Origin of the sequence: Paenibacillus chitinolyticus, from assembly GCF_045038035.1 — a bacterium.
GTDB classification, from domain to species: Bacteria; Bacillota; Bacilli; order Paenibacillales; family NBRC-103111; genus Paenibacillus_F; species Paenibacillus_F chitinolyticus_A.
Genome location: NZ_CP173427.1, coordinates 519,045 through 576,715 on the forward strand (window position 1 = coordinate 519,045; position 57,671 = coordinate 576,715).

Genomic DNA, 57,671 nt, shown 5'->3' on the forward strand with positions numbered 1-57,671 from the left:
CCGCACCGTGAAGCCGGAGGACAACGGGCTCCGCAGCGAGGAAGCGCTGGCGAATACGGAAGTGTTTCCCGGTCTTAACCGGAAACCGCTTCGTGCCAAGCCGGGCGGCAATGTGACCCAGATGCACTATGCGCGCAAGGGGATCGTTACGCCGGAGATGGAGTACATCGCCATCCGGGAAAATGTGGCGCCCGAATTTGTCCGCGATGAAGTGGCCCGGGGCCGTGCCGTTATTCCTTCGAATATCAATCACCCCGAAAGCGAGCCGATGATCATCGGGCGCAATTTCCTGGTGAAGGTGAATGCGAACATCGGCAACTCGGCCGTAGCTTCTTCGATTGAGGAAGAGGTGGAGAAAATGACCTGGGCGACCCGCTGGGGAGCCGATACGGTCATGGACCTGTCCACGGGCAAAAACATCCACACGACGCGCGAATGGATCGTGCGGAATTCACCGGTGCCGATCGGAACGGTGCCGATTTATCAGGCGCTGGAAAAAGTGGGAGGCAAGGCCGAAGAACTCACGTGGGAGATCTACCGCGATACGCTTATTGAACAGGCCGAACAAGGGGTCGATTACTTCACGATTCATGCGGGCGTGCTCCTCCGCTACATTCCGTTGACGGCCAAAAGAACGACGGGCATCGTTTCCCGTGGAGGCTCGATTATGGCCGCCTGGTGCCTGGCGCATCATAAGGAAAACTTCCTCTACACCCATTTCGAGGATATCTGTGAAATTATGAAAGCTTACGATATTTCGTTCTCGCTCGGAGACGGCCTGCGTCCCGGCTCGATTGCGGATGCGAACGACGAAGCGCAGTTCGCCGAACTGGATACGCTCGGAGAGCTGACCGGGATTGCCTGGGAGCATGACGTCCAGGTCATCATCGAAGGCCCCGGCCACGTTCCGATGCATCTAATCAAGGAGAACGTCGACCGGCAGATGGAAGTTTGCCGGGAGGCGCCGTTCTACACCCTCGGTCCGCTGACAACGGACATCGCGCCGGGTTACGATCATATTACGTCCGCTATCGGTGCGGCGATGATCGGCTCGTTCGGTACGGCGATGCTCTGCTATGTCACGCCGAAGGAACACTTGGGTCTGCCGAATAAAAACGACGTGCGCGAAGGCGTAATCGCCTATAAAATCGCTGCACATGCGGCAGACCTGGCCAAAGGTCATCCGGGAGCGCAGGACCGGGATAACGCCCTTTCCAAAGCGCGGTTCGAGTTCCGCTGGCGCGATCAGTTCAACCTTTCGCTTGATCCGGAACGGGCGATGGAGTACCACGACGAAACGCTCCCTGCGGAAGGGGCCAAAACCGCCCATTTCTGCTCCATGTGCGGTCCGAAGTTCTGCTCCATGAGGATTACGCAGGACATCCGCGAGTATGCCCGCGAGAAAGGCCTCGGCGAACAGGAAGCGGCGGAAGCGGGCATGGCCGATAAAGCAGCCGAATTCCGGCGCGAAGGCAACGTGATTTATAAGTAGGCCAAGAATCGGCCTGCGTATAACAGCGAAGGCCTGCCCGGTTGTCGCCAAGCTTGGCATTGCAGTATGCAGCCGCAAAAGCAAAAACCGTATTTCTCCTGTCCCGTGGAGGAATACGGTTTTTCTTATGGGCGAAATCTCGAGAAAATGATAATGTTGCGGGCAGCCATGCAATCCGTCCGAAGCGGGCTGGCACGAACTAAAGCGAGCGCTAGCCGTTCGGCTGCTTTTCCTCCGAAGCGGCTCGCGAACCGGCACGCAATTGAACAGGTTGCCGGCTGTGTATTTCATCCGTTCGGGCGCTGTCTGCTTCCGCAGTCGTCCATTCCTTGACGGAGGCGCTGTCCGGTCCCGGTTCCGCCATCCACTCATGATGGGCTGCGGACGTGGGCTCTTCCTCTTCGTAATCAAAGGATGACACGCCGTATTGGTCCCGGGCACCTTGGATACTTTTTATGAAAACGGTTACAACTAAAAAGCCGAAAATGAGTAATGTTAATGTTCCCCATAAGGCTGTCATTTTGAGCTGCCTCCTTGAACGTACGAATCGACTGCGGAAGAAAGAGCCTTCCTACCATATGTACGCGTAAGTCCCGGAGAAGTTTCTGCTCACGCTTGGTTTTTTTTGATGGCATATATGCATGCAGGGAAAAGAATGAAAAACAATGTTAATTATATGTCATGTATATAGAATATCTAGCATGTTTTCATCTATATTTGTTAAGTTTATGTTAGATATTTTTACGATAAGATCGAATTTTCTCTTGAGTAAGTGGAAAAACATCTCGTATAATAAAGAAATCAACAAAAAAGAGACCGTTTCAGATATTATATGTAATAAAACATTACATTAAAGGAGGGCTTGAAATGAAAATCGCTTTGATTGCACATGAAGTCGCAGAAGCGGAATTGATTGATTTCGTCGTAGCTTACCGGGGGCTGCTGGAGAAGCATGAGCTTTATGCGGCAGGAACGACCGGAACGATGATGATGGAGGCCGCCCGGATTTCCGTTAACCGGATGCGTTTGGGTTCTTTCGGGGGCGAACAGCAGATTGGCGCCATGGTAGCTCAGAATGATATTGATCTTCTTATTTTCTTTCGTGATCCGCTGGCTTCACTCGGACATCAATCCGATATTACGGCGCTCCTGCGTTTGTGCGACGTCCAGTGTATTCCGGTTGCGACCAATATGGCAACGGCGGAAGTGCTTGTTAAAGCGATGGACTTGGGATTGTTCGACTGGCGAACCGTTGTGCATGAAAATCCCATTCAGCAGCGGAAGCTTCGGGCCTGAACCGCGGTCCGCTTGATCCGGACCTATCCGGAGCGTTCAAGGCATGGACAAAATGGTTGTCTCATAAATTAGAGGCCGGCATTCTGCTATCCAGCCTGGATGTATGAATGGTCTTCCCCTTTTTGAAAAAAAGCGGCGGACCGCATGACGGCCGCCAGCTTCCCGCAAAGCTCTCTGCGGCCTAACGGAAAAACGAAGAAGCCTCAATCCCGTCTGAAGTGCACCCCTTAGAATGGACATTGGAAAAACCCTTGGGTAATTCCGATGAAATTCTAGGGGGTGCATTTTTATGCCAGCGAGAAAAGGACAAAAGTTCAAGCGCTATACGGAGGAACTAAAGAAGGAAGCCATACGCCTTCATGTTGAAGAAGGGTGGACGTATCGAAGAATGACAACTCACTTGAACATCCATGACCAAGATCGGGTGAAAAAGTGGATGGCTCGCTATAAAAAACAAGGCGAGTATGGCCTCTTGGACCAAAGAAGAGCAGCGAAGGAATCGTACGTCGATGAAAATCGGCAATTGGCTCGCTTGAAACGAGAGAATGACTTGCTAAAAAAGTGCTTGGAAATTTGGATGCGGGAGGTGTGAAGCGAAAATACGAGGTGGTCGAGCAGGCGGCGGGAACCGGAACCGTCACGGAACTCTGCCGCCTGCTCGGTGTATCCAGAAGTGGATTTTATGCCTACAAGAAACGAAAAGAGCAGGATCGGGACAAGCCGCTCAAGGATCTCATTCAGGCGATATACTTCAAGTATGATGGCAAATATGGCTATCGGCAGGTGCAGCTGTTTCTCCTTGAAGACCATGGGATCTGGATCAACCACAAGAAAGTGCTGAGGCTGATGCAGGCGCTGGGTCTAAGATCCCGCGTGCGTCGGAAACATCGGGGCAGCTACGCGTCGTCCATCGGAGAGAGAGTCGCGGAGAATGTTCTGAAGCGAGATTTTACAACGCCGGCTCCCAACCGGAAATGGGTGACTGACGTCACGCAGTACCGCGTCGGAACGACGTGGCTGTACCTCTCAGCCATCAAAGATCTGTTCAACAATGAGATTGTAGCCAGTCATATGAGTACGCGTAATGACAATGAGCTCGTTCTTCAAACGTTTGCAAAGGCGTTTAAAAAGCGCAAAGACGTGACCGGATTGATCGTTCACAGCGATCAAGGGTTCCAGTACACGTCTCACGCGTATCACGACATGCTGCCAAAGGTTGGCGCCCGAATCAGCATGTCTAGGCGGGGCAATTGTTTAGACAACGCCTCCATGGAGAGCTTCTTCTCGCATCTCAAAACGGAAGGGCTCTACCTGTATAATATCCGAAGTCTCGACGAGGCACAAAGAAGAATTTCGAATTATATCTATTTTTACAACCACCATCGTCCGCAGCGAAAGCTAAACAAGCTGACGCCGATGGAGTATCGGCGCCAGCTTGCAGCCTAGGCTTTTTTCAATGTCCGTTAAATGGGGTCTTGACCAGTCCGGGGAAGAGGTTTCTTCGTTTTCCTTAGTTCGCGTGTGGCGATAGTCCGAAATTCTACATCGTGTAGTGCTGCTGTGCTTGTCCCGCCTGATTGTAAGGAGGTTGTGTGTAGGAGTATCCTTGGTGCTGGCCTCCGGAAGACAGGTAGGGATTCACGAGCTGCTGGGTTTGTTGTCCCGATTGCTGGGAGTGCTGAATTTGTTTGTCGATATCCTGACGCAGAGCTGGCGAGGGAGTGGTGTACATGTTATTTTGTTTCATAAACGTGTACAACTCCCCTTGCAGATGCAGGGTATCCAGCGTGAGCTGGTTAAACAGCTGGCGGATCGCCGGGCAGTTGGACTCCGTCACTGCCGTTGCATATTCTCTGACCACGCGCTTATGGTCGGCAAGGATTGCGGACAGGAGGTCCTTGTCGCTCAGGATGGAGCCGCTCTGACGGTTTGGCTGCTGGTTAGGCTGTTGATTTTGCTGGAAACCTTGCGAGTACGGATATGCGGACTGCTGCTGAAAAAGCTGTTCCAGCTGCTGTTGGCGCTGGTTATGCTGTTGCTGCTGCTGATAGGACAGCTGCCGGTTTTCGCTGTTCTGCTGCTGGTTCACAGGAAATCCCTCCTTTTGTCGGGCTTGCAAAGTTATTGCTGCTGCGGCTGATTCGGGGCATACTGAGCGTGCTGCTGAAGAGCGGACAATATTTGAGCGTAGTGCTGCTGGTGACTCTGGATCAGATGCTCCGCGATCTGCCGGATAGCCGGGTTTTGAGCATGGGTGATGGCGTTCGCCGCCTGTTTAATCAGCAGATCCTCATTGGTCATGGAATCGGCCAGGTAGTTCAATTCTTTGCCGGTTATCGGTTGCATGGAAAATCCTCCTTTCCCTTCCTTAGTAATGTAACCCGGTTTTATGGAATTATTCGGAAAAAGTGATTTGGCTGAAAATTGCGGAACGAGCAGCCGGCCCCGCGCATCAAAAAGAACCCCGCTTCTACGAAGGGGGCTTGGATTAAGTGAGGAAAAAATGTTTACTTGCGCGGAGGCCGCTTGGCGATTTCCTCCGTCACCACAAAGGCAAGCTCTTCATTGCCGAACATCGACAGCACGCCGAGAAGAGTGTCGTCGGGGATTTCTCCGGCTTCTTCCTTGGAAACCGTAAGCTCCAGCGCCTGCTGAAGCTCCGTGTTGTTCCCCTGGTGGGGATAGGCCTGTGCATATAGGGCGGCCGGGTCCAGACCGTGATTAATGCACCACTGGGCAAAAATCAGAATCATCATTCGTTCGTCGCGCTGATAGTTCTCGATGATGCGTTTTTCCATCTCCTGCTGATTCATGTTCATACGGTAATGCCTGCTCCTTTCGATCGTTTGAATTAGAGACATCGGATTTAAAAGCTGCCGGGGAGTCTCATCGCCCGGTTATGCGATTTGCCCAGAAGCAGCAGTGAAAGGACGGCGCCGATCAGGGCGCACATCATGTCCCACTGGGTGTCCCACACATCGCCTTGAGTGCCGAGGAAAGATTCCGCCGCCGTTCCGGTCAGCTTGGCAACAGCGAACTCCAGGAGTTCATAGAAGGCGCTGAATCCCAGGCAAACGCTGAGTGTCAGAAAAACAAGCCAGCCTCCGGGCTGTATGGGAACTTTGCGGATTAAAATCTCACGCGTGAGAATGGCGGGTACAAAGCCCTGCATAAAATGACCGAGCCGATCGTAATAATTCCGCTCCAGATCGAAGGTATCCCGGAGCCAGTTGAAAAGGGGAACCTCCGCATACGTGTAGTGCCCGCCTACAAACAAAATCATGACATGAGCCCACACCAGCGTATACGTGAGAAGGGTAAGCGGAGTCCGCCGGTAAATGCCGATTAATACGGCTGCCAGAATCAGCCCCGGCGTCACTTCCAGCAGCCAGGTGAAATAATCGTGAGGTCGTATGCCTGACCAGATGAAGACGGCCACCAGGCTGCCCAGCAGAGCGGAATAGCTCCGGGTGGGGACACGGGAAGATTTCATGGGGCGGAAGAACCTCCTGTAAGTTATTGTCCGTGCTTTTTTGCATTTCGTCCAATTTGTGGGCCTGATTCGTGCGCATCCTATATCCGGAACCGGAGCGGTAAGCTATACTGACTCTATCGTACCATGAAAGCGGGAAAGGGAGGTAGACCATGTCATCTTCGAACCGAAAAATAAGGTGGGGCATTCTTGGGTGCGCTTCCATCGCTCTAAGGGCAGCCGTGCCCGCCATTCAGGCGTCGTCTACGGGGGAGCTTGCCGCTATTGCCAGCCGCGACGTGTTCAAAGCCAGGGAAGCGGCCCGGCGTCACGGAATACCGGCCGCCTATGGAAGCTATGAGGAGCTGCTCGCCGATCCGACCCTGGATGCGGTGTATATTCCGCTCCCGAATCATTTGCACTTTGAATGGACGATTAAGGCCGCAAGAGCCGGGAAACATGTGCTCTGCGAAAAACCGCTTGCCCTTACGGCCGCCCAGGCGCAGGAAATGGCCGCGGCGTGCAGGGAAGAGGGCGTCCTCCTTGCGGAAGCCTTTATGTACCGGCATCATCCCCGGTACGACCGAATCCGCGAAATTCTCGCGGCCGGGGAACTGGGCGTTATACGCGCCATGCGCGCCGCCTTCACGTTCGATAACTCCGCGGATACGGGAAATGTCCGCTGCCGCAAAGAGTGGGGCGGCGGTTCGCTTTACGATATCGGCTGCTATACGCTTAATGCGGCCCGTTATTTGCTTGGCGGGGAGCCGGAAGCCGTTACGGTGCAAGCTTTCTTCTCGCCCGGGCATGGCGGCGTAGATATGATGGCGTCGGGGCTTGCGGAGTTTCCGGATGGCGTCGCCTTGACGTTCGACTGCGGTATGTGGGCCGCCTCCCGCAACACGATCGAAATCGTCGGAACGACGGGGACGATTGAAGTGCCGAGCGCTTTTGTCGCACCGGAGGGAAGAGGAGCCGACTTTACCGTCACGGTAAACGGTGCTCGCCGGACGGAGGCCGCGCCCTCCGTGAACCAGTACGCCGTGCAGATCGACGACTTCGGACGGGCCGTTTTGGGCCGGGAGCCCTATCGTTTTCCGGCCGAAGATGCCATTAACGGCATGAAGGTCCTGGAGGCCTGCCTTCTTTCAGCGGAAACGCGGGCAAGAATAAGCCTCTAAACTAGCAAAAAAAGGATGGCGCCCGGGAACGTTTTGTACTATGATGGTACTAACAGGGACTTGGAGACTAGTCGGCTAGTCTTACATCCCGAAAACCAAGCCAGGCGCCTATCTTCGGGATAGCGGCGCACAGTGGAGCGAGGAAGTCACATGGGGTCTGTGACCGCGACACTGCTATGAGCTTGGTTTTTTTGCGTTTTTTTTGCGCTCGGCGGCGGCTGTTCGTACAATAGGAAATAAGAGATAAAGGGAAAAGAAGCGGCCGGATCGTTCGGCCGCGGGCAAACGGAGGAGGAGCATGCGATGAACAGGAAAAGATATACGAACATGGACCCCGCAGCGGGACTGAGCACATTCTCGGATCTTCGCAAATGGCGTAAGGAAAGAAGCGGCAAAGTGAAGGATCTTTCCTTCGTTGTAAAAACAAGTCCGGATAAAGATCCCGGCTACTTGAAAGCCAACCGGAGCGAGACGACGATCACGTGGATCGGCCATTCCACCTTTCTGCTTCAGAAAAACGGCCTAAACCTGGTCACGGACCCGGTATGGGCGAGCCGTATGGGGTTCGACAAGCGCCTGGCGGAACCCGGGCTTGAACTCGGCGAACTGCCTCCGGTGGATGCGGTTCTGCTCTCGCACGGGCACTACGATCACCTTCATATCGGCTCCTTGCGTGCCCTTCCCGGAAAACCCAAGCTGCTGGTCCCCGAAGGACTGGGAAAGATGCTTCGGCGCAAGGGTTTCGACGATATACAGGAGCTTTCCTGGTGGGGAAGCCATGAGCTCGGCGGTCTGCGCTTTCATTTCGTTCCCGCGCAGCACTGGACCCGCCGTTCGCTGACGGATACGAACACCTCTCACTGGGGAGGCTGGATCATAGAGGATGCCGGCAAGCCGGGGGAAGACCCGGACAGTCTCTATTTCGCGGGCGACAGCGGGTATTTCCAAGGCTTCCGGATGATCGGGGAGCGATTTCGCATCGGCTGCGCCCTGATGCCTATAGGGGCTTACGAGCCCGAGTGGTTTATGTCCACTCAGCACGTTTCCCCGGAAGAAGCCGTGCAGGCTTTTCTGGACACCCAAGCGGACATATTCGTGCCTATGCATTACGGCTCGTTCCGCCTTGCCGACGATACGCCGCAAGAAGCGCTGGACAGACTGCGGCTGAATTGGGAACAGCGGAAGCTTGATCCCCGGCGTCTGAAGGTGCTGCTGCACGGACAAACACTGAAGACCGACTTAAGCGGCGCAGTAAATAAATTTCCCGCTGAATAAGGACAAACCCGTCTTTTTCGGCTTCCGGACGGCATATACATCATGAGGGACCCTGCGGGCACGATGCGGTCCGAACGATTACCGAGGAAGCGGGGGAGGAAGATGAAGAACTGGAGAGTCGTGCTGATCCTCGGTTTTGCCGTTTATGCGGCTGCGGTAGGATTTTATTTCGGCAGAGGGGACATCTACAGTTTGCCGTCAGGCTCGGCGGGCACCAGTATAGATCCGCACACGTTTATGAGCGAAGGAGAGATCGGCCGGGCCGAAGTGTTGTCGCGAATCCGCTCAATTGTGTACTTTTTGCAGACCCCCTTGCAGCTTGTTCTGCTGATTTTGCTTGTGGGCACGGCTATCCGGTTCAGGGACCGCATTGAAGGCTGGACCCGGCGCTATCTGCTGCGGACAGGCTTGTTTGTTTTTCTGTTCCTGCTGCTCGTGTATGTCCTTATGCTGCCGTTCGACTACTTTATGCTCAGTGTGGAGAGATACTACGGAGTTTCCAATGTCAGCATAGGCACCTGGCTGGTAGACCATGCGAAGAACCTTGGGATCGAATGGCTGACCACGACGTTCGTTCTCCTGCTTGTCCTTGCCTTGATGAAAAGAAGCCCCCGGAAATGGTGGCTGTGGCTGTGGGCTTTTTCCGTACCGCTCCTGCTGTTTCTCCAGTTTATCCAGCCGGTGATTATCGAACCCCTCTACAATGAATTTACGCCGCTGCGGGCGGGGGAGCTGAAAAAAGAGCTGCTGCATCTGGCCTCGCAGGCCGGAATCGCGGCGGATGACATATACGAGGTCAACATGTCCGAGAGGACGAATCAGCTTAATGCCTACGTGTCCGGAATCGGGTCTAATGCCAGAGTCGTTCTGTGGGATACCCTTCTGCAAAAAATGGACACCCGAGAAATTCTGGTCGTCATGGCGCACGAGATGGGGCATTATGCGGAGCGGCACGTCTTCTGGGGAAGCGGCCTGGGGCTTGTCATGAGCTTCGGCCTCCTCTGGGGCGGGAGCCGGATTTACGAGATAGCGGTGCGCAATTGGGGCAGAACGAGAGGACTTCGCGGTCCTCGGGATATGGCCGGACTGCCGCTGCTGCTCGCCATTGTCTCCCTGCTGACCCTTGCGGTAACTCCTATAGACAACGCCGCTTCGCGGCTGATGGAAGTCAGGGCCGATTCGTATGCGATGAAAATGACCGGAGACGGCCAGGCGGGCGTGAGCGCTTTTCAGAAGCTCGCCGCGGCGAATTTGAGTCCGGTCACGCAGCCGGCGCTCCTGCAGTGGTTTCTCGGTTCCCATCCGACCATAGAGGAACGGATCCGGTATTTCGGCGAGTTTGCGGCGCAAAAAGCCCGTTAAACTAAAAAGCGTGCCGTTTTCCGATTTGCAAACAAGTTTTGCGAATCGCGAAAAGGCACGCTTTTTTTCATAGGGAAGAGCTATAGGGCACGCGTCCGAGCAGGGTGCTCTTCACAATGCGTGAAGAGACCGATTTAGTCCTGCTTAGGCGCGTCGCTTCCTTGGCGGCTGCGCGTCATTTGCTGCCAGACCGAGCCTTCCGCGGCATGTCCGCCCTCGATACGGGCAATTGCCATCTGGACCTGCATGCTGATTTCGAATTCCGGATCGTCCGCCGCTTCGCGCAAGGCCTCGAGGCAGGAATCGTCACCGACTTCGTACAGAAAACGGGCGGCGCGCCAGCGGACCAGCTTGTTGGGATCTTTCAAGGCTGTGGCCATAGCCGGAACGGCTGCCGGATCCCCCAGATCGGACAAAGTGTCTCCCGCCGTACGGCGGACGGCCGGAGTGCGGTCCTCCAGAGCCTGGAACAGGTAAGGAAGCACTTCCGGTTCCTTGATATCGCCGAGATAAACCGTTGCAAGTCTGCGTACGGACGTTTTCTCATCTCCGAGAGCCTTGGCTAGCAGAGGCAGCGTCCGGGGAGCGGCTTTGATGCTCTGCAAAGCGGCATACCGCTTCTTCCAGTCGGGATCGTCCAGGAGCCGGCCGATTTCCTCTTCGGTCAATTCGGCCGGACGCTGTGCTTCCGCATAGTCCGCCTCCGACAGTCCCTGAGCGGCCTGCTCGGTAAGCAGGCTCAGCCTCTTGTCATCGTAAGATGCATCCACTTCCTGAACAACCTCATTCAGCACATCCTGGAGCTCTCCGTAACGGACATCGAGCTCTTGCAGCTTCCGCTCCTTGAGCAGGTGAGGAGAGTTTTCGGTCGCTTTCATCGCAGCTTGTGTAAACCGTTCCGGAAGAGCGGCACGCGCTTCTTCGCCGCCTGCGTTTACCCGGATCTGCATAGGGATGCCGCGGAAAGTCTGGAGCAGCACCTTAACCTCTCCGAAACCGGACCCCGCTTCGTCTTCGCCGGGAAGAGACGCTTGAGAGCCGCCGCTGCCGAGCAGTTCCCGGGCCTGTGTGAGAATCTGCTTCCAGTCTCCTTTGGGAGAACGGTCAAGCGCGATAAAATCGGCTACCTGAAAAACGCTTGTTACTCCGGGGATATCGAGGAGCTGCTGAATATAGCCGGGCGCGTTGTCGCGCTGTTTCCGGGTAAAAGTCAGGCTGCGGCCCTTAGGCAGCGCCTTATCTAAGTTAAGCTTCATGGTATTGGGACTCGGGGTTGGTTCAATCGATACTAAATTCACTGGATCACACCCTCCTTTGTTCCTCTTTATGATACCACATTTTTGCTAAAAGACCTTTCGCGCCAAAACTCTGTGAGAAAAGTCACTGCATGCAGGTTAAAATTACCTATAATTAACTAAAATGGAATTTTCGCATCTCCGCTTTGTTGAGTTTCTACTATATAATAAGCTGCTTCTGAACCCCGTTGAATCCAGGAAAAAAAGAAAACCGGAACATGAAGTCCCGGTTTGTTGCAATCCATTTCCGAATGGCCTCCTGCCGCAAGGCGGAGGGCCGATCCGAGGCAAAGCTTAAAAGGCAGTCAGTCAGCCGGCCGTTGATAAAAATGCCGGTTCAATACGCGTCGGCTGAATTACCTGCCGCGCTTGGAACCGCCCCGCGGAGCAGGTCCGCCGCTTCGCGAACCGCCACCGCGCGGGCCTGCTCCGCGGCCGTTAGAGCCGCCGCTGCGTGATCCGCGCCCGGCGCTTCCGCCGCTTCGCGAGCCGCCGAAGTCGCTGCGGCCGGAACCGCCTCCGCGTGATCCGCGGGAATCGGCGCCGCCGCGTCCGCGGCTGCTGCGGGCTTCCGCTTCTTCACGCTGCTTGGCGCTTACGCCCCAGCCGGCTTCGCCGAACGGGCCCGCCACGCTGTCGCGGTCGCGTGTGCCGCGTCCGCTGTCGCGCGCGCTCTCGCTGCGCGGTCCGCGCCCGGCGCTGCCGCCGGCGAAGCCGTCGCGGCCCGAGCCGCCACGCGGTCCGCCGAAGCCGTCGCGGCCCGAGCCGCCACGCGGTCCGCCGAAGCCGCCGCGTTCTCCGCCGCTGCGTCCGCGTCCGCCGCGGTCCGCGCCGTCGCGACGCTCCGCGCTATCGCCGCGGAAGCCGCCTTCGCTGCGTGCGCCGCTGCGCGGTCCGCCCGCGTCGCGCGCATCCGCACGGCCGCGGCCCCGGCCGCCCGAACCGCCGCGCGGTCCGTCGGCGCGGTGCTCCCAGCGGCCTTCGGAGCGTCCCGCTCCGTCGCCGCCGCGGGAGCGCCCGCCGCCTTTGCCCGCGGGCTTGGCTCTGCCGTCGCCGCCGAAGCTCCGCTCGCCGCGGGGGCTGCGTCCGCCGCGCTCGCGGCGCTCGTCGGTCTCCTCGCCGCGTTCACGGCGTGGAGCGTCCTGCCGCCGGAGCTGCTGGCGGATGCCCTGCTCGATCTGGTCGACGTAGACCTGATCGCGCGGGCTTGCGAACGTGACGGCGACACCGGTCTGGCCCGCCCGTCCCGTCCGTCCGATGCGGTGGATGTAGCTTTGCGCATCGTGCGGGATGTCATAGTTGAAGACGTGTGTTACGCCTTCCACATCGATCCCGCGCGCAGCCACATCCGTGGCAACCAGCAGCTGGATGCTGGCGTCGCGGAACCGCTTCATGACCTGCTCGCGCTTGGCTTGCGACAGATCGCCGTGAAGCTCGTCCGACTTGTAGCCGCGCTCCTGCAGGTCGGCGTTTAAGGAAGCCGCTCTCCGCTTCGTGCGGCAGAATATCATCGCGAGGTAAGGCTTATCCGTATCTATGGCTCTGCACAAGGCGTCAAGCTTGCCGCGATCCGATACGCGCACTACGGACTGGTCGATTTCCGTGAGCGTAACTTGCTTCGCTTTTACCCGGATTTCTTCCGGATTGACCATGTAACGCTTGGCCAGGTTCCGGATCGGGTCCGGCATCGTTGCGGAGAACAGCATCGTCTGCCGTCTCTGAGGAGTCTGGGCGATGATTTCCTCGACTTCATTCAAGAATCCCATATGAAGCATTTGATCGGCTTCGTCGAGGACCAGCATGGAAATCTTGTACAGAGCGACGGATCCTCTGCGCAGGTGATCGAGCAGGCGTCCGGGAGTCGCGACGATCAGATGGACACCGCCTGTCGAGGAAAGCTTGCGCAGCTGTTTCTCGACATCCTGTCCGCCGTATGCGGCCAGTACGTTAATGCCGAGGGCGGGCGCCAGCTTGGCGGCCTCCGCGGCGATCTGTATGGCAAGCTCCCGTGTGGGGGTCAGAATAAGCCCCTGCACTTCGGCGCGTGTGGGATTAGTCCGCTCCAGCATGGGAAGCAGGAAGGCGAGCGTCTTGCCGGTTCCGGTCTGTGCTTGGGCAATCACATCGCCGCCGCGGAAAACAACGGGCAGCGCCTGCTGCTGGATGGGAGTCGGATCGGATACGCCGCTTCGAGCCAGCAGTTTGGCCAGCTCCGGACGAACGCCGAGGTCTATAAATGGAAAAGACATATTGGTGTAAGCTCCTTCGAATGTAGGGATGCTTCCCATTCTACCCTAACGGCCGCACGATGGAAAGCTATGGCTTGGTTTCCTCTGTCTGCTTATCGATATGAAGGATGCCTCCGCATGACTTTCTTCCTATAAAAAGGAGTTTTTCCTGACATGAATCTCCTTTTACGGTTACGGCTGCGGTTTCGTCCCGAATATACGTGTCGCTGCTTGATTAAACTCGTTCACATAAGGTTTGAGCGAAGCGCCTGACAGGGCATCCAGTTTATAATGGTTGAGCTGGTTAATGAATTCACGGTTAGCCGAGATGTACACATCATGCACGGTCGGGTCGAGCTGTCTGATTTTAAGGGCTATTTCCTGTTTGAAGTTATGGGATAAATTTTTATGATCCTGGACCGTCACGTAGCCGAGGAAGTCCGAAGCGAGTTCGTTCGTATACAGGTTCTCGTAGTAGGGCTGTGGAATTTGGTTTTTCTTGTCCCCTGGGCCATGCGTTTTCGTTTCGCTGCGCCCCGCTTTGGTTCCGGATGCGGAGTTGTCCACCATGATGGCGGCATAGGCATTTCGGTCTGTTCTCATCACGATAGCTCCCATCACCCCGTGCATGGCCGCAATTTGTGTGGACAGTTCATGGTCGTACGCGAAGAAAGTATTGTTGTGGGAAACGGCGCTGACCTGCTGCTGGGTCTGATAAGCCCGGCTCTGTCCCTGGCCTTCAATCCGCTGCTTGGGAAGTCCGTAACTGGTTTCCTTCGGATACGTATTAGTGCATCCCGATACAGTTACAATAATGAAGCCGGCCGCGGAAAGGGCAGGGATTAAACGGCGCCTGATCTTGTTCATGATTGCTCCTCCTTGTTGAAAGACTGACGTAAATTTAGGATGAAGCGGGGAGGTGTGAATTATACGGGACGCAATGATGCATCCTAATGCTAAAAACCGAGCAGGAAGGAAATCAATGCAAGACAAATCAACAAAAAAATCGCAAAATGTAACAGCTTTTAGAACAATTTGTGAACTTTCCAAGAAGAATTGACAAAAAAGTTTTACCTAATTATAGTTAATTAAGTGATAAGGTTGATTGACATAGGCCTGTCGTTCGTGGTAAAAATATTGGTTTACAAAGTGGGGTTGATAAGCAATGAGTCGATGGAAAAAGAATTGGCGTCTAGTCCCCCTATTTGCGGTGATGACGTTCCTCCTTGCGGGTTGTGGAGACCCGACGCTTTCCGCTTTGCGACCTAGAGGGCCGGTGGCATCAGAACAGCTGTTTCTGATGAAGATCTCGATCGCCATCATGCTTCTGGTTGTAGTAGTGGTATTTGCATTGTATTTGTTCGTAATCATCCGTTTCCGTAAACGGAAGGGACAAGAAGGCATTCCGAAGCAAGTGGAAGGTAACCACGTGCTGGAGATTGTCTGGACGGTTATTCCGATTCTGCTGCTTATCGTGCTGGCCGTACCGACGGTTTACTATACGTTCAAGCACACTACGAACTACGTGCAGGATAAGGATGCTATCCATGTTAAAGTAACCGCTCACCAATTCTGGTGGCAGTTCGAGTATCCCGAGCTCGGCATTTCGACCGCTCAGGATCTTGTAATCCCTACTGGAAAGAACATCGCGCTTGAGCTTACCTCCGCGGATGTTACTCACTCCTTCTGGGTTCCGTCTCTCGGCGGTAAAATGGATACGAACACCAACATGACGAACGTGTACTATTTGAAAGCTGACGATGTCGATGTCTTCAAAGGTAAATGTGCGGAGCTTTGCGGCGCGTCCCACTCCTTGATGGACTTTAAAGTGAAATCGCTCGCACAAGGTGATTTTGACGCCTGGGTGACGAATATGCAAACTCCAGCCGCTGTTCCTGCAGATGCGAAGCAAGGCGAAGAGCTGTTCAAACAGAAATGCCTGCAGTGCCATGCGATCGATCCGAAAGGACTCGGTTTCGGTCCTAACCTGAACGGTTATGCGGACCGTGAAATGCTCGCCGGTGTTCTGGAACACAACGACGAGAATTTGAAGAAATGGATCAAAGATCCGCAAGCCGAGAAGCCGGGAACTTTAATGCCTAAAGTACCGCTTGAGGATAATCAGGTTAATGAGATTGTTAAATATCTGAACAGCTTGAAGTAAGACTTCTCAGGAAAAAGGAGGTTAATACGTTGGCACAAGCACACGCCCACGCGCATGCGCACGCACACCATCAAGTGAAGCGGTACACCGGCTTGATGGATTGGCTGACCACCGTGGATCATAAGAAGATCGGTATTTTGTACTACATGGCCGGCGGACTGTTCTTCCTGATCGGCGGACTGGAAGCCATTCTCATCCGGATTCAGCTCATGAATCCAGACTTGAAAATTTTTATCGGTGATACGTTCAACCAGCTGACAACCATGCACGGTACGACGATGATCTTCTTCGCGGCCATGCCTATGATTTTCGGATTTATGAACGCGATAATCCCCTTGCAGATAGGGGCCCGAGACGTTGCGTTTCCGTTTCTGAACTCCCTTGGATTCTGGCTTTTCTTATTCGGGGGCATCCTTCTGAACCTGTCCTGGTTCATGGGGGGCGGAGCCAATGCCGGTTGGACGGCATACGCTCCACTTTCATCTATAGTAGATAGTACGAAAGCCATTACGATTGGTGGCAATATTACCGGGGTCGATTTCTATGTTCTCGGTCTGCAGATTGCCGGCCTTGGAACCCTCCTCGGGGGGATTAACTTCCTCGTAACGATCATTAACATGCGTGCACCCGGCATGACCTATATGCGTATGCCGATGTTTACCTGGGCGTCCTTTATTACGTCCGCACTGATCTTGTTCGCTTTCCCTGCGATTACCGTAGGTTTGGTTGAGCTGATGTTTGACCGTATCTTCGACGGAGCCTTCTTTGATCCGGCCCGCGGCGGCAGCACCGTCCTTTGGGAACATCTCTTCTGGATCTTCGGGCACCCCGAAGTTTACATTCTGATTCTTCCTGCGTTCGGTATCATTTCCGAGATCGTAAGTACCTTCTCCAGCAAGCGCCTTTTCGGTTACAGCTCGATGGTATTCGCGACGGCTCTGATCGGTTTCCTGGGCTTCATGGTTTGGGTTCACCATATGTTTACCGTAGGCCTCGGTCCTGTTGCCAACTCGATTTTCTCCATCGCAACGATGGCGATCGCGGTTCCGACAGGGATCAAAATCTTCAACTGGCTGTTCACCCTTTGGGGCGGACAAATCCGCTTTACGACGTCCAGCCTTTTCGCAACGGCATTCATTCCGACGTTCGTAATGGGCGGGGTAACCGGGGTTATGCTTTCCGTACCGGCTGCCGACTTCCAGTATCATGATACTTATTTCGTTGTCGCTCACTTCCACTACGTTATCGTCGGTGGTCTGATTCTTGGCTTGTTCGCCGGTTCTTACTACTGGTGGCCAAAAATGTTCGGCCGCGTGCTGAACGAAACTTTGGGTAAAATACATTTCTGGACCTTCTTTATCGGGTTCCACCTGACCTTCTTCCCGCAGCATTTCCTCGGTCTAATGGGTATGCCTCGCCGCGTATTCACTTACGATCCGGGCCTTACTGCAGGTAACCTTGTCAGTACGGTAGGCGCATTCCTGATGGGTATCGGTACTCTCGTGTTCATCATCAACATGATCGCGACGAACAGAAAACCTCAAGATGCACCGAACGACCCGTGGGATGGCCGTACGCTGGAGTGGACGATTCCTTCTCCGGCACCGGAATACAACTTTAAACAAACTCCGCTTGTTCGCGGTCTTGACGCTCTGTGGAAAGAAAAAATGGCTGGCAACAAAGAGATGACTCCGGCTGAACCTGTTGGTTCGATTCATATGCCGTCTCCATCGATTTTGCCGCTGTTCATGGCTCTCGGGCTGTTTATCTCCGCATTCGGCTTCATGTACCACATCTATGTGATCTGTATCGTGGGTATCGGCATTACGTTCCTTTGCATGCTGCTTCGTTCCGTCTTTGACGACCACGGTTGGCATATCGAACCGGAGGAGCTTAACGACAAGGGGGTTAAACGATGAGCACGCATACGCACGACGCGGGTACGTTGCCGCTGGAGCCCGAGAAGGCAACGCTGGAAGGCAAGAATAAGGTTCTTGGCTTCTGGCTCTTCCTCGGCGGCGAGATGGTTTTGTTCGGTACGCTGTTTGCCACCTATATCGCTCTCCGGAACCAGATTCCGGAGGGGCCGACTCCGATGGAACTGTTTAAGCTTTCTACGGTCGCCTGGGCGACGTTCATCCTGTTGACGTCCAGTTTGACCAGTGTATTCGCCATCATGGCGATGCACAAAAACAACGTAAAAGGCTTGCTGTTTTGGTTAGCCATTACGGTATTGCTCGGTCTTGGCTTCCTTGGGCTTGAAGTGTATGAGTTCTACGAATATGTCCATGAAGGACACGGGTTTACGACCAGTGCGTTCTCAACCTCCTTCTATACGCTCGTAGGCTTCCACGGCGGCCACGTTGCTTTCGGGGTTCTGTGGATCACTCTGCTGATCATCCAGGGAACACGCAAAGGTCTTACCGTCGTTACCGCACCGAAGTTCTATGTCGCCAGCTTGTACTGGCACTTTATCGACGTAGTATGGGTATTTATCTTTACGGTCGTTTATCTGATGGGGAAGGTAGGTCCTTAAGATGAGCACAAACGAAACAACTTCACCAAGTAAACGTTACAAGAAGGAAAGCCCGGCTAACCATTACTTTTCGTATATTGCTTCCATTCTCCTGACCATGATTGCTTTCGCGCTTGTCATGTACGGCGGATTGGATAAGTCTTTTCTGTACGCATTCCTTATTTTCATGGCGTTGATCCAAATAGCCCTTCAACTTGCTTATTGGATGCACATGAAGGAAAAAGGCCACTTGTTCCCGATCGTGGGAATTATCTTTGGAGGCATAGTCGCCTTAACGGCCGTAGCCGCTGGGGTTTACTGGACCTGGTGGTAAGATAAAAAGAAGAAGAGCGGCTTCGTTGGCTATTGTTGCAACAGGCCGCTCCTTTTTTTCATCCGGGCAAGAAAATATAAGGTAAAGGAGCTGACACAGCGATGGGTTTTTTTGAGTTGTGGAACCCTGTAGTTCTGCTGTTCGTTGTCGTTGTCGGTCTCGTCTATCGCAGTTTGACCTCTCCTTCCAAGGCAGCGGCCGCGGGGGAAGAACCTGTAAGTTCCAAGGTCAAGCTCTCGTTCTACACCGGAATTGCCTTGTTCTACATCGGGCAGGGAAGCCCGATCAACTATCTGGGTCATCACTATCTGTTCAGTGTCCATATGCTGCAGCAGTCTCTCTTGTATCTGATCATGCCGATCTTTATCTTGAACGGGCTGCCGGCCTGGTTGATCCGTCCTATTTTCAAAGGGACTGTTATGAACCGTCTGCTGCGATTCTTCACCCATCCGCTGATTTCGGTTCTGGCGTTTAACCTGCTATTCTCGATTTACCATCTGCCGCTTATTATGGATACCCTGATGGAAAACGAATGGATGCTGCTCGGCTATCACGCGGTCCTGCTGTTTACGGCTTTCGCCATGTGGTTCCCGGTTTTCCCACCGCTGCCGGAGCACGATAAACTGTCCAGCCTGATGAAATTGGCTTATATCGCGGTGAACGGAATTTTGCTCACTCCGGCCTGTGCGCTCATTATTTTTGCGAGCGAACCGATCTATGCGATGTATGCAAATGTGGTAATCCCGTTCGATGCGCTGCCTTTGCTTGACGACCAACAGCTTGGCGGGGTCCTGATGAAAGTAATTCAAGAAATTGTTTACGGTTCTGCCCTTGCTATGATTTTCTTCAAGTGGTATCGTACGGAGAGGGCACAAGAGGACGAATTGTCGGACGACCCGCAGGAAAACAACGGTCTGACGACGGCTTGAGTTTTTTGCCACTGACTCTGTGTCTTAATATAGGGAATGGATGGGATTTAAATCATGCATGTACTGCCGACGATCAGCACGATGTTCATCGTGATCAGCGCCATCTTCGTCGCTTTCGGTTGGTATCAGATTCGTAAGGGCAACCGGGAGACTCATACGAAATTGATGATTGCGGGGGCAATCTCTGCGCTGATCTTTTTCACCATTTATATGTCACGTACCATCTTTCAAGGCAATACTTCATTTGACGGACCGGAAAGCCTTAAGCTTGCGTACCATATCTTTTTAATTTTCCATATTACGCTCGCTACGGTGGGAGCCGTGTTCGGTATCGTCACCCTGATTCTGGCTTTCAAAAAGAACTGGATACGACACCGGAAGGTAGGCCCTATTACGGCAACCATATGGATGTTCGTGGCGCCTACGGGCGTAGTGGTTTACATTCTGCTCTATATTCTGTTTCCTGGCGGGGAGACGAAACCTCTTATCGATGTGATTTTTGGCTTGTAAGAGTTCTGAAGCTTTACACATAGCCGCGTAGCGAGATTAAACAGCCTTTTGTTTTCTAACGAAAACAGCGGGCTGTTTTTTTGTTTTTTGAAAAGCGTAAAGAAGTGAATATGAGGGAGTGAGTAGGTGGTACAAGGGATAGGACGGAACTTATAAGTTAAGGCAGTGAGCAAGAAAAGTGAGCAGGAGCAAGTGTATAGGGGTGGAGAATAGGGGACAGAAAAAAGTGGTAAAAGGGGTTGCGGAAGTGTGTGCATACTGTTAATATAAATATACACAGTAATCACAGCAAGCACAGTGAGTACAGTAAACACAGTAAACACAGTGAGGTGTTCGCATGAGTATGTGGAACAATGTATGGTGGCTGGCCAAACAGGATCTTAAAATGGTCCGCTATGGATATATCTGGAGCCTGCTTTATTATTTGAATGCGATGTTTGTGCTGTTTGTTTTCATGAAGCCCGAAGTGTCGATGGAGGGTGGAGTGCATGGTTTTTTGACGGTGGTGTTTAACCTGTTTGTACTATCGGTCATTCAAGTGGTCGGTTACCCGATTGATACAAGAAATATGAATTATTGGAAAAACGACGCCTATACGAAGCGAATTCTGCAGTTGAAAATGCTGCCGGTCAGAAACAAGGAAATCGTGACGAGCCGGTTTTTGGTTTACATCCTGTATTCCAGTTTTTTTATTCTGCTTTTGCATGTGGGAATCCGCGTGATGATGTCCTTACAATGGATTGAACCGGTAGGATGGGGGACATGGCTGGGCATGATTTTCTTCTGGTGGGGAATGGTGTTGGCCGTCGGTTCATTTTACCTGTATGGAGAATTGTCGATGCGTGGAAAACTCTTCTTCCGCTTCAGTCTGCTGATGCTCTTGGCCACGCTGATCTTTTCCATTCTGCTCTGGTGGGCCGGGAATTACATGGTGTGGCCCCTTGTGATAAGCGGTATTGAACGATTCGGGGTGATTGTGCCAGCCTGTTCGGTTATAATCGGTGCGGCTGCGTTGGGGTTCTCGTGGAAGATCCTCGATAGAAAGTTGGGATACCGGGATCTGTTTGCATCATGAGTGACGTACCTTTTGCGAGAATGATGAAAGCTTGAAAGCAGGTGATGCAGTTGCATATTCCGATCCAAATTTCACCGGATAATCCGGAGCCGTTATATCATCAAATTCAGGTTCAGCTTAAAGAACTGATCCTCAGCGGGCATTTGCCCGAAGGTACGCTGCTGCCTTCAATACGCGAGTTTGCGAAAGATTTGTCATGCAGCGTTATCACGATCCGGCGTGTGTACCAGGATCTGGAGAATGAAGGTATTCTGCGGACCCGTCAGGGAACCGGCACTTTTGTCGCCAAGGTGGGCGCAGTGACTCGAGAGCAATACCGGAAGGAAGCGGTGGTGGAAGCGATGAAAGATGCTCTGCGCAGCGGACTGCGTGTCGGCTGTACCATTGAGGAACTCAAGCAGTTGTTTGAAGAGGCTTTGCTGGAAATTACGAATGAGGGGCAGGTAACACCGGGGAATCGTCAGCCGGGCACGGACAATCCGGGAAATAAAGGTTCGAATAAGGAAGTCCCCGGTTTGGCCAAAGCAGCCGTCGAACCGGAAGAAGGGGGGAGCGGAAATGAATAGGGAGGCTGTGCGTTACGGAGATTGTGCCATCCGGCTGTCCGGGGTGGACAAGATGCTGGGCGATATGCGCCTCGGGCCGCTCGAACTGGAGGTGGAAACCGGAACCGTGGTGGCTCTGGTTGGACAAAACGGCTCCGGCAAAAGTACGATTTTCCGCATGCTCATGAATTTGACCAAAGCGGACAGCGGTAAGGTGGAGCTGCTCGGCAGGCCGTACGGAGAGGACGATACCGAAACCGACATCAAGAGACGTATCGGTTACGTGCCCGAGGAGTCGACCTGGGAAGAGCTCGGCTGCACGACGATCGGAGAGCTTCACGATTTCGTCTGCCGCTGGTATCCGACGTGGAACGAAACACTCTATCGCGCCATGATGGAAGAGTTCGAGCTTAGCGGCAAGCTGAAGCTCAAGACGCTGTCCAAGGGAATGAAGCGCAAACTGAGCTACATTCTGGCAGCCGCTCACGAGCCTGAACTGCTGCTGCTCGACGAAGCGACGTCCGGTCTGGACCCTTTTGCCACCAAGCGGATGATAGAACATCTAGTGAAGTTTATGGAACGGGAGGGCCGGAGTATTTTCTTCTCTACCCATGTGATGGAGGAAGTCCGGCGGCTTGCGGACTACATCGTGTATATCAACCGGGGCCGCCTCATCGGTGTCTATGAGAAGGATCAGCTGCTGGATGACTGGAAGCGCATCTGGGTCCGCGAAACGCCGCAGCCGGCTTCAGGTCCTTTGCCCGGTGTAGTGTCGATGGGTACAGGAGAGAACGGAGGGCTGATCCCGATTGTATCCCGGTCCTCCAGCGAAACGGAAGCGGCGCTAGCCTCGCAGGGTAACGCGCCGGTGCGGACGACCGCTATGGAACTTGAAGATATTTTGGAGCTTTTGGCTCGGGAGAAGATAGCGAAAAAGGCAGAAAACAAAGAGAGATAGAGAAAATCAGCCATTCAATCGAGAAGGGAGCAATCACTATGTTGCCGCTGGAACTGGAACACGTTACGAAACAATATGGAGAGAAAACGGCCGTCAACGGAATTTCCCTGCAAGTGAAGCCGGGAGAGATTTACGGTTTGCTCGGAGGAAACGGCGCGGGAAAAACGACGACGATGCGCATGTCGCTCGGACTTATTTATCCCGACGGAGGAACCATTCGCTGGAACGGCAAGGGGTACGGCGACGAGCTGCGCAGATTGATGGGGTATCTTCCCGAGGAACGGGGACTGTACCCGAAATACAAAGTATCGGAGCAGCTCATTTACCTGGCGGAACTCCGGGGCATCAAGCGGAAGCAGGCGGACCGGACGCTGAAGGAGTGGCTGGCCAAGTTCGAAGTGCCCGAGTACTACGATAAGCGGGTAGAGGAACTGTCCAAAGGAAATCAGCAGAAAATTCAGTTTATCGCGTCCGTTCTGCACGACCCGTCGATCATTATCATGGACGAAACGTTCAGCGGTCTGGACCCGGTTAACGTCGAGCTCCTGAAAGGAACGGTCAAGGAGCTTCGGGACAACGGAAAAGCGATTCTGTTTTCCAGCCATCGGATGGATCATGTCGAAGAGCTTTGCGAAAATATTTGCATCCTGCATAAGTCCAACACGGTGCTGCAGGGCAACCTGCGCGAGATCAAGCAGTCGTTCCCGAAAGAGCGCGTTCTTCTGGAAACGAAGGAGGCGGTCCCCGGATTGGAAACGATCGAAGGAGTCACTTCCGTGGAAAAGCATCTGAACGGCTACGAGATCCGTATCCGGGAAGCCGGCGCCGCACAGCGTATTTTGGCCCACGCGGTTGCACAGACGGATATTTACCGCTATCAGCTCATGGAGCCTACGCTGAACGAAATCTTTATCGCAAAGGTGGGATCGTCTCATGAATAGCATGCTGACCGTGATCCGGTTTACCCTCTTGAACCGCTTAAAAACGAAGTCGTTCAAAATCACGACGCTTATTTTTGTGCTGCTGATCTCGGCCGTCGTGAATCTCCCGGCTATCATCCAGCAATTTTCCAAAGAAGACGGCAAGGAAGCCGTCAAAATAGGGGTGATGGCTAACGGCACCGATATTCAGCAGAAGCTGACGGATTATTTTGCCGCTGCCAAGACAGGCACGGGTACCGTTGAAATCGTACCGCTGGAAAGCAAGGGCGGTGCCGAAGCGGATGCCGCATTGATCCGTGAAAAACTGAAAAACGAGGATGTCAAAGGTGTACTGACGGCTAAACCGGCAGGCGCTGGGGAATTCCCGCAGCTTCTCTATCAAACGGGAGCAAGCGGATTCTCGATAAATCCGGGCACCGATGAGACGGCAGGCCTTCTGAAAACGGCTCTCCAGACGATCAAGACGAACAGCGCGATTGCTCAAGCAGGCATAGAGCCTGCCGTGCTGGCGAAGATCCAGGAGCCCGTCAATTTGACGACGGAAACGGTAGCCTTGAAAGAAGCGGAAACGCCGGCTAAATCCAAGGAAGAGCTGGGAATTGCTTTTATCCTGGTCTATGCTTTGCTGTTCCTGCTATACATGAGCGTAATCGGCTACGGAAGCATGGTGTCCACCGAAATTACCGCGGAGAAAAGCTCGCGCGTGATGGAGATTCTGATCTCCAGCGGTTCGCCGCTTAAGCAGATGTTCGGCAAAATCATCGGCATCTGCCTGATGGGACTGCTGCAAAATGCGGTGTTCGGCGTAGTGGTAGCCGTGAACCTGATGCTTCCTTGGAACGGGGCGGCGCTGCAGGCGATGGATCTGGATCTATCCTTAATCCCGTATGGTTTGCTCGGCTACTTCCTTCTGTTTTACCTGGGCGGGTTCTTTATCTACGCGACTATTTTCGCGGCGATCGGTTCGCTTGTCAGCCGCAGCGAGGAAGTGCAGCAGGCCGTTATGCCGGTCACGCTGCTTATCATCATCGCCTTTATGACGGCTATGTTCGGGCTGCAGAATCCCGAGGCTCCGTTCGTCATCGCGATGTCGTATGTGCCGTTCTTCTCGCCGCTCATTATGTTCCTGCGTATCGGTCTCGGAAACCCGGCCTGGTGGGAAATCGTGATCTCGATCGCGATCATGCTCGGTTCGATCTTCGTGCTGGGCTGGCTGTCGGCGAAAATTTACCGCACCGGCGTGCTGATGTACGGCAAACGCCCGTCGTGGAAGGAACTGCGGAAAGCGATGAAGGCTTTTCAGGGGTAAGGCGCATCCGCACATCCGTTTCCGTAGGTAGCGGTAGGGGTTAACACCCGATTTAAAGCTATTCTTCTCATCTAAGTTTAGGAGGCATGTTTGAACATGAAAAGTCATCTATGGAGCAAGTGGAGCCGCAAGACGGCAGCCGGTTTATTAGGGGTTACGATTCTGCTCGGGGGAACAAATTTAACCGTACGGGCAGAGCAAGCTCCCGCTCCAACCCCATCTATCAGCACGTGGTCCCTCTCTACTCTTAACGAGGGAGAGAAATACGGCATTTACCCGATGGGCTGGTACTATGACGGTAAGTTTCAACAAGCGATTGACGCCGCAAAGTTTACATCGTTAATCGAAAGCACGGCGGCCAAACTCGATCAGCTCGGTTTCGGCAAAAAAGATCTTCCCCTGCCGGTATCGGAAAATAAAGTGATCACCAGAGACACGGTTATGCGTGCCATGTACGGGCTGCTGGCCCGCTACGAGCTGCCGGCTTCTTTCGGGATCGGCTCTTCTTCTCCGATCGAATACCTTCAGCAGAAAGGCATCGTACAGGGATCAAGCGAAGGTCTTGAGCTAGACCAGCCTTGTACGGCCGAACAGGCCGCCGTGCTTGCCTCTAGACTGGTGGAATTTAGCTACGATACAGCCGGACAGGGGGCGAAAGGCGTATTCTGGAAGGTGAAGCATAATCATAACACCCTGTACCTGCTTGGGTCGGTCCACCTGGGAATTCCCGAGATGTATCCGCTCCAGAAAAACATAAGAGAAGCCTTCGAAGCTTCGGATGATCTATGGGTGGAAGCTGATACTTTATCCGGGGATATGAGCTATTTCGCTAATCTGATGGTGTATGACGACGGCACGAAGATCCAGGATCATGTGTCGAAAGAAACGTACGAGAAGCTGCAAAAAGTACTTAAAAAAATGGAGATTCCGGAGCAGGCGTTCGAAGAGTATAAGCCCTTTGCCGTCTCCAGCAACTTATCTATGCTTTCCCTGTTCGACCAGCCCGAGCAAATTACAGCGGCATCGGCGTCCGGCATTGATCACTATTTTCTTACTAAAGCGCTGCTGACGGGCAAACCGGTCCATGAACTGGAAGGAATCAAGCTGCAAGCGGACGTGTTCAACTCCTTGAGTCCCGAAGCGCAGGAGAAGGATTTGAACAGCCTGCTGGATACTTTGCTTGCGGACGGAGGCAAGGAAGGGGCCGACTCCTTCAAACAGCTTCAACTGGATTGGAGCAAGGGTGATGCGAAAGGCGTTGCGGACGGACTTGTCCGGGGCGGCTTGATGGAAGGCGAGCTTAATAAGAATCTAATCGGCGAGCGCGACAAAAACATGGCCAAGAAGATTGCGGATCTTCTGGAGAAAGACGGGGAAAGAACCTCTTTCGTAGTCGTCGGCTCCGCGCATTATGTGGTGAAAGATATGGTCATCGACCAGTTGAAAGCGAAAGGTTATGACGTTCAGCCGGTTAAATAACGTTCAAGAGCCTTAGAGATCCATCCCATGAAAAGAAACGAAGAAACCAGGCAGCGGTCCGCTGCCTGGTTTCTTTGCCATCTCGTTTTATTTAGTCTTCAAATCAATTTTGAATACAGCGCCTGCATTGCCGCCGAAAACGATCAGCCCGCCCTCCGGCAGTACGGCCGAATAATTTTTGCTAATCTTTGAGAAGTTCACTAGCTTTCCCTTCGCATCATAAACGGCGAATTCCCCGCTTGAGGGAGCCTTCACGGTTAACGTCCGTCCGGCTGATTGTTTATCAATCTTGTACCATACGGCCTGACCGTTGGATGGTATGCTTCGAATGGCGGAGTTTCCTTGGGAGAAGGGCTGGATCGCATCTTCACGGATATATGATTGTCCAGTGATCGTTAAATATTCTTGATGGTTCTTTTGGTGAAAATTCAAGTCAAAAGTGTCTCTGCCGCTCATGACCGGAACAGCAATTACGTTGACGGCTTTATTCGGGTTCACAATTTTAGTGCCGGATGCATATCCGTGATCGACCGTTATTTCCTTGGTCAAAAGCGCTTGGTTCACATAACCGACGGAAGTAATTTTCTCATCCAAAGCGTAGTAACGTTTCCCGTTTCTTTGTTCCCATGCTTTTCTGGTTGCAGGGTCCAGAGGATTGCGGTCCAGCTTTTGATATTCATATGTAGCCATAACCATTTGACCTAAACCGGGGAAGCTGAGGTACCCGTTAAATTTCAAATACGTTTTTCCGTTCTTTGCCCGGTCGAAGCTTACGGTAAGATTCCCCTCTTTGTTCTTGAATTGTCCCTTGCCGATATAGACAAATTTTTGAGCCGGTACCAATCCGCCGAACAGAGCGGGTAAAGCAATCTCTCCGTTCTTAATCTCCAGATTTACCGTTTTATCCGTAGCACCGTATAATCCGGAGTAAGCCTCTAGTTCCGAAGGCATATCCACTTTCACGGCTGGCGGGAAAGTCTTTTCAGGTAAAATCTCTTTAATGATGCCTTTCTTCTTTACGTATTCCAGTAAAATATTCGATGCCATAATACTGTTGTGGATGGAGGCTCCTCCCGACGAAAGCACCGCTATCGAAATATCATGTTCCGGCAGGGCTGTCAAAGTCGCGTGATACATTTGCGTGTCCCCGCCTTTGGATAACGCCGTGATTCCGTAATCATCGAACGGGGCTAACTTGACGGCGTCCCAGCCAAGGCCGTAATTGAAGATATTTGACTCTTCCGGTACCCATATTCCTTTTCTGTACTCATGACTTTGCATAGCTTTGGCGGACTTCTCGGACAAAATGTCCGTCCGGTTACCGATCAGGACATCGCCGAACTTGCTTACTTCTTCAGCCGTGGAGTAAATGCCACCCGTCCCGATCAGATTGACATTTTCTACAGGCAAAGCCTGATCGATCCCCGGTACATATGTTTTTGCAAGCTTGTTTCTATCAAATGTATCGCGCGCTGTTTTGGTAGAGCTTAAATCAAGAGGCTTGCTAAAATGGGTTTTAATAAATTCGCTGTAACTTAATCCGCTTATACGTTCAACCAAGATTTCAAGCAGCTGAAAACCATCGTTGCAATAAACCGAAAATTCTCCGGGGTCTGCCTTTAAGTGTTCGGATCGCAATTTGGCCAATAATTCATCATGAGTTTTCGTATCATTGTCATCGAACAAAAAGCTATTCTCATAGTGACTGCCGTAAAGTCCCGAAGAATGATTCATCAACATGCGCGGTGTAATTTTTTTGTATCGTTCATCGGCCATCTTAAAGTCTTTCAAATACGTGATCAGCGGTTTATCGAGTTCAATCTGATTGGTATCCGCGAGCTTCATCGCTGCAGCCGTTACGTACACTTTACTTACGGAGCCTATTCCGAACATCGTGTCCTTCGTTATCGGGCTGTTGGCAGCTTTATCTTTTACACCTGCGCTGCCGGATAGAACAACGGATCCGTGATCCCTGATCGCATACTGTACCCCGCTTGCCCCATAGTCGGATACAATCTTCGAAGCCAATACCTTTGCTTTTTCCGTAACAGGATCCACCTGAGTCGTTTGAGCAAATGCAGAGGTGACCGGTACCGTTAAAAGCAGGGTGGTCATCAATACGGATACGGAATTCATCTTCTTCATGAATACTTCCTCCTTGCGGTTCAGTTTGAAATTTTCTTGCTGAATTAATCATATATGGAAAATGATAGAAGTATAAGAAAACGCCCTGAAACGAAAAAAACAATCCCTAAACAGCATGTTGTCTAGGGATTGCTCGATAAGAAGGGGAGGAGAACCATATTATTGAACTGTTTATGTTTCGTTTCAAGGGTCATATGACCGCCGTACTTGTCGCAAATTCTGGCGATATTGGTTAATCCGATCCCATGAAATTCCGGGTTTGGTTTCTGGCTGTGCAAGCGGGCACCTTCCTTCTCCATATGATTCAAGATGTGAATGAGAAGGGCGGACTCGGTCGCATGTATTTTGATAAGAATGTACCTGTCTTCCGCGATCTTGATATGTTTGGAGGCTTCAATGGCGTTATCCAGCATATTTCCCATAACCACACATAAGTCGTAACGGTCAATCGGGATTTCTTGCGAGCGCAGGTTAAGCCTGGTGTCGATTCTTATTCCATTGGCTTGCCCGATATCGAGTGTATTGGTGACAAGGGCGTCTATAACCAGATTTCCCGTATTCACCCTTTGATAGGCTCCCTCGACTTTGTTTAAGGTCGTTTTAATATGCTCCACTGCCGCCGCCAGCTCATTTCGCTTAATACACTCTTCGATATATAAAAACTGTTGGTTCGTATCGTGAATGATTCTTTTGATGGATTTGAAGCTGTGAACGACTTTCTCGTAATTCGCGTCCTGATAGTCCATCTGCTTCTGGAGCTGGGCGTTCTCATGCATGAATTGAAATTTATCCATAATCGTATCAAAAATATAGATAATCATCACGTTTAAGAAAAGAAAGCCCATGGCGGAAAGGAAAGAATAGAAACTCTTATACGTTAGAATATTCAAGTGATAGATGCTTAGGAGTGGAATAACCAAGAATAGGACGTAGTAACGATAAGGCAACGAGAAGCTTCTGCGTTTGGCAATGAGCCGTATAATCTGAATGACGACGAACATGATCATGCAGCTGAGGAAAATAAGCTTCGTGTAGGGAAATTGAGCGGCACGCTGAGTCACAAGGTCAAGGGTGTCAAATTCAACATGATCCAGCGTATATAAAATATAAAGAGAGATCGTATTAGAGATAGACATCAAAACGGCGTAAAGCAGGGAAAAAATGATTTTCATTCTAAATTCCACTTGATAAGATTGCGCAATAGTAAAGATGAGAAGCAGGGATACAATCGAAGAGAACGCAGGCGATAAGGAAGTAACGAGGTACAGGTAATCGAGCAGCCCGAAGATAAGAAAGTAAATGATACGGCTGCGTTTTTGCGTGGTTTTATCGAAAACCGAGTTGAAGAAAAAATTAATTTGGACGGCCATTACAACTACCATGCTAATAAAAATGGGCAAATTAGTTTGAATCATAGCCATCGACCTTCATAATCATAAATTTGGTGTATACATCTTTAACCTCTTTAACTTTAGAACGGCCTATGGGTAATTCCATGCCATTGGACATGAGAACAACTCCCTTGGCAAATTTCCTCACATGAAGCAGGTTAATAATAATGGATCGGTGGATTTGCAGAAATTTATGATCTTTTAAGGCAAGTGCATAATCCGAAATGGTTCCTTTGCTTTCATAGGTTTGATTAACGGCTGTAAAATGCAGCTTGCTTTTTATGGTTAAGCTTTTGGCAGCTTCGATGCTAATGAGGTCGTCGTATTTGATAACGACTTCGTCGTAGGCCGACTTGATGACCATAAATTTTTTATCAAGGGCTTGGAAGTATTGGCACAGCTTGATGATTTTCTCTTCCAGGACCCTGGGGGCGACGGGTTTGATCAAATACTGGAATGTCATGACGTCAAAACTTTCTACCATATATTCGGGGTAGCCGGTCAGGAAAATAATTTGTTCATCCAGATTATTTAACTCTCTTATTCTCCGGGCGGTTTGAATGCCGTTAATCCCGCCCATTTCAACATCGAGCAGTAAAATATGGAACGGGGTTTCCTGACGCTCATAATAGGCTGCGAGCTGCTCGCCCGAGCTGAATAATTCGATTTCAAATTCTATATTGGTTTTTATCGACAAAGCGATCAGGATGTTTTTAGCAAGCTCTCTTTGTTTCTCCTCATCGTCGCAAACGGCTACTCTGTACATAAGGTGCACCTCTCAGTTCCATTCCCATATTTCGGGACTCTATCTAAGCATGATATAATTTTTTGAATTTGCATAGATCATTTTTGGATGAAATGCACTTTTGAATCCCTTAAATCACTTCTTACGAATATAGCCGGAGCGAAATCGCAGCCCGACCCCAAAAAATCCGCGCGGAAAGCAGAGCCCCGGGCGGATCTTATATACGCGCGGGAGTAAATCTCCCGCCTATTTATCTTTGAAAACACCAAGCTGCCTGACAATCAAGGTTTACTGCGCGATACAAGCGGCACCGGCCGGATCTAGTCGTTCCCCGCATACCTCAGAAGGGATCGGGTATCCGTATAGACGCCGCCCGAGCTTGAATGAAGCACGACGCCGATAAATTTCTTTCCGTTCAGAATCGCCGAGGATACGAGACAATAACCGGCCTCATCCGTAAAGCCTGTCTTCACCCCGTTTACACCCTGCACATAAAATTCGCTTTCTTCCTGCAGAAGCTGATTGCGGTTAACGTAAGTCCGGGAACCGGACGATACGGCGACGGCCTCCCTAGGTTCGCTGACGATGGAGCTGAACACTTTGTTCTTTATGGCTTCGCGGCCCAGTAAAGCCATATCGCCCGCAGTCGTATAATGCCCCGGATCGTGCAGCCCGTGCGGATTCGTAAAATGGCTCTTTTTGGCACCGAGCTTGGAGGCCTTCGCGTTCATCAGCCCGGCAAAATAATCGATGCTCTCCTGCGCGGAGAGCTTGCGGCCGCTGTCTTTCTCCGCAATATAGCGGGCGACCGTTCTGGCCGCATCGTTGCCCGAGGGCAGCATCATGGCAACGATCAGGTCCCGGAGCGTAAGGCTTTGGCCCTCCTCCAATCCCGCCGTGCTTTCTCCCTTAGTCTTTAAGCGGACTTCATCACCGACGGTGACCGGGTCCTGGAGGCGGCCTTTTTCGAGAGCGACCAGCGCCGTTACGATTTTAGTCGTGCTTGCGGGATAGAGGCGGAGGTCTTTATTTTTCCCGAATAAAATTTTTCCGGTTTCGGCATCCATCAGGACGGCGGCCTCCCCTTCTATGGACTCGTTCAAAGGCGGGTTCTTATCCGTTTTGCCGGCAGCCGGTTCGGATATAACGGGGGCGGATACTGACGGCTCCGGTACGGGGGATGCTGAACGATGCCGGGTAAGAGTCAGGGAATTCCATACCAGAACCAGTATAATAGCAAGGGCAGTTCCACCCAGAAAGATCGTTTTCAACTTCATAAATAACGTTTCTCCTCTCGATTCTCACGAGGCTTCAGCTGTCTAGTATTATGAAGCCTAACAGTTAACTTCTTCCTAAGAAAAACTTTCGAAATTGTTACAATTACTACGAAATTTTCCACCGTGCTCATAACGGCCTGGGATTACCGGAAAAAAATGAGTATGATTGTGGAGCAGGACTGCTTAAGAAAATCTTTGATTTAAGCTATTTGCCGCCATGAAAAAGTGAATGGAAACAGGAGAGGGTCGAATGAAGCGCATCACCATATTGATAGCCGATGATGAAGTCGAAATTGCGGATTTAATAGAGATGCATCTGAAAAAGGAGGGATATGACTGCATAAAAGCACATAACGGGCAGGAGGCTCTCCAAGCCGTTCAGACCCATTCGATAGATTTGGCGATTCTGGATATTATGATGCCGAAAATGGACGGATACGAAGCGACTCACCAAATCCGGGAGAAACACAATATGCCGATCATTTTTTTGAGTGCCAAAACGACGGACCTCGATAAAATCTCGGGTCTCGTAAGAGGCGCGGACGATTATATCACGAAGCCTTTTAACCCGATGGAGCTGGTCGCGCGCGTGAATGCCCATCTGCGCCGGTTTTTGCAATTGAATCAGGCGGCGGCGGCCGACAAACCGATCCTGGAGTCGGGAGGATTGGTTATCTACCCGGAGCAGCGCACCGTCAGCCTGTACGGAAATCTGATCGAATTAACCCCGAAGGAATTCGATATTTTGTATCTTCTGGCGAAGTACCCGAAGAAAGTGTTCAGCGTGGAAAATATCTTCCAGCAGGTATGGGGAGGCGCGTACTATGAAGGCGGGAATACGGTCATGGTGCATATCCGCACCCTCCGCAAAAAGCTCGGAGAAGATGTAAATAAGAACAAATTGATTAAAACAATCTGGGGAGTAGGGTACACGTTCAATGCCTAACATGATACGGAGCTTCCGGACCAAAATGATTCTGCTGCTGGGGGTAAGCATGGTTCTGGCCGGCCTCATTACCTATCTGATTTATAAAGTTCTTCAGACCTATTACCGTACCCAGGTCAAATTTGAGGACCCGCTCGCTTATTTCCGTCTGTTTCTGCACAAGATCGGGGATATCAACTTTTTTCTGCTGTTTTTCATCCCGATGGCGATTTTGTTTTTCTACTTCTTTACGAGATCCTACGCGGTCTATTTCCGGGAAATATCGGATGGAATCCACCGTCTTGCCAGCGGCGACTTCAACAGCCGGGTTCATGTGGCTTCCAACGATGAATTCGAAAATATCGCTAAAGACATTAATCGCGCAAGCGAGAAGCTGCGGGAAGCCGTAAACCGGGGGGATTTTGCGGAAAGCAGCAAAGATCAGCTGGTGCTCAATCTGGCGCACGATTTGCGTACCCCCCTTACTTCCGTACTGGGCTATCTGGATTTTATACTGCGGGACGAGGAGTTATCTTCCGAGCAGGTCAGGCATTTTATTCAGATCGCATTCAGCAAGTCTCAGAGACTGGAGAAGCTTGTGGATGAACTGTTTGAAATTACCCGAATGAATTACGGCATGCTCAAGGTCGAGAGAAACCGGGTCAATCTCGGCGAGCTGCTTATCCAGCTGAACGAGGAATTGTACCCGATGTTCGAGAAAAATCAGCTCACGCTGAGAATAAAGGCGGATCAGCCGCTGCATCTGTGGGGAGACGGGGAGCTGCTTGCCCGCGTGTTTGAAAATCTGCTGACGAACGCCATCCGATACGGCAGCGACGGCCAATATGTCGATGTTGTCGCGGCGTCCGAAGGAGAAGAGGCGGTGGTCCAAGTCGTCAATTACGGGGACAGCATTCCGCCGGAGGAACTGCCGCGTATTTTCGATATGTTTTACACGGCGGATCAAGCGCGTAATCATCGGACGGGAAGTACGGGACTCGGCTTGTTCATCACGAAGAACATTGTGGAACGCCATAACGGCACCGTTTCGGTTCAAAGCAATCCGGTCCGGACGCTGTTCGAGGTTCGGCTGCCGAAAAATCATTCGGAAAACGAGACTGCGGCGCCCCTTGAGCGAACGATTTAAGAAAAATTTTATTTTTACCCTACTTGTTACTTAAAGATTTTTCCCTATTCTGGAACTAGCAAGGAACAGTCCCTGCTTATCCGAAAAATAGGGAAAGGATCGGTTCATGTATGCAACCACGAAAGTTCGTGTGCCGGGTTGAAGCCGGGGATGTTTAGACGCGCCCGTACGGATACGGCGGCCGTTCTGATGTTCCTGGCGCCGAGCGCGCTGGGATTCACGATGTTCTATCTCATCCCGTTTGCCATGGGTGTGTATGATTCATTCGTGGAGAGTACGGCCGACAACCGGTTCGTCGGCTTTGAGCATTACCGCGAGCTTCTGGCGAGCGAATCGTTCCGCAAGGCTGCCCGGAATACCGCTTCTTTTACGCTGGTCAGTGTCCCGTTAATGATTCTTCTGTCGTTAAGCCTGGCGGTGCTGCTTAATCAAAACGTCTATATCCGGAGATGGCTGCGGACCGCCTTCGTGCTGCCCCTAGTCGTTCCCGCGGCTTCCGTTGTTCTCGTCTGGCAGATTCTGCTGGACTGGAACGGATCGGTTAACGCATGGCTGGGCTATTTTGAGCGGGCGCGTGTGGATTGGATGAAGACGGATGCCGCCCGAGGCGTCGTGATCGCTGTCTATCTGTGGAAGAACATCGGTTACAACATGATTTTGTTCCTGGCGGGGCTTCAGCAAATCCCCAAAGATTATTACGAGACAGCCAGGATCGAAGGCGCGGGCCCGTTTCGCCAATTCCGCAGCATTACACTGGTCTATTTAACCTCGACGCTATTTTTCGTCACGATTATGTCCGTCATCAATTCGTTCAAGGTGTTCCGGGAAACCTACCTCATAGCGGGAGATTATCCGCACGACAGCATCTACATGCTGCAGCATTATATGAACAACATGTTCATGTCCCTGGATATTCCCAAATTGACGGCAGCCGCAACGCTGATGACGGGCTGTATTTTGCTTCTGGTTTTAGTACTGTTTGCGCTGGAACGCCGTTTCCGGAGTTTTCTTGAATAGCGGGGGAGAGAAGATTGCAAGGGTTAAAGCTGCTGAGGAAAGGAGCGGTAACGGCCGTGCTGGCGGTTATCGCGGGAATCATACTAATACCAATTGTGATAACTTTCACAAACTCTCTTATGACCGGACGGGAAATCGGGACCAACTACGGGCTCATCGGCAGAATGAACGATACGGCGGGCTCGGAAGCGAACGCATTCGTTAATCTGAAGGTGCTGCCCGATCTGGTAACGATGGAACAGTACGGCGAAGTGCTGATTCATAGTCCGAGATTTCTGATGATGTTCTGGAACTCGGTCTTCCTGGTAGTCCCCATTATTGCCGGTCAGACGGTCGTGGCCGCATTGGCAGCTTACGCGTTCTCCAAGCTCCGTTTCCGGGGCAGGGAGACCTTGTTTCTCGTTTATGTTCTGACGATGCTAATGCCGTTCCAGGTGACGCTGGTGCCCAATTACATCATGGCGGATAAACTGGGTCTGCTCCAAAGTCCCGGCGCCATCATACTGCCCGGAATTTTTGCGGCTTTCGGCGTGTTCATGCTCCGGCAGTACATGCTGCACATCCCGTACGCTTATATCGAAGCGGCCAAGATGGACGGAGCCGGACATTGGCGGATTTTCTCCACCATCATTATTCCGATGGTCAAACCGGGTGTATCCGCTTTGACGGTCCTGTTGTTCGTCGATTACTGGAACATGGTGGAGCAGCCGCTTATTTTTCTGGACGATCCGTTCAAGCAGCCGCTTTCCGTTTACTTATCGAGGGTGAATCAGGGGGAGCAGGGGATCGCCTTCGCCGCATCCATGCTTTATATGACGCCGATGGTGCTGCTGTTTCTGTACGCGGAGACGAATTTTATTGAAGGCATTCAATTGTCCGGCATCAAAGGGTAGCTTCTGCAAGGGGAGGAAAGCTCGGGAATGGAGCAGGAAGCGAGTAGAGATCTTAAGCGCAAAAGAAATATCCGGATCATTGCCGGTTTGTTCATCGGGGGATTGATCCTCTTCACCTTATTCAGCAACACGCTGCAGGCGCTGACTTTACCCAAAGTGAGAACAGAGAGCGCGGTTTATGGAAGTCTTGTGCATACACTCGAAGGAACCGGGGTTCTGCGGCCGCTTGCGGAAGAGAAACTGAGCAACCCCGCCGGCTCGAAGGTCAAAGCGGTGCTCGTTAAAGAGGGAGACCGTGTGAAGAAAGGGCAGAAGCTGGTGACCTATGACAGCAAATCCGCCGAACGGGAGCTGCAGGACGCAGCCACGCTGCTGGAAAAGCTGAAGATCGAGCTGCAAAATGTGCAGGACCAGTTCATTGCGGCGTCCACGGAGGGCGATGAAATGAAGGTCCGGAGCGTCACACGGGAGCTGGAGACGCACAAGCTCGATATCAGCATGCAGGAGCGCAAGGTTGCCGGTTTGCGGGAAGAACTGGCAGAGCAGAAGGATCTGGCCGCTCCGTTCGAGGGCGTGATCACGAAAGTGAATGCCAGCGCGGGAACTAAACCGGCGGGCGAGCCCGAGATCATTATCACGGACATTGCCAAGGGGTACCGGTTCGAATTCGCGGCCGATGCCGCTCTGCTGACCAGCCTTGGAATTACCGCCGGGACGAAGATCGAGGTAGGGGTCGGCACGCCGGATCAGCAGCCCCGCCTCATCGAGGGCACCGTTGAGGAGACGGCGGACGCCGAACCGCTTACGGCCGGTTCTTCCGGTGCGGAGGCGGGGGAGAGCGGAGGCCGCACGGCTGCGCGGAAGTCGCTGCGCATTCAAGTGGAAGGCCCGGAGCTGAAAGGCGGCGAGCATGCCGCTGTCAAGCTCACGAAGCGTTCCGTGCAGCAAGGGTTTAAGGTTTCAAGCGACGCGGTTCATCAGGAACGCGACGGCAAGTTCATTTATAAGATCGAAGAACAGAAGGGCGCGCTGGGCAACGTTTTCGTAGTCCGCAGAGTCCCCGTACGTTCCAGCGAAACCAATGAGTCGGAGACGGTGATTCAATCCGATAGTCTGAACGAAAAAGATCTCATTATTCTCAAAAGCAGCGAGCCTTTACAAGACAACAACCGGGTTCGTCTGCAGTAGCATGGAATAGCTGCAAAAAACGATCATGATAACGATAGGCGATAATCGGTTGAGGAGAGGATTTCAGATATGAGAAAACAGGTATGGGTCGTGTTAACTTGTGCGGCGCTTGCTACCAGTGCTTGCGGAGCCGGAGGAAGCGGGGAAGCCGGAGGGACTTCGAATAAAGAGAAACCGAAAAACAAAGACGGAAAAACCGTCGTGACCTTGTCCTTAAAACAGCCGGATCCGTTCTTCCAAACGGTCGAGAAGAAATTCGAGGAGAAGTACCCGGACATCGATCTACAAATTCAATCCTATAAGCAGCCGGGCGAGAAATGGGAAGGCGGGGATTTTGAGAAGTACGTGAAGACGACGAACACGGCCTTGCTGTCGGGTAAGGGTCCGGATATTGTGGAATTAAGCGATCTGCCCGTCGATAAATATGTGCACGGCAAACTTCTCGTAAACCTGAACGAAGTGTTCGACCAGGACAAATCCTTGAAGAAGGAAGAAATGAACCTGAACATTCTGGACGGATTGAAGAATAAGGACGGCGGGTTATACACGATCCCCACCTCTTTCTACTTGAGAACCTACATAGGGGACGGCGATTCGATTAAGAAGGCGAATGTCAAAATCGACGATGCCAACTGGACGTGGGATCGGTTTGAAGAAACGGCGAGAAAGGTGAGGGAGAAGGAGGGAGGCGGCAAAGCGAAGCGGCCCGTTTTCGCGGACGACCCGGGAGTAATTCTGCAGGAGATCATCATGGATCGTTACGGGGAGCTTGTCGATCCGGCCACTATGAAAGCGAAGTTCGATTCGAATTCCTTCACGGATTTGCTGAAGTCCATCAAGAAAATGTACGATGAGAAAGTAATGAAAAGTGAAATTGCGGAAGGAGAAACCGCCTTATTTTATTCGTCCGCTTTTCTCACCCTTCAAGATTTGGTTGCAGTGCCGTACATGTATTTCTCCAATCCGAAGCTGCTTCAGAAGCCTCATGCCGAGGGCAAAAAAGGGGGGATCCGGATCATTCCGGCCGATGAGTTTGGGGTACAGGCCAAATCCCCGGTTAAAGCGGAAGCGTGGACGTTCCTTTCCTTCCTTTATTCTAAAGACGTGCAATCTCTGCAGGATCTGAAAGGATTCTCCCTGCTTAAAGAAGTGAACGACAAAAAGCTCGATGAGATTCAGAAGCAGGCGAAAGCCGGAACGTTTGAGCTTCCGGCAGGAAAAACGGCGAACGTATCCGATGAGCAATTTAACCTGTATAAAGAGCTTATTCAAAAAGCCGACAGCTACTCCGCCTTCGATATAAAAGTGTTGTCCATTATCAACGATGAGTCCCGGGCCTATTTCAGCGGCCAGAAGCCGGCGGAAGAAGTGGCGAAACTGATTCAGAACCGGGTGACAACTTATTTAAACGAGTAGATGAGCAGGTTCCTCTTTAAATCTGGTAAAGAAAGGCCGGTTTTTTTGAAAAAAATCATGGTAGCCGTAGTGCTCGGCTTATTGGCTTTTATGAGTATATTGGCTTACGCGTTAAGCTTCAGCCTAGACTTTCTCAGCTCTCAGAAATTCATCGTAAACGGGAAGGATGTCGAGTACTCGGTCATCGACTATAACGGGCACGTGTATGTTCCCCTGCGCTTTGTAGCCGAAAATATGGCTTCCGACGTCGAGTACCGCGAGTACACGGGGATAGCCAGCATAAACCAGCGCAGCACAAGATTCGACGATGTCGTGGCTGCTCCGAAGCCCGAAATCATCTATGAGAAAAGGCTCCGGAACGGGTCCATGTGGATGCAGGATATTCCCCTGCTGCAGGGGAATTCGTGCTGGACAGAGTGCATACGGGAGTCCCGGTCCGAATTAACCCTGCTTAAGCAGGCGGAATATCCCGCGGTGGAGGTAAAACCCGAATCGTACATCAGCATCCGTTATACGAGAGGGATGGAACCGCAGCAGTTGGAATGCTCCGTTATCACAAGCGCGGGCGGGAAGGAACTATACACGGGAATAGAGATGGAGCAGGGCAGAATACGTCTGCCGAGAGAGCCCGGAATTTATTCGATTGTGCTGCGCTCCAACTGGGAGCAAGGCTACACGACTTATTTATTTGCCATAAAGATCGTTTAAGGAGCATGGTCCGGCGGTCGGAAAGTTTGGCAAGTTCGGCAAGAATCATAGGTGAAATGAAGCGCATGAAAATCACATTGTTGCCTTATGGTGACCCGGGAGCGGCCAAGCCTTTCGCCGCACTCGCTTCCGCACTTCAAGCCGGCGGGTATGAAGCGGGGGTAGCGGTACCGGTCGGTTCGGATCCTTATCCGGCACATTCCGGCACAGGCCGCACCCTGATGACAAGACGTGTCTGGACACTCCCCCGGTTGAAGAAGGGCGGGTTAGAAAAGGAGGGCGCCGGAGACGGATACGGGAATCTGCCGGAGGTCTGCGCAGACTCGAATTTGATCATTGCCGATTTGCGCGTGATTGAAAGTGCCCTGGCCGTTTCGGATGAGCTTAACAGCAAACTTATAGCGGTCGCCCTGACTCCTCCGTGCCCCGTATCCCGCGGTGCCGCGGTCGTTTCGGACGCTCTTAAGAAGCTGTCTTTCCTCTTTGGGGCAGTCGGGAAACGGGAGGCTGGGTACGTATGGCCGCTAACCTGCAAAGCGGTCCAAGACAAGCTGATTTTACGGAATATTCCCGTCCTCCACGCATACAGCGCATGCTTCCTGCAGAGGCCCGGCGAATGGGGAGGGGCCGCCGGACGGATTGTAACGGGCGAGTGGACAACGGTGGCGGGCACTAGTGATTTCATCTGTTCAAGCAAGTCCTGCGAGGATACGGGGCAATGGCTGGATGAGGGAGAGGTTCCTCTTTATTTCGGCTTTAGAGGATTACCCTTGCAGGCACAGGCACATTGCATCGGAACCGCTTTGGACGCAGCGAGGGAATCTTCCAGCAGATCCGTCATCGAGGCCGACTGGGAGGCATTGGGCAGGCTTGGACGTGAGCTGCCCGGCTATGCGCTGCCCGTTGAAGAGGCTGACTATGACCGGCTCTTTCCCCGCTGCCGGAGCGTCGTACACCGGGGCTCTGCCGCTGCCGCACATGCAAGCTTGAGAGCGGGAATTCCCGCTCTCGTTTGTCCGGCTTCCGCGGAGGAGGGGCTGTGGGGAAGGTTGACTGTCACAACGGGAGCGGGAAGCTGCATACCGATAAACAAGGTGACGCAAAAGAAACTGACGCAGGCGTTAAAGGTTCTTGAACACAAGCGAGTGAAAAACAAAGCGGCCGAGCTCGGCATAGGCTTGAGGCAGGAGAACGGCATAGAGACGGCTATTTCGTTCATTGACCGCTATTTAAGCTGGACGCAGTACAGGAAGTTTTGAGAGCGCATCGGGATTTACGGGATTCAAGAGTTTGAGCAGTATCAGGAAAGACAAGAATTTATAGGGTTCATGGGACCGAGCCGGTTCTGTGAATTCTTTTTTTATTTTACAAAAAGTTAATAGAGGAAAAATTCGGAATATGACGAATTGATTTAAGTGAAATTAATAAATCCAATAGATATATAAAAAACGTGGAGAAGAAGTGCTTAGCTGTGGTTGTATTCTGCCGGAAGAAAAAAAGGAGATGAGTTGAAAGTGAACAAGAAACTGTTTACCAGCTGCTTCACCTGTCTCATGGCCATCCAGTTGGCGGCGGGTTCATCGCTTGCCTGGGTCCGTTCTGCGGCCGCAGAAGAAGCGGGAAGGCCTTCAGTTGCCGCAGCGTCAGCCGCGCCCCGAATGCTGATTACGGAGATCGTGCCCGATTCGGGTGGGGATACGGAAGCGGGGGAAGACCCGTACGAGTATCTCGAGGTCTACAACAACAGCGACCGGCCGGTTGATTTCAAAGATTATTCGATTCTGTACCGGTATCCGGGCGAACCGGGAAAAGACTTGTTCTGGCGCCCTTACACGGATCAGCCGATTGTGATTCCGTCTGGGAAAGCGATGGTTTTCTGGGCCGTCACACCCGCGGGAGAAGCAAAAAGCGTAGCGGATTTCAACGCGCACTTCAAGACCTCCCTCACGGAAAACAAAGACATCGTCCGCATTCCCGGCGGACTGAACAACTTGCGGGAAAGAACGATCGTCGTCGCGACTAACACGGGCCGGGACATCGTACGGGCCAGCTATAACCAGGGCGTTCTGGAAACCGCGGCGGATATGAGCATCGAGTACGGCACGCCTGATGTGGGAAGCCTGGATATGAAGAAGCTAAGCGTTCTCCAACAGAAAGCGACCCCGGGCACGTTCGATCCCGCCCATGTTCCCGCGGAACCTGTCCGCACCGCTGCCGATCCCGTCGCACCGACCGTAAGGGACGTCACCGACACGTCCGGAATAGATCTGGTCAGTCCTATCGAGCTGACCGCCGAAGCGGAAGACGACCGGCTGCTGGCGTCCGTCAATCTCTATTACAAGTCCAACAAGACCACGGATTATAAAAAGGTCGTGATTCCTCCCGGAAAGGACGGCAAGTTCAGGTATTCCGTTGAAATGATGGAATGGTTCGGCAGCCCGTCTCTGCAGTACTATTTCGAGGCTTCCGACACCTTCAACACAGCGGCTACCGCGCCCCGGACCCTGAACCTTGCGGGCAGCGAGAAGAGCCCCGCGCTGAATGTCCGCGACGGGGAGACGCTGTCGGGAACCCGCGTCTTGATCGGATCCTCGGCCGCAGCCGCCGGACCGATGACTCTGTCCGTCGACGGACAGGCGGTTTCGCCGACGGCCAAAGCGCTGGAGAAGACCGCCTATTTCGTATTCGAAGCGGACGATATCGACAAAGGACAGAACGTTGTAACGATGGGGACGGACACGCTCTATCTCATTCCGTTCGGGACGCAGGATTACAAAACGATGGTCGTGCCCGTCCGCCCCGATCTGTTCAAGTACGGGCAGGCCAACCCGATCGCCATCCGCGCCGGGTCCGTCAACCGTCCTTATTACGAGGACAAGCCGGAGACCGGACTGGATGATTTTAATATCCGCAACGTCCGGCTTGTTTTTGCCGACGGCACGGTTGTGAAAGACCCCAAATACGCCAATCCGGCTACGATATTGGATATGGGGGACAACGGGCGTTTCCTGCCGGTCGTCACGTTTAATTTCTCGGTTCCGGAATCGTACTGGAAAGGCATTTCCTACCGCTGGGACACGACCGCTTCGGCCGACGGCGCCCATAAGGTGGAAGTGAAGCTGGCGGACGGGAGTAAGGCTTCGGCCGATGTGACGGTGGATAACCAGGGGCCTGTCCTTACAACGAACATAGAGGAAGGAAAGGCCTACAAAGGTCCGTTCGACATCCAAGCAAGCGCTTCGGACGCGGCTTCCGGCGTGAAGTCCTTTGAAGTCAAGCTGGACGGCAAGCTCATCCAAGTGCCGTACGCGGCTTCATCGGCTTCGCTGCAGCCGGGCGGGCATACGCTTCTTCTCAAGGCGGCCGACGCTGGCGGCAAGACGACGGAGAAGACCGTCACGTTCACGACGCCCGAGGAGCTGCCGCATAAGCCGGTCCTCTTGTCTCCGGCGGAGGGGACGCAGGATGCGGACGGGAACGTTTCGCTGGAAGTGTCCGTTTCCGATCCGGCAGGCGACCCGCTGAACGTGAAGTTCTTCAAAGGAAAGCGGATCACGGCGGGCGAACCCGGGATGACGGCCTATTCGCACGCTGCGGACATAGAGCCGCCGGCGTCGTTATCTTTACCGGGAGAGACGCCGTTCTCCCCGGAGGATATGGCTTCGGCGGGAACTTCCGACGACCGTTACGTGACGACCGACTCCGACGGGCAGTTTCCGTACCAGCGGTTCGAGGTGGAGGTCGGGGAGGAAACCGGCGCCGGAGACCGGATCGAGCTGAACTGGGAAGGCCACAGCCTGCAAGGGCGAAAGGTCAGCCTTTACGCGTGGAACTACGGGACGGAGAAGTGGGATTCCCTTGCTTCGATGGTCGCACCGTCCGAAGAGGATTTTACGCTTTCCGCGGCGGCAGACGCTTTTCCTTATGCGCGCAGCGGGAAGGTACAGGCGATGATTCAGGATGAAATCCCCCGCCGGGACCAATATGATTTTACATTCGTGTCCATGCCGGATACGCAAATTTATGCGGAAATTTTACCCCAGTACTTCGAATCTCAGGTGAATTTTATCCGCGACGCCAAGGAAGACATGAACATCAAATACGTGATGCAGGTAGGAGATATCGTCAATTCCGCCGGGATTAAAGGGCAATGGGAACGCGTGGACAAGTTCATGAACGTGCTGGACGAGGCGAACATCCCTTACGGGGTGGCCGCAGGCAACCACGACGTGTTTGACGGAGGGGCCAATTCCGAGCCGGATTACTCGGAATTTTCGAAATACTTCGGTGAAAACCGGTTTAAGGACAAGCCTTATTACGGCGGCTCGTATAAAGACAACAGGGGACACTACGACCTCATTTCGGCGGAAGGCAACGACTTTATTTTCGTCTACATGGGCTGGGATATGAGCGACGAGGACTTCGCCTGGATGAACGGGGTATTGAAAGAGCATCCGGACCGCAAAGCGATTATCGTGGTGCACGAATATCTGCAGAACAACGGAAACCGCTCGGCGACCGGCAACCGGATTTACGAGAACGTGGTGGTGCCCAATCCGAATGTGAAAATGGTCATGAGCGGGCACTTTACCGGCAGCGCCCTGCGGACGGATCAGCTTGACGACGATAAGGACGGTACGCCGGACCGCAAAGTGTACCAGATCCTTAACGACTATCAGGGAATCCCGAACGGAGGCGACGGATACCTCAAGCTGCTGCATTTCGATACAAGCACCGATACCGTCTACGTGAATACTTATTCTCCTTATCTGGACGATTATAATTATTACGACCCGGCCAAGGATGAATTCAAGCTGGCGATGGACTTGAAACCGATGACGAAGCGGGTGGCGACCGATAAGCTCGAAGTAAACGTATATTCGGATGAACTAATCGGAGAGGCGAGTGCGGCAAGTGGTACGACGGCCACAACCGTGTGGGGTCCTCTGAACGGGAATACCGTCTACCAGTGGTATGCGGCCGCGGAGGATGCCTTCGGAGGCCGGACCCATTCGGATATCGGTACCTTCCGTACCCGGCTTGCCTTGCCCGCTCCGCAGGAAGTGAAGGCTTCCGGCGTGACGGCCGATTCCGCGCGGATCAGCTGGAATCCTGTGGCGGTGCCCGGCGATTCGTCGTCCGTCACTTACGAGGTGTACGGCCCGCAGGGCTTGGCGGCGACCGTGACCGGCTCCGTATACGCGTTCACCGGCCTGGAGCCGGATACGGCGTATACGTTTACCGTCCGAGCCGTGCACGCGTCGGGAGCCGCCTCGGAGATGAGCCGGCCGGTCACGTTCACGACAAGCATGGACCTGCCCGCTCTGCAGGCCGGTTTGCAGCGTTTTATCGCGTCCGGTCAGGTCGCTTCGCCTCTGACGAGCCAGCTCGACAACGCGCTGAAGCAGGCGGCCGGCCATTTGCAGAAAGGCCAGAGCGGCCAAGCATCCAAGAAAATAGAAGACTTTGTGAAGCATCTCGGCAGCAAAGCCCATCCGGATGCGGCCGCTCCGGAAGCCCGGCAGTGGCTGCTTCTGAAAGCGCAGGCGCTGCTGCGTGTCTGGGCGGAGGAATGAATGCGGTTGACCACCGTCATGTGACGCCGATCACCGCGCACTGGGAGCCTCGCACGGTGTGGAAAGGGACCGTCTAGGCGGTGGATGAGGGTTAATTAGCCATTAGCCCCCGCACGGATTTAAAAAGCCCCCGGAAGCGGGTTTATACGCTTCCGGGGGCTTTGCGTTTTATAAAGACAAGCTGTCCAGGGGAATCTTGAACACATTCTGGAGGACGCGCTCGATGGCCAGGATAGTTTCGTCCTCGGTCGTCTTTAGATGCACGAACTCGAGATTCCGGCACGTCTGCGGCACGTTGGCGAGAACGCGGGCCTTCAGCTCGTCCAGGAACGATTCGCCGAATACCGGCAGCATCGTGCCCGTCAGCGCGATATGGTCCGGGTTGAGCAGCGTGACGATGTTGGACAGCGCGGAAACGACGGCCGTCTTGACCGCTTCGCGCAGCTCTACGGCTTGCGGCTCTTCCGCGCGGAGAGCGCCTCGGAACTGGTCGACGGTTAAGCCGAGCGTTCTTTTAAGGCCGTGGGCGGAAGCCAGTGTAGTCAGGCAGCCTTTGCCGCCGCAGTAACATTCGTGGAGGTGCGGAGGCAGGAACGCTTTGTAGTGGCCGAGCTCGCCCGCTACGGAGCCGGAGCCCGTGACGAGCATCTTGTCCACGAAAATGGCGCCTCCGATGCCTCTGCCGAGCTTGAGCGTGACATTGTTCCGGGAGGAGACGAGGCGGCCGCTTATATTTTCGTTCAGCGCGAGGAGGTTGGTGTCATTCTCCAGGTAAACGGGCAGCCCGTATTCTTCTTCCAGGATCCGGCCAAGAGGAATCCGCTTCCAGCCCATACCGGGGGAGCGGAGAAGGATGCCCTCGCTGGAATCGACCAGCCCGTGCACGCTGAAGGAAATGCCCTTGATCCCGTCCGGCTCGGGAATCTCTTTGATGAGGGAGTCGATCACCTGGCGGATCACCCGCAGCATATCTTCCTCCGTCTCGTACGAGTCGGCGCGCATTTCCGCTTCCGCCAGGCGCTCTTTGCGCAGGTTGTAAGCCGCTCCTCTGGCGAAAGTGCCGGACAGCTCGATGCCGATAGCGGAGAAGCGCGAGCCGTTAAGCAGGAGCGGGACGCGCTTGCGGCCGCTGCCGCTTTCGAGCGATTGGGGCTCCCCTTCCAAGATGACTTCGTCTTCCAGCAGGCGGTTCACGATGTTCGTCACCGTCTGCTGGCTCAATCCCGTCTTCTGGGCAAGCTCCACGCGAGAGATCGGGGAATCGGAATAAATAAGATGCAGCACCTTCTGCTGGTTAATGGATTTAAGCAGCGTATGGCTCGCATGTTTGGAAGTGGACATAGAATAACCTCTTTCTTAAAAACGAAGGCGAAATGGATGTTATCCATTAGTTTACCATTCCCGAATAGACGAGGGAAGGTGAGCTGGAAGAAGATTGAATATTCACCAATTTCGCTAGTTTATAGGTGATTAGGACACGCCGTTTTACAAATCTTTAAAAGAAAAACCGGTTTTTTTCTAAATATTTGTATTGAATCCTCCGGAAAAACAAGGTACGATATTAATTAATAAAATTGATTTATTTATTATTATACCACAGGATGCGCACATCGGAAAACCATTTACCGATCATCGCCTCCACATATTTTCCGGTCTTCCGATCGGATCCAAACCATTTTAGCAAACATGAAAGGGGTTTCGAAATGAGACCAAACATGAAAAGGCTTACATCTTTAAGCTTGGCGGTGGCGCTGTCGGGTTCGCTGCTTGCGGGCTGCGCGGGCGGCTCCGATCCGAAAAACGCGGGAGGTCAGGCGAGTCCCCAGCCATCGGGAGAGGTGTACGATAACGGGCTTCCTAAGAATGAGAAAGTGACGCTTAAAGTAGGATTTTTTATGGGAGGCTACGGCCGGGAATGGTTTGATTTCGCCGTGAAATCCTTCAAGGAGAAGTACCCGAACGTTTCCTTCGATGTCACCGCATCGGCAGACATGAAGAATATGATCCAGACGAAGGTTTCCGCCAATAACGATGCCGATATGTTTGATATTTTCAATACCACGCCCCCCGCCGGAGCGCAGGGAATCGTGTCTCTCGCCGAAGCCGGGAAGCTGGAGCCCTGGGATGAGCTCTTCGACAAGAAGCTGCCGGACGCGCCGGACAAAACTGTCAAGGAGCTCATTCTGCCGGGCATGTACGATTCGTTCACGCGGGTGAACGGGAAAGTGTACGAGTTTGCGACTTCGAGTTCTTTCGGCGGGCTGTTTTACAACAAAACTTTATTCGAGAAAAACGGCTGGAACCAGAATCCGAAAACATGGTCGGAGTTTACCAAGCTTCTGGCTGACATTAAGGCGGCGGGAATCGCCCCGATTACGTTCCCGGGCGTTCACCCGAACTATTACGACTGGGCCTTCGGACCGGCGAAAATGTTCGAGCTGGCCGATATGAAAGGCGGCGCGGACAAATTTATCGAGAACTTCAAAACCTACACAGGCCCCCAATACTTGAGCGAAGAGAGCATCGAGCATTGGAACCGGCTCTACGAGCTCGGCAAGCAGGGGTATTTCCCGGAAGGGCTTCCCGCGCTTACGCATACCCAGTCCCAAATGCAGGTGATTCAAGGTCAGGCCGCGATGGTGTCGACCGGCAGCCACGTGGAGAATGAAATGAAGAAAACGACTCCCGCCGACTTCAAATGGGGCTACATGGCCGTGCCGTTCCGGGACAAAGCGGACCAGAAGCTCTGGGTGCGAAGCGGGATCACCAATTTCCTCTATCTGTGGGGAGGCAAGCCCGACCTGAACAAGAAATGGTCCAAGGAATTTGCCCTCTGGCTGCTTACGCTGGAAAACCAGCAGTTTGCGGCGGAGAAATCCGGCGCCCTGCCGATGCGCAAAGACTTGACGGACGATTCGTCGAAGGTGCTGAAGCTTTCAAGCTCGGCGCAGGCGATTCTGAACTATATCAAGGAAAACGACGCGCGTGCCTATAAAGCGCACAGAACGGTCAGCATTTCGGACCCGAACCTTGCCAAAGCGGTCAAGATTGTCGAAGAAGCCACCGTCAAAATCGTGCTGGGCAAGCAGGATCCGAAACCGATCCTGGAAGAAGCGGAAGCTTTGCTTCAGAAAGCGGTCGCCGCACAGAAGAAATAAAAGCGGGCAAGCGGGGAGGGAATCCTCTTCGCTTTCATTTTCATAAGAGGAGTTGACTTCCCTTGTCGGACCCAATAGCCGTGAAAGCGCCAAGAAGTTTGACCAGCCGGATGGGGCTGGATAAAGCGAAGACGCAGAAGTGGATCTTTCTGATCCTTGCCATCGTGCCGCCGTTCGGTGGTTATCTGCTTTTTACGTTGTTCCCCAACGTTCTGTCCGTGTATTATGCACTGCTGGACTGGGATGGGCTGAAGGAACCTGAGTTCGTCGGCCTGAAAAATTTCGTAACGGCCCTGCAGGATGAATACGTCTGGCGCGCGCTGCGCCACAATCTGATTTTCATGCTGACGGTGCCTGCCCTGGTGGTCCTGATCTCTTTGGTCCTTGCTTATCTGGTCACCTATAAGACTTACAGGGAAAATAAGCTGCTGAAAATTTTATTTTTCTTCCCGAATGTGCTGTCCATTGTTGTCGTCGCTCTGCTGTGGGCGTTCATTTATGACGGAACGTACGGGCTCCTTAACGGGGCACTCGGACTGCTCGGAATCGATTTGAAAAATTTTTACTGGCTGGGCAGCGAGAATACGGCCTTGTGGGCCCTGATCCCTCCATGGGTCTGGGGCGGCGTCGGCCTTTATGTCATTATTTTCGTCAATGCGATGACCGCGATTCCGAAGTCTTTGTACGAGTCGGCTATTCTGGAAGGCGCCGGTCACATGACCCGACTGTTTAAAATTACGCTGCCGCTCATTATGCCGGTGGTCCGGGTGAGCGTGCTTTTCCTGGTCGTCAGTACGCTGAAAACGTTCGAGCTTATTCTCATCATGACCAACGGCGGGCCTTCGGGTTCGACGGATGTGATCGGCTTGTATATGTTCAATCTCGCTTTCGGCAAAGAGTACATCAACTATGGGTACGCCTCTTCGGTAGGCATGATTCTCTTTGTGATCCTGGTGACGGCCAAGCTGCTGATGGACAAATTTTTGCCGAACCGGGGCGTTGAATATTAGTCACTACCTACGGACAGGGAGCGGATTGCAGTGAAAGAAAAACGGACGTTTACGGATGTGATTTGGCGTCTTTGCTTGTACGCCTGGGCGTTGACGATTATTTTCCCGTTGTGCTGGGTGTTTTACGAATCGCTCAAAAGCAATCCCGAATTTTTTCAAGACATCTGGAGTCTTCCTTCCAAGCTGGAATGGTCGAATTACAAGACGGCCTGGACGGAGTACGGCTTCGGCAAATCTTTGCTGAATACGCTCTATTATGTGGGCGGAAGCTTAGTAGTCAGCCTTATTTTTACGACGCTTAACGCGTATGCGCTGACCCGGCTGGAATTTAAGGGCCGTCAGGTGATCTGGGGACTGATCATGCTGTCTTTGTTCCTGCCCGGCATCAACGCGCTCGTACCGCAATATGTCATCATGCGGGAGCTGCATCTGACGAACAGCCTTACAGGGCTTATCTTGTTATCCGCCTTAGGGGAGAGCGTCTTCTACCTGATGCTGCTGGGCGGATTTATGAAATCGCTGCCCAAAGATCTGGAAGAAAGCGCGAATATGGACGGCGCTTCGATTTTTCAAATCTTCCTGCGCATTATCGTGCCGCTGTCCACGCCGGGGATCGTGACGGTCGCGATCTTCAAGTTTCTCGGGTACTACAATAACTTCATGGGGCCGTTCATTTACTTGAGCGATCCGGAAAAATATACGATCGCCGTACAGATGTACCAGGCGAACAAGATGATGGAATATACGGCCGACTGGGTGACCCTGTTCGCCGGTGTGACGATTGCGATGGTGCCTTCCGTGATTGTGTTTATTCTCTTCCAGAGACTCATTATGCAGGGAGCTACGCTCGGGGCGGTCAAAGGATAGCTACGGGGATGAAGGCGGAGGCCTATCCGCTAAATAGATGTGGATATAGAAAGTACGCTTACGTGCGGAACTCATGGAAAAAGAGTGATCCGATACGCGTGGAATTGGGGGAGTACCAGATGAAAGTCGCTGTAATAGGCTGCGGGACAATGGGACGTACTCATGCGGCCGAGTGGAAAAGAATGCCTGGTATCCGGCTTGCCGGCGTTTGCGACGCGCAGGAAGGGGCGGCGCGCAGTCTGGCCGGCAGTCTGGAGACGGAGGCTTACGAAGATTTCGAGCGGATGATCGGAGAGGCGGATCCGGATATCGTGGATATTTGCCTGCCTACCCATCTGCATAAAGAGTTTATTTTCAGAGCGGCCCGTTCCGGCAGGCATGTGATCTGCGAGAAGCCGATCGCCCTGTCGGCGGACGAGGCGGAGGAAGCGGCCGCCGAATGCAGGAAGCAGGGCGTGCGCTTATTCATCGGCCACGTCGTCCGTTTCTTTCCGAGCTATGCGGATATCCGGCGCAAAGCCGCAGATGGGAGCATCGGGACCCCGGCGGTTCTTCACGCGAAGCGCATGGGGGCTAATCCCGGCTTGGCGAAGCCCTGGTATGCGAACAGCGACAGAAGCGGGGGCGTGATCCTCGATTTGATGATTCACGATATCGACTTCGCGCAGAGCCTTTTCGGCGGAGCCGTATCGGTGTATGCGATGAACCGGAGGGAAGGAAATACCGATTACGCGCTGGCGACATTGCGTTTCGGCAGAGGGGAGATCGCCCACCTGGAAGCGTATTGGGGCTTCCCCGGTCCGTTCACGACGGGTGTGGAATTGGCGGGCACCGGCGGCGTAATCCGCTTTAACAGCGAGGATGCCGTGTCGCTCCGCGTGTTTAAAGCGAAGGAAGCGGAGGCGGGTTCAGGCGTGGCGGCGGCTGTTCCGGTACCGAAAAGCCCGTCGACGTACAATCCGTATTACCTGGAGCTGGCCCATTTCGCCGATTGCGTGAGGAGCGGACGGGAGCCCGAGGTGACGGACGAAGACGCATGCAGCGCTCTGCGAACCAGCCTGGCCGTGATCGAATCCGCACGTATGGGGCGGCCGGTCAAGCTGCGGGATATAAACGCACGGGAGGGGGGGAATCGGCATGTCTACCGTTAACATCGGGATGATCAGCTTTGCGCACGGGCATGCGGCGGGTATGTACCGCCTGCTCCAAAACATGCCGGGCGTGCAAGTGACAGCCATAGCGGATGAGAACGAAGCGAGGGTCCGGGAGTATCTGGAGGAAGCCCCGGGTATCCGCTATTACGCCGACTACCGGGAGCTGCTGGCGGACGACTGCGATGCCGTGGTCATCTGCTCGGAGAACATCCGCCATGCGGAAATGACCGTTGCGGCCGCCCGCGCGGGCAAGCACGTGCTATGCGAGAAGCCGCTGGGCCTGAATGTGGACGAAATGGAGCGGATGGTCCTGGCATGCGAAGAAAGCGGCGTCCGCTTGATGACGGCCTTTCCGTGCCGGTTTCTCCCTGCGGTCATTCAGGCCAAAACGGCTCTGGACCGCGGCGAAATCGGCGAGATCGTGGCCGTCAAAGGAACCAACCGCGGCACGATGCCGGGCGGCTGGTTCGTCGATCCGGCACTCTCCGGCGGCGGAGCGCTGCTGGACCACTCCGTTCATGTGCTGGACCTTCTGCACTGGATGCTGGGCAGTCACGTGACGGAGGTTTATGCGGAAACGGCTACGCTGTTTCACGATATTCCGGTGGAAGACACGGGATTCCTGCACGTGAAGTTCGAGAGCGGCGCCTTCGCGTCGGTGGACACCAGTTGGTCCCGTACCCGTTCGTTCCCTTACTGGGGGGACGTCACCCTGGAAATCGTCGGGACCGAAGGCATGCTTTCCGTCGATGCTTTCGGCCAGAAGAACGAAGTGTACAGCGACGAGGCGGACAAAGCCCGGTGGAGCTACTGGGGCGAGAACATGAACCGTTCTCTCATCGAGGCTTTTATCGGCTCCGTCCGGGAGGGCAAGGAAGTTCCGGTTACCGGATGGGACGGTCTCCGTTCCGCCGCCGTAGCCGCAGCGGCTTACGAATCCGTCCGACGGGGCGAGCCGGTCGCATTAAACGAACACGGCAGATATTCCGTGGAATAGGGGGCTTGCGGCATGTCGGCTTACAAACTGGTCGCGCTCGACCTGGACGGCACCACGCTGACCGATGACAAGCGTATATCCGAGGTGAACCGGATTTGGATCCGGCGCGCGACGGAGGCTGGCGTCACCGTTATTTTCTCGACGGGACGGGGCATCCAGACCGCCAAATCGTATTGGGACGAGCTCCGGCTGGATGTGCCCATGGTGCTGCTCAACGGGGCCGAGATCTGGAAAGGACCGGGCCGGTTGTGGGAGCGCCACTATTTGTCCCGGAAGCAAATCTGCGAGCTGCATAAGCTGGCGGCCGGGGCGGATGCCTGGTACTGGGGGTACAGTGTGGAAAGCTTGACGAACCGGGAAGAGTGGACGGAAAAGATGTTCGACCGGGACTGGATGAAATTCGGCATGGGCCATCACGATCTGCCCACCATTGCGGAGCTTCGCGAGCAGGTGCGGCAGATGGGAATGCTTGAAGTGACCCGCTCTGCCGATACGAACATGGAAATCTCCGCCCTCGGAGTGACGAAAGAATCCGGCGTCCGCAAAGTATGCGGGCTGCTGGGGATCGGCATGCATGAAGTCATGGCCATCGGCGATCATCATAACGACCGGATGCTCATCCGGGCTGCCGGCCTGGGGATCGCCATGGGCAACGCCGACGCGGAGCTGAAAGAGGCGGCAGATGCCGTCACCGGCACGAATGGCGAGGACGGCGTGGCTCAGGCTATTCGGCAGTATATTTTCGGGCTGGATGCGGTGCCGGAGGAATAGGTTTGAGGATGAAGCTGGTTATCCGGATGGGTAACCGGCTTTTTTCAGGCGTTTAAAACGATATACGAAATTATTTAATAAGATCTGGTAAGAATCATTCATTTTATTAACGGATAAAGGTAAGAAAATTTTAATTATTTCTTTTATAGGTCTAAAGAATCATAATATAGGCACAAAATGAAGGTAAATTGTGGAAGGGGGTCGAATGATTAGGAGACTATACTCGGAGAGGAGCATCATCGAATGAAAACAAGTACAGGGTTACGCAAAAAAATGGCGGTTACGCTGCTCGCATGCACCGTGATGGCGCCCGCCCAGCTATCCTGGGCCGCTTCGGCGTCCGCGGCAAGCGATATCTCGGGGCACTGGGCCGAGCAGCAGACAAAGCAGTGGGTAGACAAAGGATACATACAGGGCTACGCAGACGGCACGTTAAAGCCGGACAAGGCGGTAACCCGCGCGGAGTTCGTTTCGCTGGTTAACCGATCGTTCAAGCTGGAGGCGCAGGGCACGGCTTCCTTCAAAGACATCGCGGCATCCGATTGGATGTACGGAGAAGTCGCCAAAGCGGTCCAGGCCAAATATATCGAAGGATACCCGGACGGCAGCTTCCGTCCCAATGCTTCGATTTCCCGGCAGGAGGCGGCCGTAATCGTCGCCCGGCTGCTGAATAAGACAGCGGCTCAGAGCGAGACAGCCGCGGCTTTTCGCGATCAGTCCGCCATCGCGTCGTGGGGAAGCTCGGCCATTGCGGCCGTAGTCAGCTCCGGGGTGATGAGCGGCTATGCGGACCATTCCTTCAAGCCCGAAGCGCCAATCACCCGTGCCGAAACGATTGTCACGCTGCAGCGGGCAGCCGGTGAAACGGCAGCTCCGACGGAGACCACGGGACCAGGCCCGGAAGAGGCGTCTCAGCTAACGGAGAGCACTATTGCCATCACAGGCCCGGATTCCGTGAAAATAACGGACGAGCCGGTCCAAGGCGTTTCTTTTGAAGCGGCTGTTAAAAACAAGAACGGCGAGGCCGTCCAAGATGCCAAGGTCGTCTGGAGCCTGGAATTTGCAAACGATCACCAGAGATGGAAGGACGAGAAGGACCCTCCATACGGCATTACAATCGACCCGGCTACGGGCAAGCTCAATGTGGGCTGGTATTCCTGGATTGAGGATTTCAAGGTCGTCGCCAAACTGGCATCCGACCAATCCGTCGCAGCTTCCAAAACCGTTCACGCCAGTCAGGGAAACATTAAAAGCGTTCTGGCTTCTAACGGTACGGTTCAATTCGTTTTCTTCGAAGAGCCGAAGGTGCAGGACGACGGCTACGGCGGGAAATTCAGAGCGGACATTGATTTAATCTCCATCTCTCAGGAGAGTTTGCAAAAACCATCCAAGTACAAAGATCTTGAAATTACCAAAAAAGACTATGACCCGGCGACCAAAACAGCCACCTTCCATTTCGATCCGATAGCCGCAGCGGCCGAGAAGCAGGACGTATATCTCACCATCGGCTATATCGAAAGCACGTTTATTTCGGGAGCTCATTTCGTAATACCGGCAAAATAGAGAAGCTGCTCTTCTAGAAATTGAGCAAGTGGCGCATTAAGAAAAAGAGCTGTACCGAAATTCATCGCAGATGATTTTGGTACGGCTTTTTATGTAATTGAATCAATAAATCAAAAATGATCAAGATTTTTTAAAAATGGGGATATCTTTGGAATTCCTTCGATTAGGCTACGCAACATCAGGCTCTTGCCTAATAAATTTCCGTTTCGATCATATTTGTATTTTATAAATTCGTTGGAAGGGAGATGGGTGTAGTCCAACTCCGGGAACCGGCTCACTCTTCAAAGTGATAAGCCTGTCTCATCCGCCGACATGAACTACAGTTACGATGAGCGTAACAGATTGTCTGAAGTGAAGGTTGGGGAAGGGACGGGCGTGGGAAGATTCCTGAATGAAGATACTTATCAAGGACAACTGAATTCACCTTATCTTTAAATTTATATACCTAGGTTCTTAATAATCCACTTCGTTACATTGATCCAAGCGGTCATATGAACATGCAGACCAACTATGGATTTGTATCCACATCACGTTATAACGGTTCGAACGCCTATAGTCCAGGTGGTGGGGGAGCTGCTCCAAGAGTTTCTTCAAGTGGAAAGCCTTCGTGGAACATTTCGTATACACCTAAATGTAACTGTTTTGCGGCAGGAACTAAGGTTCTTACAGAGGATGGGGAGTAGAATATCGAAGACATTGAAGTCGGAGATAGGGTTCTTTCGAAGAATGAAGAGACTGGTGAACAGGCTTACAAGGAAGTCACGCATCTGTATCGAAATGATAAGAAAATCATCTACGAACTTACCGTAGGCGACCAAGTTATTGAGACAACAGATAATCATCCTTTTTGGGTTGAGGGTAAAGGTTGGGTTCTCGCGGCAGACTTACAAGTGGGGGATAAGCTACAGCAGAGCAATGGAAACACCTTAACGATTGATAACATCAAGATTGTTAAGCATGATGAAATGGTTGAGGTCTACAACTTTACAGTTGCTGATTTTAATACCTATTTTGTAAGTGAGTTAGGGATTTGGGTTCATAATATTGGGCCATGCGATAAATTACCTAGCCAAGGAAAAGTATCTATGGTGGACGGAGCTCCACCTGTAGATGCAGGGAAGCAAGGTAAACATGTACCCGGACATCCAAATAATGTATCAACCAAGTCGCAGTGGTCAGTAGGACAGAATGGAGTTGGACTAACCCAACAAGCTTGGAAGAATGGTACAGTTGTCAAGCCTGACGGTAGCGTTAAAATTTGGGATAATGGTACATTAAGAATAAAGGTGCATATTGATGGTAAGGGAAATCTTCACGGTTATCCTGTTGATTAAGGAGGGAAAATATTTTGGCGGATATAATGAAAGTTATAGAAAATGTTTACAAAAATGGTGATTTATCTTTTCTTCTGTCATCCTATGTGGATAAGGACTATTATTTACAGAACTTCAAAGAACTTTTTGTAGGCAACTATATAGAGAATATGACGGATTTTAACTACTCAAAGTGTTTTAGTATTTGCATAAATTTATCCGACATTGACTCTCCTATTGGTAGCCAACAATTTGAGCAATTTATCGTTGAAAACGATAATGTTTACAGAGTTGACGTACAGATATCAGCAATTGCACCGTATGCGGTGGTTAAGTATCTAAGATATGAAAAAAAGGAGCATATGCTTGTTGCACAAAGTAGTAATGTTCCCTTTCTTCCGAATCAAAATATGTATGATGAAAAAATTAAAAGATTTCTCAACGGCAAAGGATATGCATTATTAGATGACGTTGAGTTAACTCAAGCTGTTCCGGGGGTAGTTTTAGAGTTACAGGAAGACACACCTAGTGTTTATAATTGTTTATTTGAAGATTCATCGTCTTATTATCCTTACAGCAATTAAATGATATATTGTTGTTATGCGCCCACCAAGAATATTGGTGGGTTGCTTTTTGTCTTCATTTAAAACTTTAAGGGTATATCCAGTGCCGAATGAATCGGGCGGCACGTCCCGAAAGTACTTAACCCCTATCATCCCCGTATCAAAATTCCGTCAAAATCGTGTGCGCACAGCAACATGCTTGAATTGTATACCCTATTTGAAATATTTAATGTTCTGCAATCTTTCCGTTCTATTCCTTGGCCCTTCTGTTTCATTTCTATCAAACGTCTTCCAATCTTTGAACCGCCCCCTCCCTTTTCTCGCCTATAGATATGTAGGACGCAGCACAGCAACGCAAACTTGGAAGCCGTGCAAACATCCCGTCCTGCTACAGAAAAGGAGGAAGAAATCATGAAAAAAGCTACACTTGCCGTATTAAGCGCCGCGATCGTATTGGGAGGGACTCTGACAGCAGCAGGGCCATATGCGTCCGCTCACCAAGCTAAAGCACAGCCGGCGGTAACAGCCGCAGCTCAAGAAACAAACGCGGCATCCGCGTTCCAATTGACTCCTGCCTTGAAGAAGCACTGGGGCGGAGTCGAGTTTACACTGGAGCATCTCAACGCTTCCGAAGACAGCACGGAGTTTATGATTTCGCGCAAATTACCGGCAAATCCAGCTGATCTGGACCCGGAAATCGACCGTCAAATCATGGACATGGACTACCTGGTGATAGATAGCAGCGGATGGATTTATGAGAGACAGAGCGGGAGCGGCGGGATGTTTTCATTCCCGGACGGCACTTTGGGCATGAGGCATGAGGAAGCGGTAGAAGCTTTGAAAGGACAGCCGCAGGAGCTGACGATTAAGCCTTATATCGGCGGGTATTATGATGATACAACGACGATGTTTGCGGACAAAGCGGATGTGAAAACACCACTGAAGGGAATGTATCCGCTCCAAGTGGATCAGGGGAAAATCGGCAGCATTTCTGTCACGGGCGTGGACTTCAGCGAGGACAAAACCGTTGTGCGAGTAGCGGCCGCAGGTGAAACGGCACCGATGCAAACGACAGGCATCTGGCTGATGGAGAACGGCAAAAGACTGGACGAGTCCGGCAAAAAGCTGAAAAGCGTTAAGGACGGCGTCTACGAGTATGAGCTGGAATTCCCTGCGGTCAGCAAGAATGCTTCGCTGGAGCTGCTGACCAAACGGATGACGCCGGTCACTTTCCTGGACAATCTGGAGATGACCGTCCAGCTTCCGCGCTAAGCGGCATTGGGGCGGCCCGATATGGTGTTGGCTACGGTCATGTGACGCCGAGCACCACGCCCTGGGGGCTTCGCACGGTGCGGAAAGAACCGTTGCCGGCATCTGAATTTCTTCGCTAACGAAATGAAAGTCGTTCCGCCTCGGGGCAGCCGCCCATTTGATTCAGGACGTGTATGGTTTACGCGGTTAAAACTCATACCTGGCGAAGGCCAGCC

General features: G+C 52.7%; 52 protein-coding genes (1 of these 52 only partly in view). 38 read left to right on the forward strand and 14 right to left on the reverse strand.

Annotated features, from left to right (window positions below):
- Window positions 1-1,492 carry the 3' portion of a phosphomethylpyrimidine synthase ThiC gene (thiC, locus tag ACI48J_RS02415; RefSeq protein ID WP_405081470.1) on the forward strand. The gene continues 284 nt to the left of window position 1, outside the view, so only the last 1,492 of its 1,776 coding nucleotides appear in the window; its start codon lies beyond the left edge, outside the window; its stop codon occupies window positions 1,490-1,492.
- A 211-nt stretch (window positions 1,493-1,703) separates the two neighbouring features.
- Here thiC and ACI48J_RS02420 read toward each other — a convergent pair whose 3' ends face one another.
- Window positions 1,704-2,012, reverse strand: a complete 309-nt coding sequence (locus ACI48J_RS02420) for a hypothetical protein (protein WP_405081471.1) — start codon at window positions 2,010-2,012, stop codon at window positions 1,704-1,706.
- A 347-nt stretch (window positions 2,013-2,359) separates the two neighbouring features.
- Between ACI48J_RS02420 and ACI48J_RS02425 the strand changes: the two genes are divergently transcribed.
- From ACI48J_RS02425 to ACI48J_RS02435, 3 genes are all read left to right on the forward strand, one after another.
- Window positions 2,360-2,788 carry a methylglyoxal synthase gene (locus ACI48J_RS02425; RefSeq protein ID WP_326052456.1) on the forward strand — a complete coding sequence of 143 codons (429 nt, stop codon included), beginning with the start codon at window positions 2,360-2,362 and terminating at the stop codon, window positions 2,786-2,788.
- A gap of 289 nt (window positions 2,789-3,077) precedes the next feature.
- On the forward strand, window positions 3,078-3,380 hold the full coding sequence (locus ACI48J_RS02430) for a transposase (RefSeq protein WP_405081472.1): 303 nt from the start codon (window positions 3,078-3,080) through the stop codon (window positions 3,378-3,380).
- Window positions 3,377-4,234 (forward strand): IS3 family transposase, encoded by an 858-nt coding sequence (locus tag ACI48J_RS02435; RefSeq protein ID WP_405081473.1) that lies wholly within the window; start codon window positions 3,377-3,379, stop codon window positions 4,232-4,234. Before ACI48J_RS02430 ends, ACI48J_RS02435 begins: the two co-directional genes overlap by 4 nt.
- Window positions 4,235-4,328: 94 nt before the next feature.
- Here ACI48J_RS02435 and ACI48J_RS02440 read toward each other — a convergent pair whose 3' ends face one another.
- The 4 genes from ACI48J_RS02440 to ACI48J_RS02455 form a co-directional block, all read right to left on the reverse strand.
- Window positions 4,329-4,877, reverse strand: a complete 549-nt coding sequence (locus ACI48J_RS02440) for a spore coat protein (protein WP_405081474.1) — start codon at window positions 4,875-4,877, stop codon at window positions 4,329-4,331.
- Window positions 4,878-4,909: 32 nt separating this feature from the next.
- Entirely contained in the window at window positions 4,910-5,134 is a 225-nt protein-coding gene (locus ACI48J_RS02445; protein ID WP_405081476.1) for a hypothetical protein, read from the reverse strand.
- A gap of 161 nt (window positions 5,135-5,295) precedes the next feature.
- Window positions 5,296-5,601, reverse strand: a complete 306-nt coding sequence (locus tag ACI48J_RS02450) for a hypothetical protein (protein ID WP_405083168.1) — start codon at window positions 5,599-5,601, stop codon at window positions 5,296-5,298.
- 53 nt (window positions 5,602-5,654) lie between these two features.
- On the reverse strand, window positions 5,655-6,281 hold the full coding sequence (locus ACI48J_RS02455; RefSeq protein ID WP_405081478.1) for a DUF2238 domain-containing protein: 627 nt from the start codon (window positions 6,279-6,281) through the stop codon (window positions 5,655-5,657).
- 152 nt (window positions 6,282-6,433) lie between these two features.
- Here ACI48J_RS02455 and ACI48J_RS02460 point away from each other — a divergent pair, with 152 nt between their 5' ends.
- The 3 genes from ACI48J_RS02460 (at window position 6,434) to ACI48J_RS02470 (ending at window position 10,078) form a co-directional block, all read left to right on the forward strand.
- Window positions 6,434-7,441, forward strand: a complete 1,008-nt coding sequence (locus ACI48J_RS02460) for a Gfo/Idh/MocA family protein (RefSeq protein WP_405081480.1) — start codon at window positions 6,434-6,436, stop codon at window positions 7,439-7,441.
- Between the two features lie 303 nt (window positions 7,442-7,744).
- Window positions 7,745-8,716, forward strand: a complete 972-nt coding sequence (locus ACI48J_RS02465; protein WP_405081481.1) for an MBL fold metallo-hydrolase — start codon at window positions 7,745-7,747, stop codon at window positions 8,714-8,716.
- Window positions 8,717-8,818: 102 nt separating this feature from the next.
- Window positions 8,819-10,078, forward strand: a complete 1,260-nt coding sequence (locus ACI48J_RS02470; RefSeq protein ID WP_405081483.1) for a M48 family metallopeptidase — start codon at window positions 8,819-8,821, stop codon at window positions 10,076-10,078.
- Between the two features lie 134 nt (window positions 10,079-10,212).
- On the opposite strand, the gene ACI48J_RS02475 is transcribed toward ACI48J_RS02470, so the two are convergent.
- From ACI48J_RS02475 to ACI48J_RS02490, 4 genes are all read right to left on the reverse strand, one after another.
- Window positions 10,213-11,376, reverse strand: a complete 1,164-nt coding sequence (locus tag ACI48J_RS02475; RefSeq protein ID WP_405081485.1) for a conserved virulence factor C family protein — start codon at window positions 11,374-11,376, stop codon at window positions 10,213-10,215.
- A 116-nt stretch (window positions 11,377-11,492) separates the two neighbouring features.
- Window positions 11,493-11,618: a hypothetical protein gene (locus tag ACI48J_RS02480; RefSeq protein ID WP_326052446.1), complete on the reverse strand. Its 126-nt coding sequence runs from the start codon at window positions 11,616-11,618 to the stop codon at window positions 11,493-11,495.
- A gap of 111 nt (window positions 11,619-11,729) precedes the next feature.
- Complete coding sequence (locus ACI48J_RS02485; RefSeq protein ID WP_405081487.1) at window positions 11,730-13,622, reverse strand: DEAD/DEAH box helicase; 1,893 nt, start codon at window positions 13,620-13,622, stop codon at window positions 11,730-11,732.
- 171 nt (window positions 13,623-13,793) lie between these two features.
- Window positions 13,794-14,468 (reverse strand): hypothetical protein, encoded by a 675-nt coding sequence (locus ACI48J_RS02490; RefSeq protein ID WP_405081489.1) that lies wholly within the window; start codon window positions 14,466-14,468, stop codon window positions 13,794-13,796.
- Window positions 14,469-14,766: 298 nt separating this feature from the next.
- Here ACI48J_RS02490 and coxB point away from each other — a divergent pair, with 298 nt between their 5' ends.
- From coxB to ACI48J_RS02550, 12 genes are all read left to right on the forward strand, one after another.
- Window positions 14,767-15,765, forward strand: a complete 999-nt coding sequence (coxB, locus tag ACI48J_RS02495) for a cytochrome c oxidase subunit II (RefSeq protein WP_326053176.1) — start codon at window positions 14,767-14,769, stop codon at window positions 15,763-15,765.
- A 95-nt stretch (window positions 15,766-15,860) separates the two neighbouring features.
- Entirely contained in the window at window positions 15,861-17,684 is a 1,824-nt protein-coding gene (ctaD, locus tag ACI48J_RS02500; protein WP_326053180.1) for a cytochrome c oxidase subunit I, read from the forward strand.
- Window positions 17,681-18,301, forward strand: a complete 621-nt coding sequence (locus ACI48J_RS02505) for a cytochrome (ubi)quinol oxidase subunit III (RefSeq protein WP_326053174.1) — start codon at window positions 17,681-17,683, stop codon at window positions 18,299-18,301. Before ctaD ends, ACI48J_RS02505 begins: the two co-directional genes overlap by 4 nt.
- 1 nt (window position 18,302) lies before the next feature.
- Window positions 18,303-18,614: a cytochrome C oxidase subunit IV family protein gene (locus tag ACI48J_RS02510; RefSeq protein ID WP_009671683.1), complete on the forward strand. Its 312-nt coding sequence runs from the start codon at window positions 18,303-18,305 to the stop codon at window positions 18,612-18,614.
- Between the two features lie 101 nt (window positions 18,615-18,715).
- Window positions 18,716-19,543, forward strand: a complete 828-nt coding sequence (locus tag ACI48J_RS02515) for a cytochrome c oxidase assembly protein (protein ID WP_326053172.1) — start codon at window positions 18,716-18,718, stop codon at window positions 19,541-19,543.
- 54 nt (window positions 19,544-19,597) lie between these two features.
- Window positions 19,598-20,053, forward strand: coding sequence for a DUF420 domain-containing protein (locus ACI48J_RS02520; protein WP_326053170.1), 456 nt, complete (start codon window positions 19,598-19,600; stop codon window positions 20,051-20,053).
- Window positions 20,054-20,390: 337 nt separating this feature from the next.
- The gene (locus ACI48J_RS02525) at window positions 20,391-21,128 is read left to right on the forward strand and encodes a hypothetical protein (protein WP_405081490.1); all 738 of its coding nucleotides are present in this window, start codon (window positions 20,391-20,393) and stop codon (window positions 21,126-21,128) included.
- 44 nt (window positions 21,129-21,172) lie between these two features.
- Window positions 21,173-21,694, forward strand: coding sequence for a GntR family transcriptional regulator (locus ACI48J_RS02530; RefSeq protein WP_405081492.1), 522 nt, complete (start codon window positions 21,173-21,175; stop codon window positions 21,692-21,694).
- Window positions 21,687-22,631 carry an ABC transporter ATP-binding protein gene (locus tag ACI48J_RS02535; protein ID WP_405081494.1) on the forward strand — a complete coding sequence of 315 codons (945 nt, stop codon included), beginning with the start codon at window positions 21,687-21,689 and terminating at the stop codon, window positions 22,629-22,631. Before ACI48J_RS02530 ends, ACI48J_RS02535 begins: the two co-directional genes overlap by 8 nt.
- A 38-nt stretch (window positions 22,632-22,669) precedes the next feature.
- On the forward strand, window positions 22,670-23,572 hold the full coding sequence (locus tag ACI48J_RS02540; RefSeq protein WP_405081496.1) for an ABC transporter ATP-binding protein: 903 nt from the start codon (window positions 22,670-22,672) through the stop codon (window positions 23,570-23,572).
- Window positions 23,565-24,881 carry an ABC transporter permease gene (locus ACI48J_RS02545; RefSeq protein ID WP_326053165.1) on the forward strand — a complete coding sequence of 439 codons (1,317 nt, stop codon included), beginning with the start codon at window positions 23,565-23,567 and terminating at the stop codon, window positions 24,879-24,881. The genes ACI48J_RS02540 and ACI48J_RS02545 overlap by 8 nt, the downstream gene beginning before the upstream one ends.
- 96 nt (window positions 24,882-24,977) lie before the next feature.
- Window positions 24,978-26,360, forward strand: coding sequence for a TraB/GumN family protein (locus ACI48J_RS02550; protein WP_405081498.1), 1,383 nt, complete (start codon window positions 24,978-24,980; stop codon window positions 26,358-26,360).
- A gap of 87 nt (window positions 26,361-26,447) precedes the next feature.
- On the opposite strand, the gene ACI48J_RS02555 is transcribed toward ACI48J_RS02550, so the two are convergent.
- The 4 genes from ACI48J_RS02555 to ACI48J_RS02570 all read right to left on the reverse strand — a co-directional run bounded on the left by ACI48J_RS02555 (window position 26,448) and on the right by ACI48J_RS02570 (window position 31,918).
- Window positions 26,448-28,505: a serine hydrolase domain-containing protein gene (locus ACI48J_RS02555; RefSeq protein ID WP_405081500.1), complete on the reverse strand. Its 2,058-nt coding sequence runs from the start codon at window positions 28,503-28,505 to the stop codon at window positions 26,448-26,450.
- Between the two features lie 122 nt (window positions 28,506-28,627).
- Window positions 28,628-29,920: a GHKL domain-containing protein gene (locus tag ACI48J_RS02560; RefSeq protein ID WP_405081501.1), complete on the reverse strand. Its 1,293-nt coding sequence runs from the start codon at window positions 29,918-29,920 to the stop codon at window positions 28,628-28,630.
- A complete protein-coding gene (locus tag ACI48J_RS02565; protein ID WP_405081503.1) occupies window positions 29,907-30,662 on the reverse strand; it encodes a LytR/AlgR family response regulator transcription factor in 756 nt (251 codons plus the stop codon). Before ACI48J_RS02565 ends, ACI48J_RS02560 begins: the two co-directional genes overlap by 14 nt.
- Window positions 30,663-30,961: 299 nt before the next feature.
- Complete coding sequence (locus ACI48J_RS02570; RefSeq protein ID WP_405081505.1) at window positions 30,962-31,918, reverse strand: D-alanyl-D-alanine carboxypeptidase family protein; 957 nt, start codon at window positions 31,916-31,918, stop codon at window positions 30,962-30,964.
- 250 nt (window positions 31,919-32,168) lie between these two features.
- Here ACI48J_RS02570 and ACI48J_RS02575 point away from each other — a divergent pair, with 250 nt between their 5' ends.
- The 9 genes from ACI48J_RS02575 to ACI48J_RS02615 all read left to right on the forward strand — a co-directional run bounded on the left by ACI48J_RS02575 (window position 32,169) and on the right by ACI48J_RS02615 (window position 44,788).
- Entirely contained in the window at window positions 32,169-32,864 is a 696-nt protein-coding gene (locus ACI48J_RS02575) for a response regulator transcription factor (RefSeq protein ID WP_405081507.1), read from the forward strand.
- Window positions 32,857-33,990, forward strand: a complete 1,134-nt coding sequence (locus tag ACI48J_RS02580; RefSeq protein WP_405081509.1) for a sensor histidine kinase — start codon at window positions 32,857-32,859, stop codon at window positions 33,988-33,990. The genes ACI48J_RS02575 and ACI48J_RS02580 overlap by 8 nt, the downstream gene beginning before the upstream one ends.
- Before the next feature lie 150 nt (window positions 33,991-34,140).
- Window positions 34,141-35,007, forward strand: a complete 867-nt coding sequence (locus tag ACI48J_RS02585; protein ID WP_405081511.1) for a carbohydrate ABC transporter permease — start codon at window positions 34,141-34,143, stop codon at window positions 35,005-35,007.
- A 14-nt stretch (window positions 35,008-35,021) separates the two neighbouring features.
- Window positions 35,022-35,900 carry a carbohydrate ABC transporter permease gene (locus ACI48J_RS02590; protein ID WP_405081512.1) on the forward strand — a complete coding sequence of 293 codons (879 nt, stop codon included), beginning with the start codon at window positions 35,022-35,024 and terminating at the stop codon, window positions 35,898-35,900.
- Between the two features lie 27 nt (window positions 35,901-35,927).
- Window positions 35,928-37,088 carry an efflux RND transporter periplasmic adaptor subunit gene (locus ACI48J_RS02595; protein WP_405081513.1) on the forward strand — a complete coding sequence of 387 codons (1,161 nt, stop codon included), beginning with the start codon at window positions 35,928-35,930 and terminating at the stop codon, window positions 37,086-37,088.
- Between the two features lie 69 nt (window positions 37,089-37,157).
- Window positions 37,158-38,504, forward strand: a complete 1,347-nt coding sequence (locus ACI48J_RS02600; protein ID WP_405081514.1) for an ABC transporter substrate-binding protein — start codon at window positions 37,158-37,160, stop codon at window positions 38,502-38,504.
- Window positions 38,505-38,549: 45 nt separating this feature from the next.
- Entirely contained in the window at window positions 38,550-39,212 is a 663-nt protein-coding gene (locus ACI48J_RS02605; protein WP_405081516.1) for a copper amine oxidase, read from the forward strand.
- Window positions 39,213-39,277: 65 nt separating this feature from the next.
- On the forward strand, window positions 39,278-40,471 hold the full coding sequence (locus ACI48J_RS02610) for a nucleotide disphospho-sugar-binding domain-containing protein (protein ID WP_405081517.1): 1,194 nt from the start codon (window positions 39,278-39,280) through the stop codon (window positions 40,469-40,471).
- Between the two features lie 255 nt (window positions 40,472-40,726).
- Entirely contained in the window at window positions 40,727-44,788 is a 4,062-nt protein-coding gene (locus ACI48J_RS02615; protein WP_405081518.1) for an FIMAH domain-containing protein, read from the forward strand.
- A 168-nt stretch (window positions 44,789-44,956) separates the two neighbouring features.
- On the opposite strand, the gene ACI48J_RS02620 is transcribed toward ACI48J_RS02615, so the two are convergent.
- Window positions 44,957-46,129, reverse strand: a complete 1,173-nt coding sequence (locus ACI48J_RS02620; RefSeq protein ID WP_405081519.1) for an ROK family protein — start codon at window positions 46,127-46,129, stop codon at window positions 44,957-44,959.
- A gap of 374 nt (window positions 46,130-46,503) precedes the next feature.
- Here ACI48J_RS02620 and ACI48J_RS02625 point away from each other — a divergent pair, with 374 nt between their 5' ends.
- The 10 genes from ACI48J_RS02625 (at window position 46,504) to ACI48J_RS02670 (ending at window position 57,456) form a co-directional block, all read left to right on the forward strand.
- A complete protein-coding gene (locus ACI48J_RS02625) occupies window positions 46,504-47,946 on the forward strand; it encodes an extracellular solute-binding protein (RefSeq protein WP_405081521.1) in 1,443 nt (480 codons plus the stop codon).
- A 62-nt stretch (window positions 47,947-48,008) separates the two neighbouring features.
- Window positions 48,009-48,956, forward strand: coding sequence for a carbohydrate ABC transporter permease (locus ACI48J_RS02630; protein ID WP_405081522.1), 948 nt, complete (start codon window positions 48,009-48,011; stop codon window positions 48,954-48,956).
- Window positions 48,957-48,986: 30 nt separating this feature from the next.
- Window positions 48,987-49,823, forward strand: coding sequence for a carbohydrate ABC transporter permease (locus ACI48J_RS02635; protein ID WP_405081523.1), 837 nt, complete (start codon window positions 48,987-48,989; stop codon window positions 49,821-49,823).
- 119 nt (window positions 49,824-49,942) lie between these two features.
- The gene (locus ACI48J_RS02640) at window positions 49,943-50,974 is read left to right on the forward strand and encodes a Gfo/Idh/MocA family protein (RefSeq protein ID WP_405081525.1); all 1,032 of its coding nucleotides are present in this window, start codon (window positions 49,943-49,945) and stop codon (window positions 50,972-50,974) included.
- Window positions 50,961-51,974 (forward strand): Gfo/Idh/MocA family protein, encoded by a 1,014-nt coding sequence (locus tag ACI48J_RS02645; protein ID WP_405081526.1) that lies wholly within the window; start codon window positions 50,961-50,963, stop codon window positions 51,972-51,974. The genes ACI48J_RS02640 and ACI48J_RS02645 overlap by 14 nt, the downstream gene beginning before the upstream one ends.
- A 12-nt stretch (window positions 51,975-51,986) precedes the next feature.
- Window positions 51,987-52,745: a Cof-type HAD-IIB family hydrolase gene (locus tag ACI48J_RS02650; RefSeq protein ID WP_405081528.1), complete on the forward strand. Its 759-nt coding sequence runs from the start codon at window positions 51,987-51,989 to the stop codon at window positions 52,743-52,745.
- Between the two features lie 243 nt (window positions 52,746-52,988).
- Entirely contained in the window at window positions 52,989-54,308 is a 1,320-nt protein-coding gene (locus tag ACI48J_RS02655) for an S-layer homology domain-containing protein (protein ID WP_405081529.1), read from the forward strand.
- Between the two features lie 695 nt (window positions 54,309-55,003).
- A complete protein-coding gene (locus ACI48J_RS02660; RefSeq protein WP_405083169.1) occupies window positions 55,004-55,642 on the forward strand; it encodes a polymorphic toxin-type HINT domain-containing protein in 639 nt (212 codons plus the stop codon).
- A 14-nt stretch (window positions 55,643-55,656) separates the two neighbouring features.
- The gene (locus ACI48J_RS02665; RefSeq protein ID WP_405081531.1) at window positions 55,657-56,205 is read left to right on the forward strand and encodes a hypothetical protein; all 549 of its coding nucleotides are present in this window, start codon (window positions 55,657-55,659) and stop codon (window positions 56,203-56,205) included.
- 390 nt (window positions 56,206-56,595) lie between these two features.
- Window positions 56,596-57,456, forward strand: coding sequence for a hypothetical protein (locus ACI48J_RS02670; RefSeq protein ID WP_405081532.1), 861 nt, complete (start codon window positions 56,596-56,598; stop codon window positions 57,454-57,456).
- The last annotated feature ends 215 nt before the right edge of the window (window positions 57,457-57,671 follow it).

Excerpts from the sequence above, each read along its gene's own strand:
- ACI48J_RS02420 (WP_405081471.1), bottom strand. The coding sequence starts at position 2,012 with ATGACAGCCTTATGGGGAACATTAACATTACTCATTTTCGGCTTTTTA.
- ACI48J_RS02425 (WP_326052456.1), top strand. The coding sequence starts at position 2,360 with ATGAAAATCGCTTTGATTGCACATGAAGTCGCAGAAGCGGAATTGATT.
- ACI48J_RS02430 (WP_405081472.1), top strand. The coding sequence starts at position 3,078 with ATGCCAGCGAGAAAAGGACAAAAGTTCAAGCGCTATACGGAGGAACTA.
- ACI48J_RS02445 (WP_405081476.1), bottom strand. The coding sequence starts at position 5,134 with ATGCAACCGATAACCGGCAAAGAATTGAACTACCTGGCCGATTCCATG.
- ACI48J_RS02450 (WP_405083168.1), bottom strand. The coding sequence starts at position 5,601 with ATGAATCAGCAGGAGATGGAAAAACGCATCATCGAGAACTATCAGCGC.
- ACI48J_RS02455 (WP_405081478.1), bottom strand. The coding sequence starts at position 6,281 with ATGAAATCTTCCCGTGTCCCCACCCGGAGCTATTCCGCTCTGCTGGGC.
- ACI48J_RS02460 (WP_405081480.1), top strand. The coding sequence starts at position 6,434 with ATGTCATCTTCGAACCGAAAAATAAGGTGGGGCATTCTTGGGTGCGCT.
- ACI48J_RS02465 (WP_405081481.1), top strand. The coding sequence starts at position 7,745 with ATGAACAGGAAAAGATATACGAACATGGACCCCGCAGCGGGACTGAGC.
- ACI48J_RS02470 (WP_405081483.1), top strand. The coding sequence starts at position 8,819 with ATGAAGAACTGGAGAGTCGTGCTGATCCTCGGTTTTGCCGTTTATGCG.
- ACI48J_RS02480 (WP_326052446.1), bottom strand. The coding sequence starts at position 11,618 with ATGGATTGCAACAAACCGGGACTTCATGTTCCGGTTTTCTTTTTTTCC.
- ACI48J_RS02485 (WP_405081487.1), bottom strand. The coding sequence starts at position 13,622 with ATGTCTTTTCCATTTATAGACCTCGGCGTTCGTCCGGAGCTGGCCAAA.
- ACI48J_RS02490 (WP_405081489.1), bottom strand. The coding sequence starts at position 14,468 with ATGAACAAGATCAGGCGCCGTTTAATCCCTGCCCTTTCCGCGGCCGGC.
- coxB (WP_326053176.1), top strand. The coding sequence starts at position 14,767 with ATGAGTCGATGGAAAAAGAATTGGCGTCTAGTCCCCCTATTTGCGGTG.
- ctaD (WP_326053180.1), top strand. The coding sequence starts at position 15,861 with ATGGATTGGCTGACCACCGTGGATCATAAGAAGATCGGTATTTTGTAC.
- ACI48J_RS02505 (WP_326053174.1), top strand. The coding sequence starts at position 17,681 with ATGAGCACGCATACGCACGACGCGGGTACGTTGCCGCTGGAGCCCGAG.
- ACI48J_RS02510 (WP_009671683.1), top strand. The coding sequence starts at position 18,303 with ATGAGCACAAACGAAACAACTTCACCAAGTAAACGTTACAAGAAGGAA.
- ACI48J_RS02515 (WP_326053172.1), top strand. The coding sequence starts at position 18,716 with ATGGGTTTTTTTGAGTTGTGGAACCCTGTAGTTCTGCTGTTCGTTGTC.
- ACI48J_RS02520 (WP_326053170.1), top strand. The coding sequence starts at position 19,598 with ATGCATGTACTGCCGACGATCAGCACGATGTTCATCGTGATCAGCGCC.
- ACI48J_RS02525 (WP_405081490.1), top strand. The coding sequence starts at position 20,391 with ATGAGTATGTGGAACAATGTATGGTGGCTGGCCAAACAGGATCTTAAA.
- ACI48J_RS02530 (WP_405081492.1), top strand. The coding sequence starts at position 21,173 with ATGCAGTTGCATATTCCGATCCAAATTTCACCGGATAATCCGGAGCCG.
- ACI48J_RS02535 (WP_405081494.1), top strand. The coding sequence starts at position 21,687 with ATGAATAGGGAGGCTGTGCGTTACGGAGATTGTGCCATCCGGCTGTCC.
- ACI48J_RS02540 (WP_405081496.1), top strand. The coding sequence starts at position 22,670 with ATGTTGCCGCTGGAACTGGAACACGTTACGAAACAATATGGAGAGAAA.
- ACI48J_RS02545 (WP_326053165.1), top strand. The coding sequence starts at position 23,565 with ATGAATAGCATGCTGACCGTGATCCGGTTTACCCTCTTGAACCGCTTA.
- ACI48J_RS02550 (WP_405081498.1), top strand. The coding sequence starts at position 24,978 with ATGAAAAGTCATCTATGGAGCAAGTGGAGCCGCAAGACGGCAGCCGGT.
- ACI48J_RS02555 (WP_405081500.1), bottom strand. The coding sequence starts at position 28,505 with ATGAAGAAGATGAATTCCGTATCCGTATTGATGACCACCCTGCTTTTA.
- ACI48J_RS02560 (WP_405081501.1), bottom strand. The coding sequence starts at position 29,920 with ATGATTCAAACTAATTTGCCCATTTTTATTAGCATGGTAGTTGTAATG.
- ACI48J_RS02565 (WP_405081503.1), bottom strand. The coding sequence starts at position 30,662 with ATGTACAGAGTAGCCGTTTGCGACGATGAGGAGAAACAAAGAGAGCTT.
- ACI48J_RS02570 (WP_405081505.1), bottom strand. The coding sequence starts at position 31,918 with ATGAAGTTGAAAACGATCTTTCTGGGTGGAACTGCCCTTGCTATTATA.
- ACI48J_RS02575 (WP_405081507.1), top strand. The coding sequence starts at position 32,169 with ATGAAGCGCATCACCATATTGATAGCCGATGATGAAGTCGAAATTGCG.
- ACI48J_RS02580 (WP_405081509.1), top strand. The coding sequence starts at position 32,857 with ATGCCTAACATGATACGGAGCTTCCGGACCAAAATGATTCTGCTGCTG.
- ACI48J_RS02585 (WP_405081511.1), top strand. The coding sequence starts at position 34,141 with ATGTTTAGACGCGCCCGTACGGATACGGCGGCCGTTCTGATGTTCCTG.
- ACI48J_RS02595 (WP_405081513.1), top strand. The coding sequence starts at position 35,928 with ATGGAGCAGGAAGCGAGTAGAGATCTTAAGCGCAAAAGAAATATCCGG.
- ACI48J_RS02600 (WP_405081514.1), top strand. The coding sequence starts at position 37,158 with ATGAGAAAACAGGTATGGGTCGTGTTAACTTGTGCGGCGCTTGCTACC.
- ACI48J_RS02610 (WP_405081517.1), top strand. The coding sequence starts at position 39,278 with ATGAAAATCACATTGTTGCCTTATGGTGACCCGGGAGCGGCCAAGCCT.
- ACI48J_RS02620 (WP_405081519.1), bottom strand. The coding sequence starts at position 46,129 with ATGTCCACTTCCAAACATGCGAGCCATACGCTGCTTAAATCCATTAAC.
- ACI48J_RS02625 (WP_405081521.1), top strand. The coding sequence starts at position 46,504 with ATGAAAAGGCTTACATCTTTAAGCTTGGCGGTGGCGCTGTCGGGTTCG.
- ACI48J_RS02640 (WP_405081525.1), top strand. The coding sequence starts at position 49,943 with ATGAAAGTCGCTGTAATAGGCTGCGGGACAATGGGACGTACTCATGCG.
- ACI48J_RS02645 (WP_405081526.1), top strand. The coding sequence starts at position 50,961 with ATGTCTACCGTTAACATCGGGATGATCAGCTTTGCGCACGGGCATGCG.
- ACI48J_RS02650 (WP_405081528.1), top strand. The coding sequence starts at position 51,987 with ATGTCGGCTTACAAACTGGTCGCGCTCGACCTGGACGGCACCACGCTG.
- ACI48J_RS02655 (WP_405081529.1), top strand. The coding sequence starts at position 52,989 with ATGAAAACAAGTACAGGGTTACGCAAAAAAATGGCGGTTACGCTGCTC.
- ACI48J_RS02670 (WP_405081532.1), top strand. The coding sequence starts at position 56,596 with ATGAAAAAAGCTACACTTGCCGTATTAAGCGCCGCGATCGTATTGGGA.